Annotated in this window: 62 protein-coding genes and 3 tRNA genes (1 of these 65 cut by a window edge); 21 read left to right on the top strand and 44 right to left on the bottom strand. The window is 70.9% G+C overall.

Features of this window, described 5'->3' with window-relative positions; genetic code table 11:
* The 17 genes from OJ997_RS01215 to OJ997_RS01135 form a co-directional block, all read right to left on the bottom strand.
* A protein-coding gene (locus OJ997_RS01215; RefSeq protein ID WP_270023163.1) for an NADH-quinone oxidoreductase subunit N crosses the window boundary here: on the bottom strand, positions 1–485 show its beginning. 1138 nt of this gene lie to the left of the window's left edge; only the first 485 of its 1623 coding nucleotides appear in the window; it begins with the start codon at positions 483–485; the stop codon falls past the left edge of the window.
* On the bottom strand, positions 482–1951 hold the full coding sequence (locus tag OJ997_RS01210; protein ID WP_270023162.1) for a complex I subunit 4 family protein: 1470 nt from the start codon (positions 1949–1951) through the stop codon (positions 482–484). Before OJ997_RS01210 ends, OJ997_RS01215 begins: the two co-directional genes overlap by 4 nt.
* The gene (nuoL, locus tag OJ997_RS01205; protein WP_270023161.1) at positions 1948–3957 is read right to left on the bottom strand and encodes an NADH-quinone oxidoreductase subunit L; all 2010 of its coding nucleotides are present in this window, start codon (positions 3955–3957) and stop codon (positions 1948–1950) included. The genes OJ997_RS01210 and nuoL overlap by 4 nt, the downstream gene beginning before the upstream one ends.
* On the bottom strand, positions 3954–4253 hold the full coding sequence (gene nuoK / locus OJ997_RS01200; RefSeq protein WP_121249705.1) for an NADH-quinone oxidoreductase subunit NuoK: 300 nt from the start codon (positions 4251–4253) through the stop codon (positions 3954–3956). The genes nuoL and nuoK overlap by 4 nt, the downstream gene beginning before the upstream one ends.
* Positions 4253–4873, bottom strand: a complete 621-nt coding sequence (locus tag OJ997_RS01195; RefSeq protein ID WP_270023160.1) for an NADH-quinone oxidoreductase subunit J family protein — start codon at positions 4871–4873, stop codon at positions 4253–4255. Before OJ997_RS01195 ends, nuoK begins: the two co-directional genes overlap by 1 nt.
* A 2-nt stretch (positions 4874–4875) precedes the next feature.
* Positions 4876–5406, bottom strand: a complete 531-nt coding sequence (gene nuoI / locus OJ997_RS01190) for an NADH-quinone oxidoreductase subunit NuoI (protein WP_270023159.1) — start codon at positions 5404–5406, stop codon at positions 4876–4878.
* On the bottom strand, positions 5406–6431 hold the full coding sequence (gene nuoH, locus OJ997_RS01185; RefSeq protein WP_270023158.1) for an NADH-quinone oxidoreductase subunit NuoH: 1026 nt from the start codon (positions 6429–6431) through the stop codon (positions 5406–5408). The genes nuoI and nuoH overlap by 1 nt, the downstream gene beginning before the upstream one ends.
* Positions 6432–6514: 83 nt before the next feature.
* Complete coding sequence (nuoG, locus tag OJ997_RS01180) at positions 6515–9115, bottom strand: NADH-quinone oxidoreductase subunit NuoG (RefSeq protein WP_270023157.1); 2601 nt, start codon at positions 9113–9115, stop codon at positions 6515–6517.
* A 6-nt stretch (positions 9116–9121) separates the two neighbouring features.
* Positions 9122–10474, bottom strand: a complete 1353-nt coding sequence (nuoF, locus tag OJ997_RS01175; protein WP_270023156.1) for an NADH-quinone oxidoreductase subunit NuoF — start codon at positions 10472–10474, stop codon at positions 9122–9124.
* A 2-nt stretch (positions 10475–10476) separates the two neighbouring features.
* Positions 10477–11106, bottom strand: a complete 630-nt coding sequence (locus OJ997_RS01170) for an NADH-quinone oxidoreductase subunit NuoE family protein (protein WP_270023155.1) — start codon at positions 11104–11106, stop codon at positions 10477–10479.
* Complete coding sequence (nuoD, locus tag OJ997_RS01165) at positions 11106–12389, bottom strand: NADH dehydrogenase (quinone) subunit D (RefSeq protein ID WP_270023154.1); 1284 nt, start codon at positions 12387–12389, stop codon at positions 11106–11108. Before nuoD ends, OJ997_RS01170 begins: the two co-directional genes overlap by 1 nt.
* Positions 12377–12889, bottom strand: a complete 513-nt coding sequence (locus tag OJ997_RS01160) for an NADH-quinone oxidoreductase subunit C (RefSeq protein ID WP_270023153.1) — start codon at positions 12887–12889, stop codon at positions 12377–12379. Before OJ997_RS01160 ends, nuoD begins: the two co-directional genes overlap by 13 nt.
* Positions 12882–13568: an NADH-quinone oxidoreductase subunit B gene (locus tag OJ997_RS01155; RefSeq protein WP_308213557.1), complete on the bottom strand. Its 687-nt coding sequence runs from the start codon at positions 13566–13568 to the stop codon at positions 12882–12884. Before OJ997_RS01155 ends, OJ997_RS01160 begins: the two co-directional genes overlap by 8 nt.
* The gene (locus tag OJ997_RS01150) at positions 13559–13921 is read right to left on the bottom strand and encodes an NADH-quinone oxidoreductase subunit A (RefSeq protein ID WP_270023152.1); all 363 of its coding nucleotides are present in this window, start codon (positions 13919–13921) and stop codon (positions 13559–13561) included. Before OJ997_RS01150 ends, OJ997_RS01155 begins: the two co-directional genes overlap by 10 nt.
* Before the next feature lie 95 nt (positions 13922–14016).
* Positions 14017–14457, bottom strand: coding sequence for a hypothetical protein (locus OJ997_RS01145; protein WP_270023151.1), 441 nt, complete (start codon positions 14455–14457; stop codon positions 14017–14019).
* Positions 14454–14924, bottom strand: a complete 471-nt coding sequence (locus OJ997_RS01140) for a flavin reductase family protein (RefSeq protein ID WP_270023150.1) — start codon at positions 14922–14924, stop codon at positions 14454–14456. The genes OJ997_RS01145 and OJ997_RS01140 overlap by 4 nt, the downstream gene beginning before the upstream one ends.
* Positions 14921–15295: a cupredoxin domain-containing protein gene (locus OJ997_RS01135; protein WP_270023149.1), complete on the bottom strand. Its 375-nt coding sequence runs from the start codon at positions 15293–15295 to the stop codon at positions 14921–14923. The genes OJ997_RS01140 and OJ997_RS01135 overlap by 4 nt, the downstream gene beginning before the upstream one ends.
* A 24-nt stretch (positions 15296–15319) precedes the next feature.
* On the opposite strand from OJ997_RS01135, the gene OJ997_RS01130 reads away from it, so the two are divergent.
* From OJ997_RS01130 to OJ997_RS01115, 4 genes are all read left to right on the top strand, one after another.
* Positions 15320–15733: a c-type cytochrome gene (locus OJ997_RS01130; protein ID WP_270023148.1), complete on the top strand. Its 414-nt coding sequence runs from the start codon at positions 15320–15322 to the stop codon at positions 15731–15733.
* Positions 15734–15742: 9 nt separating this feature from the next.
* Entirely contained in the window at positions 15743–16975 is a 1233-nt protein-coding gene (gene serS / locus OJ997_RS01125; protein WP_270023147.1) for a serine--tRNA ligase, read from the top strand.
* Positions 16902–17693, top strand: a complete 792-nt coding sequence (locus OJ997_RS01120) for a tyrosine-protein phosphatase (RefSeq protein ID WP_308213561.1) — start codon at positions 16902–16904, stop codon at positions 17691–17693. The genes serS and OJ997_RS01120 overlap by 74 nt, the downstream gene beginning before the upstream one ends.
* Before the next feature lie 72 nt (positions 17694–17765).
* Positions 17766–18230, top strand: coding sequence for a hypothetical protein (locus OJ997_RS01115; RefSeq protein ID WP_270023146.1), 465 nt, complete (start codon positions 17766–17768; stop codon positions 18228–18230).
* On the opposite strand, the gene OJ997_RS01110 is transcribed toward OJ997_RS01115, so the two are convergent.
* Both OJ997_RS01110 and OJ997_RS01105 read right to left on the bottom strand, forming a co-directional pair.
* Positions 18227–18979 carry a cyclase family protein gene (locus OJ997_RS01110; protein ID WP_270023145.1) on the bottom strand — a complete coding sequence of 251 codons (753 nt, stop codon included), beginning with the start codon at positions 18977–18979 and terminating at the stop codon, positions 18227–18229. The genes OJ997_RS01115 and OJ997_RS01110 overlap by 4 nt on opposite strands.
* On the bottom strand, positions 18969–20606 hold the full coding sequence (locus OJ997_RS01105; protein WP_270023144.1) for a thiamine pyrophosphate-binding protein: 1638 nt from the start codon (positions 20604–20606) through the stop codon (positions 18969–18971). The genes OJ997_RS01110 and OJ997_RS01105 overlap by 11 nt, the downstream gene beginning before the upstream one ends.
* A gap of 33 nt (positions 20607–20639) precedes the next feature.
* On the opposite strand from OJ997_RS01105, the gene OJ997_RS01100 reads away from it, so the two are divergent.
* The 3 genes from OJ997_RS01100 to OJ997_RS01090 are packed head-to-tail and all read left to right on the top strand — an operon-like array spanning position 20640 to position 22843.
* A complete protein-coding gene (locus OJ997_RS01100) occupies positions 20640–21686 on the top strand; it encodes an AbrB family transcriptional regulator (RefSeq protein ID WP_270023143.1) in 1047 nt (348 codons plus the stop codon).
* Positions 21683–21856, top strand: coding sequence for a hypothetical protein (locus OJ997_RS01095; protein WP_270023142.1), 174 nt, complete (start codon positions 21683–21685; stop codon positions 21854–21856). Before OJ997_RS01100 ends, OJ997_RS01095 begins: the two co-directional genes overlap by 4 nt.
* An 18-nt stretch (positions 21857–21874) precedes the next feature.
* On the top strand, positions 21875–22843 hold the full coding sequence (locus OJ997_RS01090) for a YciE/YciF ferroxidase family protein (protein ID WP_270023141.1): 969 nt from the start codon (positions 21875–21877) through the stop codon (positions 22841–22843).
* Here the strand turns inward: OJ997_RS01090 and OJ997_RS01085 are convergent.
* Entirely contained in the window at positions 22831–23229 is a 399-nt protein-coding gene (locus OJ997_RS01085) for a CBS domain-containing protein (RefSeq protein WP_270023140.1), read from the bottom strand. The genes OJ997_RS01090 and OJ997_RS01085 overlap by 13 nt on opposite strands.
* Positions 23226–24173, bottom strand: a complete 948-nt coding sequence (locus OJ997_RS01080) for an NADPH:quinone oxidoreductase family protein (protein ID WP_270023139.1) — start codon at positions 24171–24173, stop codon at positions 23226–23228. Before OJ997_RS01080 ends, OJ997_RS01085 begins: the two co-directional genes overlap by 4 nt.
* A gap of 32 nt (positions 24174–24205) precedes the next feature.
* Between OJ997_RS01080 and tal the strand changes: the two genes are divergently transcribed.
* Positions 24206–25309 (top strand): transaldolase, encoded by a 1104-nt coding sequence (gene tal / locus OJ997_RS01075; protein WP_270023138.1) that lies wholly within the window; start codon positions 24206–24208, stop codon positions 25307–25309.
* On the opposite strand, the gene OJ997_RS01070 is transcribed toward tal, so the two are convergent.
* From OJ997_RS01070 to OJ997_RS01055, 4 genes are read right to left on the bottom strand one after another with little or no spacing between them, the layout of a single operon-like run.
* Complete coding sequence (locus OJ997_RS01070; protein WP_270023137.1) at positions 25245–26003, bottom strand: energy-coupling factor ABC transporter ATP-binding protein; 759 nt, start codon at positions 26001–26003, stop codon at positions 25245–25247. The two genes, tal and OJ997_RS01070, sit on opposite strands and share 65 nt — an antisense overlap.
* On the bottom strand, positions 26000–26680 hold the full coding sequence (locus tag OJ997_RS01065) for an energy-coupling factor transporter transmembrane component T family protein (RefSeq protein ID WP_270023136.1): 681 nt from the start codon (positions 26678–26680) through the stop codon (positions 26000–26002). The genes OJ997_RS01070 and OJ997_RS01065 overlap by 4 nt, the downstream gene beginning before the upstream one ends.
* The gene (locus OJ997_RS01060; protein WP_270023135.1) at positions 26677–27597 is read right to left on the bottom strand and encodes an energy-coupling factor ABC transporter permease; all 921 of its coding nucleotides are present in this window, start codon (positions 27595–27597) and stop codon (positions 26677–26679) included. The genes OJ997_RS01065 and OJ997_RS01060 overlap by 4 nt, the downstream gene beginning before the upstream one ends.
* Positions 27584–28015 carry a Fur family transcriptional regulator gene (locus OJ997_RS01055; RefSeq protein ID WP_270023134.1) on the bottom strand — a complete coding sequence of 144 codons (432 nt, stop codon included), beginning with the start codon at positions 28013–28015 and terminating at the stop codon, positions 27584–27586. The genes OJ997_RS01060 and OJ997_RS01055 overlap by 14 nt, the downstream gene beginning before the upstream one ends.
* 59 nt (positions 28016–28074) lie before the next feature.
* Between OJ997_RS01055 and OJ997_RS01050 the strand changes: the two genes are divergently transcribed.
* Together OJ997_RS01050 and OJ997_RS01045 are read left to right on the top strand one after the other, a co-directional pair.
* Complete coding sequence (locus tag OJ997_RS01050; RefSeq protein ID WP_270023133.1) at positions 28075–28494, top strand: cupin domain-containing protein; 420 nt, start codon at positions 28075–28077, stop codon at positions 28492–28494.
* Positions 28494–28883, top strand: a complete 390-nt coding sequence (locus OJ997_RS01045) for a J domain-containing protein (RefSeq protein WP_270023132.1) — start codon at positions 28494–28496, stop codon at positions 28881–28883. Before OJ997_RS01050 ends, OJ997_RS01045 begins: the two co-directional genes overlap by 1 nt.
* Here OJ997_RS01045 and OJ997_RS01040 read toward each other — a convergent pair.
* On the bottom strand, positions 28862–29671 hold the full coding sequence (locus OJ997_RS01040) for an NAD(P)/FAD-dependent oxidoreductase (protein WP_270023131.1): 810 nt from the start codon (positions 29669–29671) through the stop codon (positions 28862–28864). The two genes, OJ997_RS01045 and OJ997_RS01040, sit on opposite strands and share 22 nt — an antisense overlap.
* Positions 29672–29719: 48 nt before the next feature.
* Between OJ997_RS01040 and OJ997_RS01035 the strand changes: the two genes are divergently transcribed.
* Entirely contained in the window at positions 29720–30289 is a 570-nt protein-coding gene (locus OJ997_RS01035; protein WP_270023130.1) for a helix-turn-helix domain-containing protein, read from the top strand.
* Here the strand turns inward: OJ997_RS01035 and OJ997_RS01030 are convergent.
* The 4 genes from OJ997_RS01030 to OJ997_RS01015 all read right to left on the bottom strand — a co-directional run bounded on the left by OJ997_RS01030 (position 30272) and on the right by OJ997_RS01015 (position 33557).
* Positions 30272–30649, bottom strand: a complete 378-nt coding sequence (locus tag OJ997_RS01030) for a hypothetical protein (protein WP_270023129.1) — start codon at positions 30647–30649, stop codon at positions 30272–30274. The genes OJ997_RS01035 and OJ997_RS01030 overlap by 18 nt on opposite strands.
* Before the next feature lie 101 nt (positions 30650–30750).
* Positions 30751–32709: a hypothetical protein gene (locus OJ997_RS01025; protein WP_270023128.1), complete on the bottom strand. Its 1959-nt coding sequence runs from the start codon at positions 32707–32709 to the stop codon at positions 30751–30753.
* 129 nt (positions 32710–32838) lie between these two features.
* A complete protein-coding gene (locus tag OJ997_RS01020) occupies positions 32839–33447 on the bottom strand; it encodes an MgtC/SapB family protein (RefSeq protein ID WP_270023127.1) in 609 nt (202 codons plus the stop codon).
* A gap of 23 nt (positions 33448–33470) precedes the next feature.
* Positions 33471–33557 (bottom strand) — tRNA-Ser (locus OJ997_RS01015).
* 68 nt (positions 33558–33625) lie between these two features.
* On the opposite strand from OJ997_RS01015, the gene OJ997_RS01010 reads away from it, so the two are divergent.
* Positions 33626–34687 (top strand): rod shape-determining protein, encoded by a 1062-nt coding sequence (locus OJ997_RS01010; RefSeq protein WP_270023126.1) that lies wholly within the window; start codon positions 33626–33628, stop codon positions 34685–34687.
* A 28-nt stretch (positions 34688–34715) separates the two neighbouring features.
* A tRNA-Ser gene (locus OJ997_RS01005) sits at positions 34716–34805 on the top strand.
* 38 nt (positions 34806–34843) lie between these two features.
* Here the strand turns inward: OJ997_RS01005 and OJ997_RS01000 are convergent.
* Both OJ997_RS01000 and OJ997_RS37280 read right to left on the bottom strand, forming a co-directional pair.
* Complete coding sequence (locus OJ997_RS01000; RefSeq protein WP_270023125.1) at positions 34844–35557, bottom strand: hypothetical protein; 714 nt, start codon at positions 35555–35557, stop codon at positions 34844–34846.
* 28 nt (positions 35558–35585) lie between these two features.
* Positions 35586–36158 carry a TetR-like C-terminal domain-containing protein gene (locus OJ997_RS37280; protein WP_270023124.1) on the bottom strand — a complete coding sequence of 191 codons (573 nt, stop codon included), beginning with the start codon at positions 36156–36158 and terminating at the stop codon, positions 35586–35588.
* 67 nt (positions 36159–36225) lie between these two features.
* Between OJ997_RS37280 and OJ997_RS00990 the strand changes: the two genes are divergently transcribed.
* Together OJ997_RS00990 and OJ997_RS00985 are read left to right on the top strand one after the other, a co-directional pair.
* A complete protein-coding gene (locus tag OJ997_RS00990; RefSeq protein WP_270023123.1) occupies positions 36226–36813 on the top strand; it encodes a cupin domain-containing protein in 588 nt (195 codons plus the stop codon).
* Positions 36791–36864, top strand: a tRNA-Arg gene (locus tag OJ997_RS00985). Before OJ997_RS00990 ends, OJ997_RS00985 begins: the two co-directional genes overlap by 23 nt.
* 39 nt (positions 36865–36903) lie before the next feature.
* Here the strand turns inward: OJ997_RS00985 and OJ997_RS00980 are convergent.
* The 8 genes from OJ997_RS00980 to OJ997_RS00945 form a co-directional block, all read right to left on the bottom strand.
* Entirely contained in the window at positions 36904–37341 is a 438-nt protein-coding gene (locus OJ997_RS00980) for a nucleotidyl transferase AbiEii/AbiGii toxin family protein (RefSeq protein ID WP_270023122.1), read from the bottom strand.
* A gap of 354 nt (positions 37342–37695) precedes the next feature.
* Positions 37696–38745 carry a type IV toxin-antitoxin system AbiEi family antitoxin gene (locus tag OJ997_RS00975; protein ID WP_270023121.1) on the bottom strand — a complete coding sequence of 350 codons (1050 nt, stop codon included), beginning with the start codon at positions 38743–38745 and terminating at the stop codon, positions 37696–37698.
* Between the two features lie 28 nt (positions 38746–38773).
* On the bottom strand, positions 38774–39616 hold the full coding sequence (locus OJ997_RS00970) for a formylglycine-generating enzyme family protein (RefSeq protein WP_270023120.1): 843 nt from the start codon (positions 39614–39616) through the stop codon (positions 38774–38776).
* Positions 39613–40509: an HAD family hydrolase gene (locus OJ997_RS00965; protein WP_270023119.1), complete on the bottom strand. Its 897-nt coding sequence runs from the start codon at positions 40507–40509 to the stop codon at positions 39613–39615. The genes OJ997_RS00970 and OJ997_RS00965 overlap by 4 nt, the downstream gene beginning before the upstream one ends.
* The gene (locus OJ997_RS00960; RefSeq protein WP_270023118.1) at positions 40506–42047 is read right to left on the bottom strand and encodes an arylsulfatase; all 1542 of its coding nucleotides are present in this window, start codon (positions 42045–42047) and stop codon (positions 40506–40508) included. Before OJ997_RS00960 ends, OJ997_RS00965 begins: the two co-directional genes overlap by 4 nt.
* Before the next feature lie 55 nt (positions 42048–42102).
* Positions 42103–42441 carry a zinc ribbon domain-containing protein YjdM gene (locus tag OJ997_RS00955; RefSeq protein WP_270023117.1) on the bottom strand — a complete coding sequence of 113 codons (339 nt, stop codon included), beginning with the start codon at positions 42439–42441 and terminating at the stop codon, positions 42103–42105.
* Between the two features lie 10 nt (positions 42442–42451).
* Positions 42452–43225 (bottom strand): arsenite methyltransferase, encoded by a 774-nt coding sequence (gene arsM / locus OJ997_RS00950; protein WP_270023116.1) that lies wholly within the window; start codon positions 43223–43225, stop codon positions 42452–42454.
* The gene (locus OJ997_RS00945) at positions 43213–43566 is read right to left on the bottom strand and encodes an ArsR/SmtB family transcription factor (RefSeq protein WP_270023115.1); all 354 of its coding nucleotides are present in this window, start codon (positions 43564–43566) and stop codon (positions 43213–43215) included. Before OJ997_RS00945 ends, arsM begins: the two co-directional genes overlap by 13 nt.
* Positions 43567–43620: 54 nt before the next feature.
* Here OJ997_RS00945 and OJ997_RS00940 point away from each other — a divergent pair, with 54 nt between their 5' ends.
* Complete coding sequence (locus OJ997_RS00940) at positions 43621–44277, top strand: aquaporin (RefSeq protein ID WP_270023114.1); 657 nt, start codon at positions 43621–43623, stop codon at positions 44275–44277.
* A complete protein-coding gene (locus tag OJ997_RS00935; RefSeq protein ID WP_270023113.1) occupies positions 44274–44666 on the top strand; it encodes an arsenate-mycothiol transferase ArsC in 393 nt (130 codons plus the stop codon). Before OJ997_RS00940 ends, OJ997_RS00935 begins: the two co-directional genes overlap by 4 nt.
* Here OJ997_RS00935 and OJ997_RS00930 read toward each other — a convergent pair.
* Positions 44663–45247 (bottom strand): TetR/AcrR family transcriptional regulator, encoded by a 585-nt coding sequence (locus OJ997_RS00930; protein ID WP_270023112.1) that lies wholly within the window; start codon positions 45245–45247, stop codon positions 44663–44665. The two genes, OJ997_RS00935 and OJ997_RS00930, sit on opposite strands and share 4 nt — an antisense overlap.
* 58 nt (positions 45248–45305) lie before the next feature.
* On the opposite strand from OJ997_RS00930, the gene OJ997_RS00925 reads away from it, so the two are divergent.
* Both OJ997_RS00925 and OJ997_RS00920 read left to right on the top strand, forming a co-directional pair.
* Positions 45306–46715, top strand: coding sequence for a DHA2 family efflux MFS transporter permease subunit (locus tag OJ997_RS00925; protein WP_270023111.1), 1410 nt, complete (start codon positions 45306–45308; stop codon positions 46713–46715).
* A gap of 209 nt (positions 46716–46924) precedes the next feature.
* Positions 46925–47620 carry a hypothetical protein gene (locus tag OJ997_RS00920; RefSeq protein WP_270023110.1) on the top strand — a complete coding sequence of 232 codons (696 nt, stop codon included), beginning with the start codon at positions 46925–46927 and terminating at the stop codon, positions 47618–47620.
* On the opposite strand, the gene OJ997_RS00915 is transcribed toward OJ997_RS00920, so the two are convergent.
* Positions 47617–48465, bottom strand: coding sequence for a sigma-70 family RNA polymerase sigma factor (locus OJ997_RS00915; protein ID WP_270023109.1), 849 nt, complete (start codon positions 48463–48465; stop codon positions 47617–47619). The two genes, OJ997_RS00920 and OJ997_RS00915, sit on opposite strands and share 4 nt — an antisense overlap.
* A 95-nt stretch (positions 48466–48560) precedes the next feature.
* Between OJ997_RS00915 and OJ997_RS00910 the strand changes: the two genes are divergently transcribed.
* Entirely contained in the window at positions 48561–49010 is a 450-nt protein-coding gene (locus OJ997_RS00910) for a carboxymuconolactone decarboxylase family protein (protein WP_372517858.1), read from the top strand.
* A 12-nt stretch (positions 49011–49022) separates the two neighbouring features.
* Here the strand turns inward: OJ997_RS00910 and OJ997_RS00905 are convergent, their stop codons facing one another.
* Both OJ997_RS00905 and OJ997_RS37275 read right to left on the bottom strand, forming a co-directional pair.
* On the bottom strand, positions 49023–49709 hold the full coding sequence (locus OJ997_RS00905) for a hypothetical protein (protein WP_270023107.1): 687 nt from the start codon (positions 49707–49709) through the stop codon (positions 49023–49025).
* 65 nt (positions 49710–49774) lie between these two features.
* On the bottom strand, positions 49775–52522 hold the full coding sequence (locus OJ997_RS37275) for a helix-turn-helix transcriptional regulator (protein WP_270023106.1): 2748 nt from the start codon (positions 52520–52522) through the stop codon (positions 49775–49777).
* A 36-nt stretch (positions 52523–52558) separates the two neighbouring features.
* On the opposite strand from OJ997_RS37275, the gene OJ997_RS00895 reads away from it, so the two are divergent.
* Positions 52559–53728, top strand: a 1170-nt coding sequence (locus OJ997_RS00895; protein ID WP_270023105.1) for an AAA family ATPase, incomplete at its 3' end; no start/stop codon positions are given.

Below are 53728 nucleotides of genomic sequence, written 5' to 3'. Positions count from 1 at the left end.
TCGCGGCGCATGTGCGTCGCGCACAGCACGTACAGCGGGATCGACAGCAGCTCGAAGCCGATGAACAGCACGACCAGGTCGTTGGCCGCCACCAGGACGAGCATGCCCAGGATCGACGTGAGCATGAGCGCGTAGTACTCGCCCTCGCCCGCCTCGACCGTCGCGATCGAGCGCCAGGACAGGAACGTCGCGGCGATGCCGCCCGCGACGAAGATCATCGTCAGCGCGAGCGTCAGGTTGTCCACCTTCAGCGCCCCGGAGATGATCGCCTCGTTGGTGTCCCACTGCCAGATGCCCAGCCCGGCGGTGACGCCGAGCGTGATGAGCGTCAGCACCGGCACGACCTGCCGGCGGATGAAGGCACCGCGCGCGAGGCCGATCAGCAGCACGACGCACGCGCCGACCACGAGCGCGATGAACGGGGAGAGGGCCTCCCAGTTGATCGGCGGACCCTTGGTCGTCGCCTGTGCGAACACCGAGCTCATCGCAGCACCGCTTCCACCGTGGACCGAACCGTCGCCTCGCCCGCGTCCAGCGCGAGCTGCGGGTACAGCGCGAACGCGATGATCGCGATCACGAGAGGCACGAGCACCAAGCCGTCGCGCAAGCTCATCTCGAACGACGTCACCTTCTCGCCCACCCGGTTGTGCATCGAGCGGATGTACATGCGCAGCGCGTAGACCGACGCGAGGATCACGCCGACCGAGGCCACGAAGGCCAGGAACTGCACCGAGGAGAAGGCGCCGAGCAGGATCAGGAACTCACCCGCGAAGTTCGCCGAGCCCGGCATCGCCAGCGTCGCCAGGGCGACGATCAAGAACAACGCGGCCAGGATCGGCGCGCGGAACGCGATCCCGCCGTAGTCGCGGATGTCCTCCGAGCCGCCCGCCCGCTCGGCGAGCAGCGCGATCACGAAGAACAGCGGCGCGACGACCAGGCCGTGGTTGATCGACTGCAGCAGCGCGCCCTGGGCGCCCGCCGCGTCGGAGTCCATGGCGAAGATGCCGAGCGTGATGAAGCCGAGCTGCGCGACCGACGAGTAGCCCAGGATCAGGCGCGCGTTGGTCTGCGTGAAGGCCTGGATCGAGCCGTAGAGGATCGAGATCACGGCCAGCACGAGCAGGATCACGTTCCAGTCGTTGGTCGCGGCCGGGAACAGCGGCAAGACGAGCTTCAGGAACCCGTAGGCGGCGACCTTGGACACGACGCCGGAGAAGAAGGCGAGCGCCGGCAGCGGCATCGCCTTGTAGGCGTCCGGCATCCACCCCTGGAACGGGAAGGCCGGCATCTTGATCAGGAACGCGAGCGCGAACGCGATGAAGAGCCACTTCTGCGTGGTCTCGGGCAGCGGGTTCGCCTGCAGCTCGCTGATCACGAACGTGATCGGGGCGTCCGGGTTGGTGAGCGCGGCCGTCGCCACCGCGGCGGCGAGCATCAGCAGCGAGCCGACCAGCGTGTAGATGACCATCTTCAGCGCGGCCGCGGCGCGGTCCCCGGTGCCCCACTGGCCGACGAGGAAGTAGAACGGCACCAGCATCAGGTCGAAGAACAGGACGAAGAGCGCCAGGTCCTGCGAGACGAACGCGCCGAGCACGGCGGTCTCGCCGAGCGCGAAGTGGAAGCAGAAGAGCCCGACCCGCTCAGCCGGCGGGCGGACGATCAGCCAGATCGCCGAGGCGAACGCGATGACCGTGGTCAGCGCGATCAGCCACAGGTTCAGGCCGTCGACGCCGAGCTTGTAGCGGATGCCCAGCTCGGTGATCCACGCGTCGTCGGTGACGTGCTGCAGGCCCGCCCCCGCGTCGAAGTCGGTGATCATGTACGCCGTGTAGACGAGCGGGATGATCGTGCCGATCAGCAGGATCTTCGGGGCCAGGGAACCCGGCGAGAACGCCGCGAGCAGGCCCGCGATCAGCGGGAAGAAGACGAGGATGCTCAGGTGGATGGTCATGCGGAGATGAGGAAGTAGGCGCCGAGACCGCTGAAGCCGATGAGCAGCAGCGCCGCGTAGTAGCGGAGGTAACCGGACTGGAGGCTGCGCACCGCGGCCGAGAGCGCGCGAACCGCGCCCGTGGAGCCGCCGACCAGCGCACCGTTGACGAAGATCCGCTCGAACGTGCTGTTCGCGAAGCGGCCGAGCCAGGCCGCCGGGCGCACGATCAGGAAGTCGATCGCCTCATCGAAGTACCACTTGTTGACGAAGACCTTGTGGATGGGGGCGAAGCGGGCCTGGAAGGAGGCCGCGTTGCCGCCCTTGCCGTAGATCGTCCACGCGAAGAAGATGCCGGTCGCGCCGATCACGGCGCCGACCAGGAGGCCGATCCACTCGGCCGTGGCCGACGGATGGATCGTCTCGTAGAGCTCGGAGTCATGGAAGGTCGGCTCCAGGAAGTGGTGCAGCTCGGACGTGACACCCGGGATCTGCAGGAAGCCGCCGACGATCGCGAGCACGGCCAGGCCGCCCATCGCGATCTTCATGCCACCCGCGCGCTCGGCGATGTGGTGCTCCGGGCCGGGGAAGCCGACCTCGGTGTCCTCGACCTCGCCGTTGGCCGGGTTGGTCGGCTCCGGCGCGTGGTAGAGGTGGCCGTGCGAGAGCTCCTCGGCCTCCGGCGACATCTCGCCGAAGAAGGCGCGGAAGATCATCCGGAACGTGTAGAAGGCCGTCAGCAGCGCGCCGACGTAGCCGAGGATCGCCATGACGAGGTAGACCCCGCCGCGATCGACCATGTAGGCGAGGATCTCGTCCTTGGAGAAGAAGCCGGAGAAGGGCGGGATGCCCGACAGCGCGAGGCCGCCGATGACCATGCACGCGAACGTGAACGGCATCACCTTGCGGAAGCCGCCCATCTTGTCCAGGTCCTGGTTGCCGCCCATCGCGGAGATGACCGAGCCGGCCGCCATGAAGAGCAGGGCCTTGAAGAAGGCGTGCGTCATCAGGTGGAACATGCCCGCCGCGTAGACCGCGGAGGACACGGCCATGATCATGTAGCCGATCTGCGACATCGTCGAGTAGGCGATGACGCGCTTGAGGTCGGTCACGACCAGGCCGATCGTCGCCGCGATCAGCAGCGTCGCGCAGCCCACGACCGAGCCGACCATGGCGGCGTCCGGCGCGTGCTCGAAGAGCGGGTGCAGGCGGGCGATCAGGTAGACGCCCGCGGTGACCATCGTCGCGGCGTGGATCAGGGAGGAGACCGGCGTCGGGCCCTCCATGGCGTCCGGGAGCCACGTGTGGAACGGGACCTGGGCGGACTTCGCGAACGCGCCGACGAGCAGCAGGATGCAGCCCGCGACCAGCTCCGGCTGGTTCTCGGTGAATGCCTCGCCGACCAGCTCGAAGTTCTTCAGGAAGTCGAGCGTGCCGGTGCCCTTGAAGATGAAGTAGGCGCCGAGCACGAGGCCGACGTCGCCGGCGACGTTGATGACGAAGGCCTTGATGCCGGCCTTGGTCGCCGTGGTCCGGCGGTACCAGAACGAGATCAGCATGTACGAGGCCGCGCCGACGAACGCCCAGCCCACGATGAGCAGGAAGAAGTTCGCCGCCAGGACCAGCAGCAGCATGCTGAACACGAAGAAGTTCAGGTAGGCGAAGAAGCGCGTGTAGCCGCGGTCCCCGCCCATGTACGAGAACGAGTAGACGTGGATCAGCGTCGAGACGCCCGTGACCACGAGGCACATCAGGACCGACAGCGGGTCGATCAGGATCGCGAGCTGGGCGTCGACGCCCACCGTGTTCGCGTAGTCCCAGGCGACGGAGACGAGCTGACGCTCCTCCTCACCGCGGTCCTGCAGGCCGAAGAACATCAGCACCGCGGCGACGAAGGCCAGGCCGATCGCGGCCACGCCGATGATGCCGTGGACGCGCTGGGGCAGCGCCTTGAAAGTGAGGCCGATCAGCACCGCGCCCGTGAGGGGCAGCAGGAGGACCAGCCAGCCAAGAGTTTGCACGCTCATCCTTGAAGCTCCCGCAGCTCATCCACGTCGATCGGCAGGCGGCGCCGGTAGATGGCGACGACGAGGCCGAGGCCGACCGCGACCTCGCAGGCCGCGACGACCATCACCATCAGCGCGAAGATCTGCCCGCCCATGTCCCCATGCGCGCGCGCGAACGCGACCAGCGCCAGGTTCGCCGCGTTGAGCATCAGCTCGAGGCACAGCAGCACGACGAGCGGATTGCGGCGTGTCAGGACGCCGCCGGCGCCGATGCAGAAGATCAGCGCGGAGACGATCAGGTACCAGATCAGATCCATTAGATGTCCCGGGGTCCGCCGGCTTCGATCATCGTGCCGGTCTCGCCTTCGCCCTTGGTGACCTCGTCGCGCTTCATGAACTCGGTCACGGAGACCTCGCGCGGATCGGCGAGGCCGGTGCGGCGGCGGGCGAGGATGACGGCGCCGACGGCCGCGACCAGCAGCAGCAGCGAAGCGACCTCGAAGGCGACCAGGTAGTCAGTGAGGAAGAGCTCGCCGATGCGGCTCGGCTCGCCGAAGCCCGGCACGTACGGCGCGCCCTCGGAGTCCAGCGCCTCGAGGCCGGTGCCGATCAGCGCGATCGCGAGCTCGACGAACAGCACGAGCGCGAACAGCACCGAGATGACCCGCAGCGCGGGGCCCGACCGGCCTGCAAGACCGGCCTCCAAGCCGCCGACATAACCGACGACGAAGACGTAGAGCACCATCACGGCGCCCGCGTAGACGATGACCTGCGCAGCCGCGACGAACTCCGCGCGCAGCAGCAGGAACAGCATCGCCAGGAAGATCAGGTGGGTGACGAGCGCGAGGACGCTGTAGAAGGCGTCGCGCAGCATCACCGTGCCGGCGGCGCCACCGATGGCGCCGATCGCGGCCAGGAAGAAGAAGACCTCAGCCATCGCTACTCATCAGCCGTGCGCAACGGAGTGCGCTCGAGCGGTTCGGCGAGCAGCATCTCCTTGGTGAAGATCAGGTCGGACCGGTTGTAGTCCGCCATCTCGTAGTCGTGGCCGAGCGTGATCGCGTCGAACGGGCAGGCGATCTCGCAGTAGCCGCAGAAGATGCAGCGCGACAGGTTGATCTCGTACACGGCCGCGTAGCGCTCACCGGCGCTGACGCGGTTGTCCGGCGTGTTCTCGTTGGCCACCACGCGGATGCAGTCCGCGGGGCAGGCCGCGGCGCACAGCGAGCAGCCGACGCACTTCTCGAGGCCTGTGTCCTCGAACCGGTGCAGCTTGTGCCGGCCCCGGAAGCGCGGGTAGACCGGCGTCTTCTCCTCGGGGTAGTTGATCGTGATCGTTCCTTCGGGCACGCGCGCGAAGGTCGTCTTGAGACCCTTCAGCGTCGCGGCGAAGGCGCGGAACGTCCCGGACGCAGCACCCTCACGGGGCTGGTGGATGACGATGACGTCGTCACCGGGGTCATAAGGCATCAGTCGAGCACCACCACGAGGACTGCAGTGACAAGGGCATTGAGCGTCGCCAGCGGCAGCAGGATCTTCCAGCCGAACGACATCAGCTGGTCGTAGCGCAGACGCGGGAGCGTCGCGCGGACCCAGATGAAGAAGAAGATGAAGACCCACATCTTCAGGAGCACGACGATCGGCTCGATCCAATTGGGCTGATCCCAGAGCGGCACGTCCCAGCCGCCCCAGAAGATCGTCGTGAACAGCAGCGAGACGACGACCATGTTCAGGTACTCGGCGGCGAAGAAGGCGGCGAAGCGGCCGCCGCCGTACTCGGTGAAGTAGCCACCGACGAGCTCGGCCTCGGCCTCGGGGAGGTCGAACGGCGGGCGGTTGGTCTCGGCGAAGCCGGCGACCAGGAAGATGAGCCAGCCGACGAACTGCGGGCCGAAGAGCCAGAAGTGCTCCTCCTGCCACTGGACGATGTCCACGAGCGACAGGGAGCCGACCATCATGATCACGCCGATGATCGAGAGGCCCTGGGCGATCTCGTAGGAGATCAGCTGGGCGGCGGAGCGCATCGAGCCGAGGAACGAGTACTTCGAGTTCGACGACCAGCCGCCGAGCATCAGGCCGTAGAAGGCGATGCCGCCGAAGGCGAAGGCGAAGAGGATGCCGATCGAGGGATCGACGCCGTACAGGCCCGTCTTGGTGCCGAAGATGTCGACGGTGTCCGAGAACGGGATGATCGCGAGCGTGGCGGCCGCGGTGACCATCGAGATCACCGGGGCGACGATGAACAGCCACTTGCGCGAGTCCTGCGGCACGAACTGCTGCTTGAACAGCAGCTTGCCGATGTCGGCCACGGCCTGCAGCGCGCCGAAGGGCCCGACGCGCGTCGGGCCGTAGCGGTTCTGGAAGCGGCCGAGCAGCTTGCGGTCGGCCAGCAGCGCCAGCGGCACCATGTTGAAGACGACGAGGAAGATGGCTACAGCCTTGGCCAGCTGCATCCACCACGGCTCGTAGTAGCCGATTTCACCGAAGACGGGCATCTAGCGAGAAATCCCTTCGAGGACGCGGCGGGAGCGAGCCGCCAGGCGAGTTCCCGTCACCGAATGCGAGCGCGCAGCGCGAGTCATTCGGCCACTTCCCGGGGCGGGATCGGCAGGCCTGCGGAGGGCGGCATCTCGGCCAGGCCCTCGACGGCGGGCTGCGACTGGATCGGAAGCGACGACGGCTCGGTGGAGCCCGGGCCGACCCGGCGCACCTCGACGATGCCGTGCGTCAGGACGTTCGAGTTGTGCTCGGCGATGCCCTCGGCGAGGAAGACGCTGCCGGCGGGGATCGCGGCGCGGATGCGCACGGTCGCCGGGATGCGCGTGCCGTTGCCGACCTCGGCGCGATCGCCTTCGCGGATGCCGCGGGCGTCCGCGTCGGCGGGCGAGAGCTCGACGACCTGCTTGGCGCGGATGAACTGCAGCGCCGGCGCGATGTCGACCTCCTTGGCCGCCCACAGCGGGCGGAAGGTGCCGAGCCGCAGCTCCGCCTCGCTCTTGGCGGGCAGGCCGGACGGGACATCCAGCGCCCCGGGCTCGGAGGCCGGGACATCGAACGTGGCCTCGTCCTGCCAGCGCAGGCCGCGGCCACCGATCGCGTCGAGCGTCAGGCCGGTGTAGAACGGCACGGCCTCGAACAGGCGCTGCGAGACCTGCGAGCCGGCCAGGGCGGCGCCCTCGTCGAAGCCGACCGCGCGGGCGACGTCCGAGATGACCTGCCAGAGCGGGCGCACGCCGGAGCCGGGCGTGTTGCCGGCGCCGCGCGGGTGGCCGACGGCCTGGCGCAGACGCTGCACGCGGCCGTCCGGATGCGTGAGCGTGCCGTCCTTCTCGGGGTAGGCCTCGGCGGGGAAGACGACGTCGGCGAACTGCGCGACGGTGTCCGTCAGCTGCGACTCGACCGCGATCACGGTCTGCGCGCCGGCGAGCGCCTTCTCCCACGCGGGACGGTTCGGGTAGTTGCGCAGCGGGTCGACGTGGTGCAGCCAGACCGTCTGCAGGTCGCCGCTCGCGAGCCCGGCGGCGATCTCCTCGCCACCGTGGCCGGGGGTGGCGACGGACGCGAACCCTGGGCCGTGACCGGCGGCGAAGCCGGCCTCGCGCAGGCCGCGGCCGTTCGGCGAGGCGGGCAGCTCGAGGATGCCGGCGTTGGCGATGCTCGCCAGGTTCAGGCGGGAGGCGATGTTGAGGATCGCGCGCCCGGCGGAGCCACGCAGCGCGCGCTCGCCGTAGACGATCACGACTTCCTCGCCGGCCGCGCGCAGCGCGTCGGCGAACTCGGAGACCGCGGTGGCGTTCGAGCCGGCCGCGGACGCGGCGCCGCCCAGGTTGCCCGTGTCGCCGCTCAGCGCGGCGTCGAGCGCGACCAGGAAGGCCTCGGCGCCGCCCGGCGCGAAGCGCAGCGTGGCGGCGGCGCTGGGATCGAGCGCGGTCGGGCGCGCGGACGCGACGACGACCTTGGTGCCGTGACGGCGCACACCCTTGCGGATGCGCAGGTCCCAGACCGGCACCTCGTCGATCGGGTCGCAGTCCACGAGCAGGACGGTGTGGGCGAACTCGAGGTCCGGGACCGTGGCCTGCAGCTTCGGGTCGGCGAGCGCGCGCACGACGTCCAGGGGCTGCTCGCCGCCCGCACGGGTGGCGAGGTGGCTCGAGCCGAGCTTGCCGCGGAACAGGTCCTGCAGCAGGAACGCCTCTTCGTTGGTGGTCGTGCCACCCGCGATGGCCGCGGCCTTGGCGCCGGCCTTCTCGAGCGCGGCACCGGCGACCTCGATCGCCTTGTCCCAGCTCGCGGGGACCAGCTCGTCACCCTCGCGCACGAGCGGCGTGGTGATGCGCTCGTCCGAGTGCACCGCCTGGTAGGCGAAGCGACCCTTGTCGCACAGCCAGCCGTCGTCGACGTTCTCGTTGTCGCGGGCGAGGACACGCAGGACGCGCTCGTCGCGGACGGTGAGCTCGACGTTGCACTGGGCGGGGCAGCCCGCGCAGATCGTGCCGGCGCCCTCGATGTCCCACGGACGCGCGCGGAAGCGGTACGCGCGGGACGTCAGCGCGCCCACCGGGCACAGCTCGATGATGTTGCCCGAGAACGGCGCGACGTACGGGTGGCCGTCGAACGTGGAGACGTAGGAGTCGGCGCCGCGCTGCTGGAGGACGAGCTGGTAGTCCTCGCTGACCTCCTGCGAGTAGCGCACGCAGCGGTAGCAGAGGATGCAGCGCTCGCGGTCGATCGCGATCAGCGGCGAGAGCTCGAGCGGCTTCTTGAAGTGGCGCTTGGGCTCGATGAAGCGGCTCGTCCCGGGACCCCACCCGTAGGTGATGTCCTGCAGCGGGCACTCGCCGCCCTTGTCGCAGACCGGGCAGTCCAGCGGGTGGTTGATGAGCAGGAACTCGACCACCGCGCGCTGCGCCTCGTGCACGCGCTGCGTCTGCGTGTTGACGACCATGCCGTCGCGCACGGGCGTCGAGCAGCCGGTCTGGAGCTTCGGGATGCCCTCGATCTCCACCAGGCACATGCGGCAGGCGCCGACGGGCTGGCCGAGCTTGGGCTCGTAGCAGAAGACGGGGATCTCGACGTCGCCGAACTGGTTGGCGGCGTCGACGAGGATCATGCCCTCGGGCGCCGTGACCTCACGACCGTCGAGCGTGAAGGTGATCTCTTTGACGACTGGGCGCGGCATTTCTGGTTAGGCAGCCTGTGCGGGGGAGAGGAGCGGGCCCGGGCCGGCGTGCGCGCCGCGGTTGACCTGCGGGATGGAGACGCCGAAGCCGGCCTCTTCGCGCTTGGCCTCGATGTAGGCCTCGAACTCCGGCCGGAAGTGCTTGATCATCGAGGACACCGGCATCGCCATCGCGTCGCCGAGCACGCACAGGCAGTTGCCCATGATCTGGCTGCAGACGGACTCGATGATGTCCAGGTCCATCGGGGTCGCGTCGCCGTTCTTGATCCGGACGAGCATCTTCTCGGTCCAGTTGCAGCCCTCGCGACAGGGCGAGCACTTGCCGCACGACTCGTGGCGGTAGAAGTGCGCGGTCTTGTAACAGACGTCGACGATCGAGGTGGAGTCGTCGAAGACGATGATCGCGCCGGAGCCGAGCATCGAGCCGGCCTTCGCGATCGAGTCGAAGTCGTACGGCATCTCCAGCACCTCTTCGGTGAGCGGCATCACCGGGGAGGACGAGCCGCCCGGGAACCACGCCTTGAAGGTGCGTCCGTCGAGCGGGCCGCCGGCGAGGTCGAAGAGGATGTCGCGCGTCTTGGTGCCGAGGACGATCTCGTAGTTGCCCGGGTACTTGACCTGGCCGGAGATCGAGACGAGCTTCGTGCCCGTGGAGGTCTCGGTGCCGATCTTGGCGAACTCGGCGCCGCCCATGTTCAGGATCACCGGGACGTTCATCAACGACTCGACGTTGTTGATCAGCGTCGGGCCCTGGTAGAGACCCTGGACGGCCGGGAACGGCGGCTTCAGGCGCGGGTTGCCGCGCTTGCCCTCGAGCGAGTCGAGCAGCGCGGTCTCCTCCCCGCAGATGTAGGCGCCGGCGCCGCGGTGCACGACCAGGTCGATCGTGTGGTCGGACCCGAGGATGTTCTCACCCAGGTAGCCGGCCGCGCGGGCTTCGGCGACCGCCGCGTCGAGGATGTCGGCGACGTAGTCGTACTCGCCGCGGATGAAGATGAACGACCGCGTGGCGCCGATGCAGTAGGCGCCGATGATGATGCCCTCGATGAGCAGATGCGGGTTCTTCTGCATCAGCTCGCGGTCCTTGAAGGTCCCGGGCTCGGACTCGTCCGCGTTGCAGACGAGGTACTTGTCCATCGTCCCCTTGGGGATGAAGGACATCTTGCGGCCCATCGCGAAGCCGGCACCGCCGCGACCGCGGACGCCCGACGCGAGCATCTCGTCGAGAACCTCGCCGGGCTCCATCTTGAGCGCCTTGCGCAGCATCTCGTAGCCGCCGCGCCGCTCATAGACCTCACGCGTGTTGAGGCCGGGCTCGTCGATGTCCTTGAAGAGAATCGTGTCGATGTTCGCGAGCATCTCTATCGCTTCCAGTGCTTAGAGGCGGCCTTGCGCTTCGCCAGCTGCTTGTCGGGGAGGACCTCGCGGCCCTCTTTGAGGTCTTCGCGGATCTGCGCGCAGTCGTCCTCGGTCAGCGGGCCCACATAGACCCCGTTGACGGACGCCATCGGCGCGATCTCGCACGCGCCGAGGCACTCGAAGGCGCGCACGTTGAAGTCGGGGTCACCCTCCATCTCGTCCTTCATCCGCGCGTAGACGCCGTCGGCGCCCAGCAGCGAGCAGGAGATGTTGGTGCAGACATAGACGTCGTTCTTGCCCTTGGGCTTGAGCTCGAACATGTCGTAGAAGCTCGCGACGGCCACGAGGTAGGCGGGCGTCAGGCGCAGCACGCAGGCGGCCTGCTCCATCGCCTGCGGCGACAGCCAGCCGTGCTCGCGCTGCACGATCTTCATCGCCGGGATCGCCGCGGAGCGGACGTCCGGGTATTTGCCCATCAGGACCTCGATCGCCTCGCGCACCGGCTCGGGCACGTAGGTGGTCGCGGGGTCGGGGACGACCGCCGGGTCCTTCGTCAGATCGGCCGACTCGTCCCAGCCGGGGACGCGCGAGCCGTGGTCGTAGCGCTTGATCTTCGTGGGATCGATGGCCATCAGCGATCAATGCCTCCGAGGATCGGGTCGAGCATGGCGAGCGCGATGATCATGTCCGCCACGTACTCGCCCTCGGTCATGACCTTCAGCGACTGCAGGTTCACGAACGAGGGATCACGCATGTGCACGCGCGCGGGCTTGGACGAGCCGTCCGAGCGCACGAAGCAGGCGAGCTCGCCGCGCGGCGACTCGATCGGGTAGTACGCCTCGCCCGGCGGGACGCGGAAGCCCTCGGTCACGAGCTTGAAGTGGTGGATGAGCGCTTCCATCGACGTCGCGAGCTCGTGCCGCGGAGGCAGCGCGTACTTGCGGTCGTTGGTGATGTAGTCGCCCTCGGGCAGGCCGTCCAGCGCCTGGTCGATGATCTTCAGCGACTCGCGCATCTCCGCCATCCGGATGCGGTAGCGGTCGTAGTTGTCGCCGACCGTCCCGATCGGGATCTTGAAGTCGAAGTGGTCGTAGCTCGAGTAGGGATGCGCCTTGCGCAGGTCCCACGGGTTGCCGGCGGCGCGCAGCAGCGGGCCGGTCACGCCGAGCTGGAGCAGCGTCTCTTTGTCGACGATGTTCGTGCCGCGCAGGCGCGAGAGCAGCAGCTGGTTGTTGTCGATCAGGTCCGCGTACTGGTCCAGGCGGGCCGGGAACTCGGCCGTGAACTTCTTGACCTTCTTGACCCAGCCGGACGGGATGTCCTCGGCGACGCCGCCGACCTGGAAGTAGCGCGGGTGCATGCGCTGGCCGGACGACATCTCGAACAGGTCCAGGATGTTGTCGCGGTCACGCCAGCCGTAGAAGAACACCGACATGGCGCCGAGGTCCAGGCCGCCGGTGGCGAGCCACAGCAGGTGCGAGGCGATGCGGTTGAGCTCGAGATGCGCGACGCGCAGGTACTGCGCGCGCGGCGGGACGTCGATGTCCAGCAGCGTCTCGACGGCGCCGCAGTAGGCCATCGCGTTGAAGTAGTACGACAGGTAGTCCATCCGCTCCACGAGCGGGATGACCTTCCAGTACGCCTTGTCTTCGCAGTTCTTCTCGATGCCCGTGTGGACGTAGCCGATGACCGGCTTGATGTCCCGGATGACCTCACCCTCGAGCGTCGTGATCAGCCGGAGCACGCCGTGCGTGGCCGGGTGATGCGGACCGAAGTTGAGGGTCAGCAGCTCGTCGTGCTCGGGGTGCTCGAGGTACCCGGCGTCGTAGGAGGACTCCTCGAGCTCGCGGTAGCTGAGGCCCGGGTGGGCCGACGTCTGGCCGGGGCGCTGCGTCACGTCGCTCACTTCTTCCACCAGCCCGGGTTCGTCGGCTCGTTGTGCGTGAAGAGGATCGCCTCGCCGCCCATCGGGAAGTCACGCCGCTGGGGGAAGCCCTCGTAGTCCTCGGGCATGAGGATCCGGCGCAGGTCCGGATGCCCGTCGAAGATCACGCCGAACATGTCGAAGACCTCGCGCTCCTGATGGTTCGCGGTCGGCCACGCCTCGGTGACGGACGGGACGTTCGGGGCCTCGAGCGGCACGCGCACCTTGACCGTGAGGCGGTCCACCTCGGTCATGTCGAGCAGTTCGTAGTGCACGCCCAGGCGCGGCTCCTCGGGGTAGTAGTCCACCCCGTGCACGGACGCCAGGAAGTTGAAGCCCTTCGTGCGCAGCCACTCGAGCGTCTCGCGGATCGAGCCGGCGGTGACGGTCAGCGCCGCCTTCTCGCGGAAGTACACGGTGTCCAGCACCGACTCCGCGTCACGCTCGCGCAGCTCCTGGGCGATGAGCTCCAGGCCGGTCGCGTCAGGCACTGGTCCCCGCCCGGCCGAGCGTGTTCGCCGCCACGTTGACCTCGTTGGGGTCGACCTCGATCTGCTTCGGGTCGAACTCCTCGGTGCCGCCGCCGCCGTAGCGCGAGCGCCAGCCCAGGTCCGGCTTGGCCATGACCATGTTGCGCAGCTTGAGGATGCCGTACATCAGCGCCTCCGGCCGGGGCGGGCAGCCCGGGATGTGGAGGTCCACCGGCAGGAACTTGTCGGCCGGCACGATCGCGTAGTTGTTGAAGACGCCCATCGACGAGCTGCAGGCGCCCATCGCGATCGCCCACTTGGGCTCGAGCATCTGGTCGTACACGCGGCGGACGACCGGGGCCATCTTGATCGAGACGCGGCCCGAGATGATCATCAGGTCGGCCTGGCGCGGGGAGGCGCGGAAGGCCTCGAACCCGAACCGCGCGACGTCGTAGCGCGGGCTGACCATGGCCATCATCTCGATCGCGCAGCACGCGAGGCCGAACGTGGCGGGCATGAACGCGTTGCCGCGGGCCCAGTTGCCGGCCTTCTCGAGCGTCGTCGTGAGCAGGCGCTGCTCGACGAACTCCTCGAGCTCTTCACCTTCGAGCTCGTTGTGCAGCATGCGGCGCGCGGTGAGCTGGCGGGAGCGGAACTCGCCCTCGTCGCCGCTGCCCAGCTTCTGGCGAACTACTTCCATTCGAGTGCCCCTCTGCGCCAGACGTACACGAACGCCACGAACAACAAGACGATGAAGACCGAGATCTCCACCAGTGCGAACGTCCCGAAGGCCTTGAGCTGCATCGCCACCGGGAACAGGAAGATCGTCTCGATGTCGAACAGGATGAAGAGCATCGCGACGAGGTAGAAGGAGATGCCGAAGCGCATCGACTTCTTGACCTCGGAAGGCAGACCGCTCTCATACGGCTCGGCGGTGGCCTTGCGCTGGTGGCGCGGCTTGGGACCGAGGACGGAGTTGAGCGACGCGAAGACGACGCCAAGGCCTACGCCTAGGACCACGAAGACGATCGCCGGCAGGTACGCACGGATCACGTCTCGGATTTGTAGCACCTTGTGCGCGTCTGTCACTTAGTTACAAAGCGCACCTAAAGACCCACTGAAATGGTCGGAATAGAGCCAAAAATGGCCTACAGCCACAGCTGCGCGCGAGCGACGAGGGTCGCGACGACGCCCGCGGAGGTCGCCATCACGGCCAACTCTCGGCGCAGGATCGCTGTCACGAGAGCCTGTTGCTCAATGACGGGAAGTTTCGCGACGTCCTTTCCGCTGTCCAATCCGCGCTGTTCCAAGAAGGTCGGCGTGGTCACGATCCGGAGCTGCTCGGCAAGGAAACTGACCGCGATCGGCGTGAGGGCGTAGACGAGGTGCAGGCGGGGGAGATCGCGGCCCTCGAGCAGCAGCGCGGCGCCGACGACCGCGGACAGGACGACGAGGCCCTGGCCGAGCCGGAGCAGGAGCCAGAACGCCTTCGGGTTGCGCCAGAAGATCCAGGCGACCAGGCCGACGAGCGCGGCGAGGGCGTTGGCGCCGACCGTGATCGCGCCGATCCAGACGTGGGCGTCCTTCATCGGTACTCGCCGCGGTACCAGATGAGCGGGTCGTGCTCGCTCGCCCGCTCGGCCGCGATCACGGCGCCGATGCCGATCGTGTGATCGCCGCCGGGGATGAGCTGCTCGAGCTCGCAGCCGACCCAGGCGATCGTGCCCTCGATGACCGGGATGCCCTCGTGCACGGTGTGTTGCACGCCGGCGAACTTCTCGGCCTCGGGCGTCTTGGAGGCGAACAGCCGCGCCAGGTCCTGCTGGCCGGAGGCGAGCACGTTGATGCCGAAGCGGCGCTCCTCGCGCACGACCCGCAGGGTGCGTGAGCCGTTGTCGAAGCAGACGAGGGCCAGCAGCGGGTCCAGCGAGAGCGAGCAGACGGCGTTGGCGGTCATGCCGACGGGGCCGTCGGCGCTGCTGGCGGTGACGACGGTGACGCCGGTCGCGAAGTGGCTCATCACCTCGCGGAAGCGCTGGGGCTCGACGACCTTCATCGGACCGTCAGCTTGCCGTACAAGCCCAGCTCCTCGTGGTTGGCCAGCACGCAGTACATCGTGTACGTCCCGGGGGCGGGTTTGAACGTCCGCGTCTTGGACTGGCCCGGGCGGACGAAGTCGAAGGCGAGGATGTTCTTGGTCGCGCCCCGGATGCGCAGCGAGTGGCCGAGCCCGCCGCGGTTGACGACCGTCATCGTCAGCTCCCTGCCCTTCGGCACCCGCAGCTGCTGGGGGCGGATCAGGTAGTCGTCGAGGGTGACGGTGAACGCCGTGCCGCGCTCGCGGACGGGCTCGCCCGCGCCGCCGCAGCCGGCGAGGGGGAACGTGATCGCGACAAGGGCGACGGGGGTAAGGGTCCGCAGACGCATCTTTCTCCTATGCTGTCGCACCCGATGACGAGGTTCCGCCGCGCCCTGTTGATTGCCACGTTCTTCGCCGCGTCCGCCGGCGGTGTCTCCGCCTGTGGCGAGGAGGGCGTCTCGGTCCCCGACAACGAACGGGCGGCCGCGAACATCTTCACGGAGCGTTGCTCTGGCTGCCACACGCTCAGCGTGGCGGGTACGCAGGGCTCCACGACCAACATCCGGACCCGGGAGTACAAGGACGGGCCGAACTTCGACCAGCGCCACGTGTCGAAGAACTGCGCCCTGTACGCCATCCGCAACGGTGGCTTCTCCTCCGGCCCGATGCCGCAGAACATCATCGTCGGCGAAGAGGCCGAGAAGGTCGCCGAGTTCCTCGCGAAGTACTCCAAGTCCGAGCCGGTCGGTGGCGAGGCCCTCAAGGACTGCCCCGCGACCGAGTAAGGCTCGGAGATGCTCGACCTACGCGCGATCAGCCGCGACCCTGAGCCTGCCGTCGCCGCGCTCGCGCGCCGCAAGGACGGCTCCGACGAACGTCTGCGCGCCGCGTTGGCCGCGCGGGAGCGCCTGAACGCGCTCATCCCCGAGCGTGACGAGGCACGTGCCGCCCGCAACGCCGGCTCTGAGGCGATCGCCCAGGCCAAGCGCTCCGGCGAGGACGCCAGCGCGGCGATCGCGCAGATGCAGGCCGTCAGCGCCCGGGTCAAGGAGCTCGAGCCCGAGATCGCGCGCCTGGAGGAAGAGTTCAACCAGCTCCAGGTCACGCTGCCGAACCTGACCGACCCCACCGCCGCGGACGAGGACACGCCGATCCGCGAGTGGGGCGAGCGCGCCTCCGAGGGCCGCGATCACCTCGAGCTCGCCGGCGCCATGATCGACATGGAGGCCGGCTCGAAGACCTCCGGCCCGCGCTTCGCCTACCTGAAGGGTGACCTCGTCTTCCTCGAGCTCGCGCTGGTGCGCTGGACGCTCGAGAAGCTGCGCGGGCACGGCTTCGAGCCCGTCATCCCGCCCGTGCTGGTCAAGGAGGAGGCGCTGTTCGGCACCGGCTTCCTGCCCGACACCGAGCAGCAGATCTACCGCCTGGCCGACGATCCGCTCTACCTCACCGGTACGTCCGAGGTGCCGCTGGCGTCGTTGCACGCCGGCGAGATCATGGACGAGGTGCCGCGCCGCTACGCCGGCTTCTCGCCGTGCTTCCGCCGCGAGGCGGGCGCCGCGGGCAAGGACACGCGCGGCATCTTCCGGGTGCACCAGTTCGACAAGGTCGAGATGTTCGCGTTCGTCGAGCCGGACCAGTCCGCCGCCGAGCACGAGCGGCTGCTCGCGATCGAGGAGGAGATCCTCCAGGGCCTCCACATCCCGTACCGGGTCGTGAACATCGCCGTCGACGACCTCGGGTCGAGCGCGGCGAAGAAGTTCGACCTCGAGGCCTGGCTGCCGTCGCAGCAGAAGTTCCGCGAGCTGACGTCGACCTCGAACACAACGGCCTTCCAGTCGCGCCGGCTGAACATCCGCTACCGCCCGGACGGCGGCAAGCCCGAGTTCGTCCACACGTTGAACGGCACCGCGGTGGCCGTCGGCCGCACGCTGATCGCCCTGATGGAGAACCATCAGACCGGGGACGGCGGCGTCGAGATCCCGGCCGTGCTCCAGGAGTGGGGCGCGCCTGCCCGCCTGGGTTGACCTCGAGGGCGCGGTCAACGTCCGCGACCTCGGCGGTCTGCCGCTCGAGGGCGGCGGGGTCACCGCTTCCGGCGTCCTGATCCGCGCCGACAACCTGCAGGACCTGACGCCGTCCGACGTCGTCACGCTCGTCGACGAGCTGGGCGTGCGCGTCGTCGTCGACCTGCGCTCGCACATCGAGGTCGACACCGAGGGGCCCGGCCCGCTGACCGGCCGTGTGGACGTCCACCACCGGTCGCTGTATCCCGAGAAGGGCTCGTTCAGCGACGTGATGATCTCGCGGGCCGACGGCGAGAACCCGTTCGTCCGCTACTACCTCGGCTACCTGCGCGATCGGCCCGACTCGTTCGTCGGCGCGATGCGCGACATCGCCTCAGGGCCCGGCCCCGTCGTCGTCCACTGCGCGGCGGGCAAGGACCGGACCGGGATGGTCGTCGCCCTGACACTGGCCGCGGTCGGCGTGGAGCGCGAGGCGATCATCGCCGACTACGCGCTCACCGGCGAGCGGATCACGGCGATCATGGACCGCCTGCGCAGCTCGGACCTCTACCGCCCGGACCTCGAGGGCATCACCGACGAGTCGCGGATGCCGCGCGCCGAGTACCTCGAGCGGGTGCTCGAGGTCATCGACGCCGAGCACGGCGGCGCGGCCAGCTGGCTCGCGGCGCACGGCTTCGACCCCGCGCCGTTGTACAAGCGTCTAGTCAGCGCCGCGTAGCTGTAGCCTGCACGGCTCGCGCCGAGGAGGAGAGTATTCGCCCTTCCCTCCCCCTCGACCGAGGAGACCCCCGTGACGAAGCTGCTCGTCAAACTGCTGGTCACCGTGTGCGCGCTGGCCGGTGCCGCCGCGCTGTCGCCCGCCGCCGCCAACGCCCAGACCTGGCTCCCCGGGTTGCTCGAGCAAGGCCAGGGCATCGCTCCCGGCTCCACACTCAGCAGCTCGGCGCCGGATTGCATCGGCTCCACGGGCGTGTGCCCGGCCGTCCACAACGACCCCTACGGCGACACCGAGATCGGCGAGTACGTGCTCGCGTTCTCCGCGTTCTATGACCACCTGGACTCGGACTACGGGTACGTCCCGATCACGGGCTACGTCGGGTCGTCCTCCTCGTTGGTGGGGTCGAGCCGCACGGCGTACGTGTTCCTCTACAACCCGACCTTCAACCTGTACTTCGCCTACAGCGGGACCGTCGACGAGTACACGTACGAGGTGACCGACGTGCAGCGCGTCTGGGTGTCGATCTACAACCTCTAAGCCAGCGCGAAGACGCGGGACGGGGACCCCGTCCCGCCCACCAGCTTCAGGGGGGCGACGATCGCGATCGCGCCCTGCGGCGGCAGCTCGGCCAGGTTGGCGAGCTGCGTGAGGCCGTACTTGCCCGCGCCGAGCAGGAAGTGGTGGACCGGGAACGGCGGGTCGAACGAGTGCGCGAGCCCGGCGTCGGTGCCGACGGTCTCCACGCCGACGCCGACGATCGGGGCGGCGTCGGCCAGCCAGCGGGCGGCCTCCACGTCCGGGCCCGGGGTCTCGCCGCCGTTCAGGAACGCCGCCTGGTCGTGCGCGCGGGCGTCCCAGCCGGTGCGCAGGAACAGCCAGCCGCCGCGCGGCAGCTCCCCGTGCTCGTTCTCCCACTCGCGGATGTCGTCGAGCGTGAGCAGGTAGTTGGGGTCGTCGGCGGCCTGCGCGGACTTGTCGATCACGGCCACGGGCGCGACGAGCTTGGACGGCGCGGCGCTCGCGACGTCCTCGCCGTCCTTGCCGGTCACCCAGTGGATCGGCGCGTCGAAGTGCGTGCCGACGTGCTCACCCACGGTCAGCGTCTTCCACGCCCACGCGGGGCCGGCGTCGTCGTACTCGCTGATCGTCTCGCGAGAGAGCCCGGGGGTGTTCGCGAACGGCGGTGGGAGCTGCAGGACCGGCGTCGTCTCGCTCAGCGGCTGCGTGAGATCGATGACGCGGGTCGCGCCGCTCGCAAGCGCGGCGGCGAGTTGTTCAGTGGCCACGAAATGCCTCCTCAAGCCATTCGGCACAGATGTCAGGGTCGACTTTGGCGTCCAGCACGAGCGGGCGGCGGTCGGCCTCGCCCAGCCAGGTGCGGACGGCTTCGAGATCGTCGGTGGTGCGGGCCGTGACACCCTGGCAGCCGGCGGCCTCGGCGAGCGCCGCGAAGTCCGTCGGCGGGAACTGGGCGAGCTCGACGGGGATGCCCATCGGCCGGAAGTGGTGGACCTCGGCGCCGTAGGCCGCGTCGTCGTAGACCACCACGAGCACGTTCAGGTTCAGGCGGCCGAGTGTCTCGAGGTCCGGCAGCGACATCAGCAGCCCGCCGTCGCCGACCGCGCAGACCGTCAGGCGGTCGGGGTTGGCGACCGCCGCGCCGATCGCGTTGCCGAGGGCGAGCCCGACGCACTGGAAGGCCTGCGGGAAGACGAACCCGTGGGCGTCCGGGACGCGCAGGTACATCGCCGGGTAGCCCATGAACGCGCCCGAGTCGACGACGACGGTGCGCTCCTCGGGCAGCAGCTCGTCGAGGGTGATGCTCAGGGTGCGTGGGTCCAGCCAGTCCGTGCTCGGCTCGTACGGCTGGTCGCGCCAGCGCCCGCCCGCGATCTCGGCCGCCAGCGCGATGCTGCGGCGGGAGGCCTCGTAGGCGCTGCCGCGCGCGTCGCCGAGCGCGGCGAGCAGCGCCTCGGCGGTGGCGCGCGCGTCCCCGTGGACGGCGAGGCCGACCGGGCGGTGGGCGCCGAACGCCTCGAGGTCGCTGTCGATCTGGATCACCGTCGTGTCCGGGCCGATCAGCGCGCCGTGGCGCGTGGTCCACTGGTTGAGCGCGGCGCCGAAGGCGAGGATCAGGTCCGATTCCTTCAGGTGGCGCTGCGCGGCGGGCGTCGAGAACCCGCCGGAGATGCCGAGGTCGAACGGGTCGCCGGCGAACAGGCCGTTGCCGACGGCGGTGGTCGCGAGGACGGCGCCGAGCCGCTCGCCGAGCGCGCGCAACGTCGGTCCGGCACCCGACAGGACGGCGCCGCGGCCGGCGAGGATCGCGGGGCGCTTGGCGCGGGCGAGCGCGAGCAGCACGGCATTGAGGTCGCTCGGGACGGCGGCGGCGGGCTCGGGCGCGGCGGGCGGCGGCGTCAGCTCCACCTCTGCGGCCTGCACGTCCAGCGGCAGGTTCAGGACGACCGTACGGCGCTCGCGCAGCGCGGTGCGTACCGCCCGCGCCGTGTCGGCGACGGCGGTCTGCGGGCTGTGCACGCGCTCGGAGATCGCGCCTACAGAGGTGACGAGCGCGTCCTGGTCGATCTTGAAGTTCGAGCGCAGCTGCGCGGCGGGCGTGTCGGCCGCGAGCAGCAGGACGGGCGTGCGGCTCTTCGCGGCCTCGGTGAGCCCGGTGATGGCGTTCGTCAGCCCCGGCCCCTGGTGCACGCTCGCGACGCCGAGCCGGCCGCTGACGCGCGCGTAGCCGTCGGCCATGCACAGCGCGCCGGTCTCGTGGCGCGAGGAGAAGAACCGCCCACCGGCCGCGACGATCGCGTTCGTCACCGCGAGGTTGCCGCTGCCCATCAGCCCGAACACCACCTCGCCTCCCAGGGCATGAACGGTCCGGCCGACGGCTTCCGAGACGAGCATGGGCGAAACCTACTCGTGGATAGGGTCGTGGGGATGCGCAGGGCCGCCTCGATCCTCGTGCTCGGCCTGCTCACCGCCGCCGTCGCCGTCGCGCTCGACCTGGTCGGGCTCGCGTCGGCGACGCTGTTCGCGGCGCTGCTCGTCGGGCTCGCCGCGGCGCTGGCCCGGCCGCGGATGTCGGGCATCCTGCCGCGCGGCACGTTCGTGTCCGCGCAGGCGATCCTCGGCGTCACGCTCGGCGCCTACCTCGAGCCGGACGCGCTGCAGGCCGTCGGCGGCTCCTGGCTGCCGGTCCTGCTCGTGAGCGCGGGCACGCTCGTGTGCAGCATGGGCGTCGGGCTCGTGCTCGAGCGCCGGACCGAGCTCGACCGGCCGACCGCGCAGCTGGGCATGATCGCGGGCGGCGCCTCCGGCATCGTCGGCATGGCGGACGAGATCGGCGGCGACGACCGGCTCGTCGCGTTCATGCAGTACCTGCGCGTGCTCGTCACCGTGCTGCTCACGCCGCTGCTGGCCGCGGCCTGGGGTGGCGCGGGCGGAGGCGGCGCCGGGCCGAGCGAGGCGCTGCTGGCGACACCGACCGACTGGCTGCTGACCGCTGCGATCGCGCCCGCCGCCGCGCTCACGGCGCGCCGGATCGGGGTTCCCGCCGGCACGCTCATGGGGCCGATGGTCGTCGCGGGCGCGCTGACGCTCGCGGGCGTCGACTTCGTCGTCCCGCCCGTGGTCCGCGAGCTGGCGTTCGCGCTGATCGGCCTGCAGGTCGGCCTGCGCTTCACCACGGACACGGTCCGCCAGATGGGGCGGCTGCTGATCCCGGTGCTGATCGGGGTCTTCGCGCTACTGGTCGCGTGCTTCGGGCTCGCGGTCGTCCTGCACCTGCTGACCGACATCAGCCTGCGCGACGCGTACCTCGCCACGACGCCGGGCGGCATCTACGCCGTGCTCGCCGTGGCCTTCAGCGGCGGCGGGAACATCACGTTCATCGTCGCCGTGCAGAGCTTGCGCGTGATCGTCTCGGTCGTGCTCGCGCCGCTCGCGGTGCGTCGCCTGACCAAGGTGGGTAGGCGAGAGGAATGAGCGAGACCCCGATCACGCCCGACGACCCGGACATCCCCGAAGAGCCGCCGCCCGCCGAGGACGGCTCCCCGGAGGCGGACGACCAGCCGATGGGCCCGCCCGCGGACATGGACGAGGACGACGCGCCGCTGCCCGGCCTCCCCGAGAACGAGCCACCCGCCGCGGACTGATCTGGGTAGGGACCGAGCATGGCTCCCGACTCCCTCAGCGAACAGCTCGTCAAGTACCTCACCGACGTCCACGCGATGGAGGTCCAGGCGCTCGCGCAGATGCGCAAGGCGCCGGACCTCGCGGGCGATCCCGACGTCGCCGCCGCGTTCGAGGCGCACCGCGTGGAGACCGAGCGCCACGAGGCGTTGATCCGCGAGCGCCTCGGCGCGCACGACGCCGCGCCCTCACGGGTGGAGGACCTGCTCGGCAAGCTCAGCGGCAAGGGCTTCCTGCTCTTCGCCCAGGCCAACCCGGACACGCCGGGCAAGCTGGCCACGCACGCCTACTCGTACGAGCACATGGAGCTCGCGGCGTACGACCTGCTCGAGCGGGTCGCGCAGCGGGCCGGGGACGCGGAGACCGCCGCGGTGGCGCGCGAGATCCGCGGCGAGGAGGAGGCGATGGCCGTCCGGATCGGCGGGTTCTGGGACAAGACCGTCGCCGCCTCGCTCTCCGGTCGCGACCCGGGCGAGCACATCGACGACTACCTGGCCGACGCGCACGCGCTGGAGACGCAGTCGGCGGCGCTGCTGGACCGCGGCCCGAAGCTGGCGGACACGCCCTCCCTCGCGCAGATCTTCGAGAACCACCACGCCGAGACCCAGCGCCACCTCGAGCTGCTCGAGCGCCGGCTGAGCGAGCGCGGCGGCTCGCCCTCCCGCGTCAAGGACGCGGCGCTGAAGCTCGGTGGCGTGAACTGGAGCGGCTTCTGGGCCGCGAACCCCGACACGCCCGCCAAGGTCGCGATGTTCGCCTACGCCGTCGAGCACCTCGAGATCGGCGCGTACGAGCAGCTCACGCGCACCGCGCGGCTGGCGGGCGACGGCGAGACGGCGATGGTCGCCGACACGATCCTGCCGGACGAGCGCGCCGCCGCCGAGTTCATCTTCGGGACGTTCGACAGCGTGTTGGACGCCTCACTGGGCGAGGTCGCTCAGCGCGGGTAGATGCAGAACGCGGCGTGGGAGCCGTTGACGCACACGAGCCCTTCGAGCCGGTCGCCGTCGGTGACGACGGGGATCCGGCTCAGGCCGTGCTCGTTGAACAGCTCAAGCGCCTTGTCGACCGGGTCCTCCGGTGACAGGTGCGGAAAGTCCGTGCGCACGTGCGGCTCGATCGGGCCGTCGCCCTCGGCGGGCAGCTCGTCGCGCGTGACCGCGCCCAGGAAACGCTCGCCGTCGGTGACGAGCATCAGCTTCACGGACGGGCGGGAGAACGTCTCCCGGATCTCGGCGATCGGCGTGGCCGGGCCGACGGACCGCGGCTCGAGCATCATCACGTCCTTGACGGCCGGGCCGGCGGTGTCGAACGGGATGTGAATCGTGTCGCTCACGGCTCCAGGACCACCTTACCGGTCGCGCCACGGCCGTCGATCAGCTGCAGGGCCTTCGTCGCGTCCTCCAGCGGGAACCGCGCGCCGACGACCGGCCGCACGTGCCCGGACTCGATCAGCGCGTCCAGCTTCGCGGCCACCTCGGCGATCGTCTCCGGCCGCTTGGTGATGTAGGCGCCCCAGCCCGACCCGACGACGTCGAGGTTGTTCAGCAGCAGCCGGTTGACCTTGACCTCGGGGATCGAGCCGCCGGTGAAGCCGACGACCACAAGCCGGCCGTCGGTGTTCAAGGACCGCAGGCTGTCGGTGAAGCGGTCGCCGCCGACGGGGTCGAGCACGACGTCGGCGCCGCCGAGCGCCTTCGCCTCGTCCTTCCAGGCACCGTCGGAGCGCAGCACCTTGTCCGCGCCCGCCGCGCGCGCCACGTCGGCCTTCTCGTCGCTCGACACCACCGCCAGCACGCGCGCGCCGAGCCCCTTCGCCACCTGGATCGAGGCCGTGCCGACGCCACCGGCGGCGCCGTGCACCAACACGGTCTCGCCCGCGACCAGCCGCCCACGGTTGACCAGCGAGAAGTAGGCCGTGTGGTAGTTCAGGATCAGCCCGGCGCCCTGGGCGAAGTCCAGCGCCTCGTGCAGCCGGAACGTCATCTGCGGCCGCGCCAGCGCGGTCTCGGCGAAACCGCCGAGCCAGCTCAATGCCGCCACGCGCTCACCCGCCTTGAACCCGTGCGCGTCCGCGCGCACCACGCCCGCGACCTCGCTCCCGGGCACGAACGGCAGGTCCGGCTTGAGCTGGTAGAGGCCCCGCGACTGCAGCACCTCGGGGAAGGAGACACCGGCCGCGCGGACGTCGATCACGACGCCCTCTCCGGCCGGCTCGTCGATGTCCACGAGCTGCAGCGACTCTGGGCCACCGAGCTCGACGATCTGGATCGCCCGCATACCACGGCAGCGTACGTGCCATCGTGTATCTCATGAGCGCAACCGCAGTGAATGAGCGTCTTGCCGCCCTGACGGCGGCGGGGACGTCGATCTGGCTCGACCAGCTCTCCCGCGGGCTGATCGAGACCGGCGAGCTGGCGCGGATGGTCGAGCAGGACTCGCTGCAGGGCGTGACCTCCAACCCCGCGATCTTCGAGAAGTCCATCCTCGGCTCCGCCGACTACGACGACGAGATCAAGCGTCTCGTCTCCGAAGGCAAGAGCGCCGTCGACACCTACCGCGCGCTGGCGCTGCACGACGTGCAGTCCGCGGCGGATGTCCTGCGTCCGGTCTACGACCGCACGAACGGGATCGACGGCTACGTGTCCTGGGAGGTCGACCCCGACCTCGCGCACGACACCGACGGCACGATCGCCCAGGCCCGCGAGTACTGGAACCTGGTCGACCGCCCGAACCTGATGATCAAGATCCCGGCCACCGAAGCGGGCATGCCCGCGATCGAGCAGGCGATCTACGAGGGCCTGAACGTCAACGTGACGCTGCTGTTCAGCGTCGCGGCGTACGAGCAGGTCATGGAGGCGTACATCCGCGGTCTTGAGCGGCGCCGCGAGGAGGGCAAGTCGCTGGACCGCCACTCCGTCGCGTCGTTCTTCGTCTCGCGCGTGGACACCGAAGTCGACAAGCGCCTGACGGACCTCGGCAACACCGACCTGCAGGGCCGCGCCGGCCTGGCCAACGCGCGCGCCGCGTACGCCGCCTACCAGCGCGTCTTCGAGGGCGAGCGCTTCGCGGCGCTGCGCGAGGCCGGTGCGCCGGTCCAGCGCCCGCTGTGGGCCTCGACCGGCGTCAAGAACCCGGCCTACCCGTCGACGCTGTACGTCTGGGGCCTCGTGGCGCCGAACACGGTCAACACGATGCCGATGCCGACCCTCGTGGCTGCCCGCGACGAGGGCGAGGTCACGGGTGTCACCGGCGCCGAGGACCCGACCGCCGACCTCGAGGCGCTGGCCGCCGCCGGCATCGACCTCGACGACGTCACCGCCAAGCTCCTGCGCGACGGCATCGACGCCTTCATGGTCCCGATGCAGAAGCTGCTGGACGGGATCGAGGCGAAGCGGTCCGAAGTAGCCGCGTAAGGTCGAAGCCCTCGGGCAGCTCCAGGTCGTGCGCGGCCAGGAGCGGCTCGTCGGCGAGCAGCTCGAGCGTGGGCCCGTCGGCGACGACGCGGCCCGCGCTCAGCAGCACGCTCCGCTCGCACAGGCGGGCGGCGAGCGGCAGGTCGTGGCTGACGACCAGCAGCGTGCGGTCGATCGTCTCCAGCGTCTCGATCAGCTCGCGCCGTGTGCGCGGGTCCAGGTTCGCGCTCGGCTCGTCGAGCACGAGCACCTTCGGGTCCATCGCGAGCACGGTCGCGATCGCCACCCGGCGCTTCTGGCCGAGGCTGAGCTGGTGCGGCGCGCGGTCGGCGAAGTCGCGCATCCGCACGGCGCGCAGGGCCTTTTCCACGCGCGCCTCCACGTCCGGGACGCGCTGGTTGAGCGGCCCGAACGCGACGTCCTCCCGCACGGTCGGCATGAACAGCTGGTCGTCCGGGTCCTGGAAGACGAGCCCGACGAGCGCGCGCAGCGCCTTGGCGTCGCTCGTGCCGGCGACGGTCAGCTCGCCGGTGCCCTTCAGCAGCGCGTTCAGGTGCAGCATCAGCGTCGTCTTGCCGGCGCCGTTCGGGCCGAGCACGGCCACGCGCTCGCCCTCCTGGACGCGCAGGTCCACGCCGTCGAGGCCGACGACCCCGTTCGGGTAGGCGAACCGCAGCCCGCGGGCGTCGATCATGCGACCACGCGGACGGCGAGCAGCGGGGCGAGCGCAGTGAGGAAGAGCGCGTCGGCGCGACGGAAGGCCGGCGCGTGCAGCCGCGGCATGCGCTCGTCGAAACCGCGCGCGAGCATCGCCAGGTGCACACGCTCGGCGCGCTCGTAGGTGCGCAGGAACAGCGCGGTGGCGACGCGGCCGATCGCCTGCACCTGCAACGCGTGGCGTGGCGCGTAGCCGCGGGCGGTGAGCGCGGCGCGCATGCGCTGGACCTCGTCGACGATCGTGAACAGGTAGCGGTACATGAAGGCCGCGATCAGCACGAGCAGCCGCGGCACCTTCAGCCGCTCCAGCGCGTGCAGCACGTCCGGGAAGCTCGTCGTCGCGCCGAGCAGCACCGCCGAGACCGTGCCGATCGTGGCCTTGGCGGCGACGGGCGGGAACGCGGTGCGGGCGAACAGCGCCACGAGCAGGACGGGCAGCAGGATCAGCCGTGCGCGGCGGACGATCACGCGCGGGCCGATCCGCGCGGCGGCGGCGACGAGGAGCAACGCGACCGCACACGCGGCGTGCACCGGCCACGCCGCGCTCGACACCGCGATGACCGTCACGGCCAGCAGCCCGACCAGCTTCGCCCGCGGGTCCAGCCGGTGGATGGCGCTATCGCCGACGACGCCCGACTCGCGCAGGGAGCTCATGCCAGGCGCCGGCGGCCGCGCACGAGCGCGGAGCCGACGGCGAACACGGCCAGCGTGCCCGCGAAGCCCGCGAGCCCCGTCGCGAGGCGCGCGTCGTCGAGCCCCGGGAACGCGTAGTCGCTGATCGGTCCCGACGAGGCCTGTCCGGCGACCGCGAAGCCCTTGTCCTCGGCCACGCGCTCGAGCCCGTCCGGGTGCGAGGAGGCGAACGGCGAGGCGGCGGTCGCGAGGCCGATCGCGACGGCCAGCCCCACGACCACGAACGGCCGGGCGAGCGCCGGTCGGCCGACCGGCGCGGGCTGGTTGATCAGGTCCGGGCGGGTGGCGAGCACGGCGCTCACCGCCGCGAGCGTGATCGCGGCCTCGCCGACGCCGATCAGGGCGTGCGTGCCGAGCATCGCCGGCAGCACGGTGCCGAGCGGCACGGTCCCGGAAGCGGCGAGCTCCACCGCGGTCAGCGCGGCACCGGTCATCACCGCGAGCCAGGCCCCGACGGCCGAGATCGTCACCAGCCGCTTGGGCGCGACGGCGTTGGCGGCCCGCATCAACGCGCCGACCACCAGCGCGCCCGCGACGCCCATGTTGAAGACGTTCGCGCCGAGCGCCGTGATCCCGCCGTCGGCGAACAGCAGCGCCTGCACGCCCAGCACGACCGCGAGCGTCAGGCACGCGAGCCACGGGCCGAGCAGGATCGCGGCGAGCGCGGCGCCGAGGAAGTGCCCGCTGGTGCCGCCGGCGACCGGGAAGTTGAGCATCTGGGCGGCGAAGACGAACGCGGCGGTGACGCCGAGCAGCGGCACGCGGCGCTCGTCGAGGTCGGTGTTCGCCCGCCGCAGGCCGATCGCGACCGCGGCCGCCGCCGGGACCGCGCACGCGAGCGCGACCTCGGGCGACAGGAACCCGTCAGGGATGTGCATGGCAGTACTCGCACAGGCCGACGATGGGGAAGTGCGTGAAGCGGGCGTGGTAGCCGATCGCCTTCTGGATCGCGGCGCGCGCCTCGTCCAGCCGGTGCGGCTCGATCGCCTCGTAGGCGCCGCAGCCGTCGCAGCTGACGAACTCGTACTCGTCGAGGCTGTACAGGCCGGGGCCGTGGCCGAGGTGCACGTGGCGGACGAGCCCGAGCTCCTCCAGCGTGTCCAGGTTGCGGTAGACCGAGGCGACGTCGGTGCCGTTGGCGATCTGCTCCGCGGTGCGCGGGCGACGGTCGGCGTACAGCGCCTCGAGCACGAGGCGGCGGGAGGCGGAGACGCGCAGGCCCTTCTTGCGCAGCACCTCGAGTGCCGTCTCGAGATCGGGGGCGTGCAGCGGCGGCACGTGATGGGCGAGCGTCACGGCCGCGCAGTCTAATTGCAAGTCGATCGCAATTGCGATCCGGGGTAAAGAGTGCGGCGATGGCCGACTACACGATCCTCAACGCCGACGACGCGAAGGACTACTACGCAGGGACCGACGTCCCGGGCGAGTTCCGCCGCCTGACCGACGCGCTCGGAGCCGAGCAGGTCGCCGTGACGCTGATCCGCGTCCCGCCGCACTCGGACTTCGAGCAGGGCACCGGGCACTACCACGACGAGATCGAGGAGATCTACCTCGTCACCCGCGGGACGCTGACGTTCCGGGCGGGAGACGACGTGCACGCGGTGACCGCGCCCGCCGCGGTCCGCGTCGCGCCCACGACGCCGCGCTCGCACCGCAACGAGGGCGACGAGCCGGTCGAGATCTGGGCGATCTCCAAGCAGCTCGGGCGACAGGACTCGACCAAGATCGACGACTTCTGGGAGGCGTCTGACGGCGCGGCGCAGAAAAGGGGGTAGTGGACCCGTACGAGGCGCTCGGCATCGACCCGTCGTTCGACGGTGACCTGCGCGCGCTGCGCAACCGGCTCGTCAAGCAGTACTCCGAGGCGGGCGCGACGCCTGACGAGGAGCGCATGAAGGCGATCAACGTGGCCTACGAGTCGTTGCGCGATGGGCACGTGGCGCGGGTCGTGCCCGCCTCGCGGGTGGTGTTCCGGGGCGGGCCGGGTTCGTCCTTCGTGCTCGACGGGCGGCGGTTCGTGCTCGCCCGGCCGCCCCGTGAGCCCGCGGCGATCGCGGCGCCGGTGCTCGCCGCGGGGCTGGTGGTGCTGGTGTTCGGCTGGGTCGGGCTCGCGGTCGGCGGGGCCGTCTGGGTGCTCTGGCGTCAGCTCACCAGGAGGTGGTGAACGACCATCCCCGCGGCGTTCGAGCCCGCGGCGATCGCGTTCGCCACCGACGGCATGACCGCCGCGATGTCGCCCGCCGCGAACACGCCGGGCGCGGTGGTGGCGAAGCCCTCGACCTGGAGTCCGTCCTCGGCGATGTGCCCGGGAGCGGCGGCCTGCGCTCCCAGCTTCGCCGCGAGGTCCGACCGCTGGTGCAGGCGCGTGGCCATCATCAGGCCGCCGCACGGGACGACCGTGCCGTCGTGCAGGACGAGCTCGCCGTCGCGCAGTTCCCTCGGCGTCTCCGTGACGAGCGTGACGTCGTCGCTCCAGCCCTTGAGCATGCGGACGCGGTCCGGGCCGAACTCGCCCGGGTCGAGCACGACCAGCGGTTGCTCGCGCACCTCCCAGCCGTGGCAGAACGGGCAGTGGAACGCGGTGTCGCCCCAGCGCTCCTTCGCGCCCGGGAAGTCCGGGTAGCGGTAGTCCATGCCCGTCGCGAGGATGACGGTCTGAGCCGTTTCCGTGGAGCCGTCGTGGAGGGTCAGCGTGTAGCCGGGCGCGCCGTCGATCACCTCCCCGGTGCGGAACTCGACGCTCGGATACTGCTCGAGCTCCTTCCGGCCGTCCGCGTAGAAGTCCTCCGGCGCACGGCCGTCCTGCCCGAGCAGGCCGCCGATGCCGTGGGCGACCCGGTTGCTCGGCTCGCCCTTGTCGATGATCAGCGTGCGCCGGCGCGCACGGCCGAGGACGAGCGCCGCGCTCAGCCCCGCGGCCCCGCCGCCGACGATGATGCATTCCCAAGTCATTGCTTTCGAGAATGAAGCGGGTTGCGTGATGCGTCAAGATGTTTTGCCATGACGGCAAACGAGGCGGTGGACGCGCGGGTCCGGCGGCGGCTGCGTGAGCTGCGCGCCGAGCGCGGGCTGACGCTGGCGCAGGTCGCGGAGCGCGCCCACATCGACATCTCGACGTTGAGTCGGCTGGAGGCGGGCAAGCGGCGGCTCGCGCTGGACCACCTGCCGGCGCTGGCGGCCGCGCTGGGCGTGTCCGCCGACGAGCTGGTCGGCGCCGCTCCCGCGCCCGATCCGCGTGTGCGGGCCAAGCCGGTGAAGATGGGCCGGATGACGGCCTGGCCGCTCACGAACCGCGGCGCGGCGGGCGGGCTGCAGGCCTGGAAGCTGCTCGTGCCGGCGGGGAGCGAGGACCCGCCGGACGAGCTGCCCGTGCACGAGGGGCACGACTGGATCTACGTGCTGAGCGGCCGGCTCCGGCTGATCCTCGGCGAGAAGGACCTCGTGATCGAGCCGGGGGAGGCCGTGGAGTTCTCCACCTGGACGCCGCACTGGTTCGGCGCGGTGGACGGGCCGGTCGAGCTGATCGGCATCTTCGGCCCGCAGGGCCAGCGGCTACACCTGCACGACTAAGACGGGGCGTTCGCGTGTCGGCAGGCTCGCGGTGAGCAGGCGCGGCCAGCCCGTGTGCGCGACGGGTCGGCCGTCGATCACCAGCGTGCCCGCGACGCGCAGCGGGCCGAGGCCGCGCACGCGCTCGATCGCGTTGCCCGTGAGCAGCGCGCGAAGCTGGCCGGGCGTCTCGTCGGATCGCCACGGCCACTCGTACGCGCGGCGCGAGGGCGTGGTCAGCAGCGTCCGGTTCCAGCCGTCGCCGACGTGCAGCCACAGCGTGGCGCCGCCCATGAGCTGCACGGTCGCGGACACGGCGCCGTCCTCGTCGGTCTCCGCCGACGCGTCGGACACGACCGCATGGCCGGCGAGCTCGGCCACGAGGGGGCGGGGGTTCGGGGGGGGGGGCGCGCGCACCGCCGCGCCGCTCCCGCACCACCGGCGCCCCCCCGCGGGGGGCGCCCGCCGGGCTGCGCGTGTGCCTAGTCGTCGCCCCCCGCGGGCGTGCAGGTCTTGTAGGTGCGGGTGTCGAGCAGCACCGTCTTCTTCCCGACGACGGCGTTGATCTTGACCTTGACCGTGCCCGGGCCCTTCATGCCCACGAGGCTGATCTTCGCGGCGCGGGCCGTCTTCTTGAGGCGGTTGACGCGCTTGCCCTCGACGAGCACCTCGATCGCGGTGGCCTTGATGCGGGCCGGGACCTTGAACGTGATGTCGATCGTGCGGCGGCTGATGCACCAGGTCGGCTTGGCCGGCGGCGTGTCGTCGACGACCGGGGCGTCATCGGTGGGGGTCGGCGGGGTCGCCGGCGTGTCCTCGCCACCCGTGCCGGTGGTCGGCGGCGCGGGCGGCGCCTTGACGGTCCAGCTGGTGGTCGCAACGGTGCCGACGACGCCGGTGCCGCTGATCTGGCGGATCTTGAGGCTGTGCGCGCCGACGGCGAGGCCGGTCACGTTGACGGGGCTCGAGCAGGCGGTCCAGGTGCCGTTGTCGAGCGAGCACTCGGCGGTCGTGCCGTTGGCGGGCGTGAAGGTCACCGTGGCGTTCGTCGACTCGGAGTCGGCGGGCGTGGAGACGTTGCCCGGCGCGGCCGGGACGGCGCTGTCGATCACCCAGGTGTAGCTGTCGGCCAGCGTGCCCGCGTTGCCGGCGGCGTCCGTCTGCTTGACGGCGAACGTGTGGCTGCCGTCGGTGAGGCCGGCGAGGTTGATCGGGCTGCTGCACGTGGTGAAAGGGGAACCGTCGAACGAGCAGCGGAACGTCGCGCCGGCCTCACCCGTGAAGGTGAAGTTGGCGGTGTTGGCGCTCGTGCTGACGGCCGGCTTGCTGCCGATCGTCGGCGCGCCCGGAGCGGTGCCGTCGACGGTCCAGGTGCGGGTCGTGGCCGGGCCGGCGACGCCGGCGGAGTTGAGGGCGCGCACGCTGAACGTGTGCGAGCCGTCGGCGAGGCCGGTGAGGCTGCGCGAGTTGTTGCACGCGCTCCACGCGCCGCTGTCGAGCTGGCACTCGTATGCGACCGAGAGGTTGGCGTTGCCGGGCGCGTAGGTGAAGGCCGGGGTCGCGGTGCGGGCCTGCACCGTGGTGCCCTCGGCGGGCGCGCCGCTCGTGATGACCGGGGCCGCCGGGGCGGGGGGAGCGGTGAAGTACCACTGGACCGTGTACGTCTTCGTCGCGCCCGCGGCAAGCGTGTCGTCCCATTCGACGGCCATGCCCGAGTCCTGCAGGGTCGGGTCGATGGTGTCGGAGAGGTAGCCGTACGACGAGTCGCTGGACGTCTCGTAGAACTGCGAGTTCATGCCGCTGTAGAAGTGCGACCACGGCTTGGAGGCCTGCTCGACCAAGTACGCGACCGAGCCGTCGGACGCGACGCTGCCGATCATCCGGTTCGGCTGTGAGCCGGAGCTCGTGCCCGTGCCGTTGTCGTTGCCGTTCACGTACAGGTCGGCACCTTCGAACACCTGCATGTTCACCGAGGAGCCGGCGGAGTTGTGGATCGCCCACGCGGCGGTCAGGCGTGTCGTGCCGCTCACGTGCGTGACGGTCTGCGTGATGTCGAGGTCCGCCGTCGCGCGGAACCGGCTCGTGATCACGAACGGGTCGCCCGCCGTGCCCGTGCCGGTCTTCACCGGCGCCGACAGCTGCGTGAACGGCTGGTTGTCCATCGTGTACGGCTGCGGCGAGTACAGGCCGCTCGGCGTGTTCAGCGAGAAGTACGCGGCCGTCTGGTCGTTCATGGAGGTCGTGTCGACACCCCAGAACAGCGGCTCGCTGGCGTTCGTGAAGCCGGCTTGGATGGCGCCGTCGGTGCCGGAAGCACCGGACACGCCGATCGTCAGCGCGCTGCCCGAAGCGGTCACACCGCCCGTGGCGAGGTTGGTGGGGATCGTGGCGTGCGCGGTCGCGGGAGCGACGGCGAGCGCGGCGATCATCGGTAGGGCCAAGCGGCGCACGGCGCGCGGCACGGCGATTCGATTGAGCAAGAGGTTTCCTTTTCCCAGCACCCACCTCCTTTGGTGAGCGTTCCTACTCCGGGCTGTCGACCGCGGCGGTGCCACCTTCGAGGGCGGACGTCATGCCCGAGACCGCTGGTCCTCCGATTGGAGGAGGAAGTCTGTTCGATCGACGGATGCCAACTTCTTCGCCGGCTGGGCTCGCGATTCAGACAGCGGCCGGACCGACCGGGCGTGGCGCAGCAGCCACGTGCGGATGTGGCGAAAGATGATCAGCGCGACCAGGACGAGCGCGGTGCCCGCGAGTGCGAGCGAGTAGAAGCCGATGCCGGCGGCCATGCCGATCGCGGCCGAGATCCACACTGCGGCTGCGGTCGTGAGCCCTCGCACGGCCATGCCCTGGTGGATGATCGCGCCGGCCCCGAGAAAGCCGACGCCGGTCACCACCTGCGCGGCGATCCGCGTCGGGTCGATCGGCGCGCCGGGCTGCGCGAAGTCGGAGAAGCCGTAGGCCGAGATCAGCGTGAAGACCGCCGCGCCCATGCCCACGAGCACGTGCGTACGCACCCCGGCGGGCTGGTCGCGCGTCTCACGCTCAAGGCCGATCGCGCCGCACAGGACCACCACCAACGCGAGCCGCAGGGTGATGTCGAGGAGCGAGATCGTGTTCATACGTCTCACTCTGGGACGCGCGCGCAAAGGCCACGTGACGATCGCGCCCGCCGGCATACAGATCTCGTCAAGGCGCTGAGCGGAGGGGGTGGGATTCGAACCCACGGTCCGCTTTCACGGACTCTGGTTTTCAAGACCAGCGCGATCGACCACTCTGCCACCCCTCCGAACCCCTCTAGCGTACGCCCAACTTTCGGAGGGCATCGCCGCTCCGTCTGCTTGAGTGAGCGCCCAGATGCCCTTGAACGGACTGTTCGGCACCGGTCGTCGGCGTCACGTGGGCCGGCTGCGGTCCGGTGGTGACGTCGCGATCGACCTCGGCACGGCCAACACGGTCGTGTACGTGCGTGGGCGCGGAATCGTCCTGTCAGAGCCATCCGTGGTCGCGATCGACCAGCGCACCGGCGAGGTGCACGCGGTCGGCGCGGACGCCCAGCGGATGATCGGACGCACGCCCGCGACCATCTCGGCCGACCGTCCGCTGCGTCACGGGGTGATCGCCGACTTCGAGGTCACGGAGGCGATGCTCCGCCAGTTCGTGGGAAAGGTCTTGCATTCGCGCTTCGCCCGCCCGCGCATGGTCATCTGCGCGCCGTCGGGCATCACGGAGGTCGAGCGGCGCGCGGTCGAAGAGGCGTCGCTGTCGTCCGGTGCGCGTGAGGTCCACCTGATCGAGGAGTCCCTCGCCGCGGCGATCGGCGCGGGCGTGGACATCGCCGAGCCCAAGGGCCGGATGGTCGTCGACATCGGCGGTGGAACGAGCGAGGTCGCGATCATCTCGCTCGGCGGCCTCGTGGTCGCGAAGTCGCTGCGGGTCGGCGGCTACGACCTCGACGACGCGATCACCAACCACATCCGCCTCGAGCACCGGATGGCGATCGGCTCGCAGTCCGCCGAGGCGATCAAGCTGGCTGCCGGCAGCGCCATTCCGCTTCGCGAGGAGATCAAGACGTCGATCCGTGGGCGCGATCTTGCGTCCGGCCTCCCGCGCGAGATCGTGCTCACGTCGGAGGAGGTCCGCCAAGCGATCGCCTCGCCGCTCGCTGACATCATGGCCGCGATCCACGCGACCCTGGAGGAGACGCCGCCCGAGCTGGCGGCGGACATCACCACGGAAGGCGTGCTGCTGGCCGGCGGAGGCTCGCTCCTGCGCGGCTTCGACGACCGCGTGGCGCGCGAGACGGGCATGCCCGTCCGGGTGGCGGACGACCCGCTGGCGTGCGTCGCGACGGGTGCCGGAATGTCGCTTGACGAACTGGATGCGATGCCCCGCGGACGTCGCAATCGCGCGAGCTGACGCTCGGCCCTCTACACTCCGCGGACCGGGACAGGTGGCCGAGTGGCTGAAGGCACTCGCCTGCTAAGCGAGTATGGGGTTTATAGCTCCATCGCGGGTTCGAATCCCGCCCTGTCCGTCGGCCAACGCCCCGCTCAGTGCGGGGCGTTTCTGTTTCTAGGCGGGGCAGCTGGCCGCGACCAGCGCCTGCGCCTGGGAGCGCGCGGTCCGGGCCTTGGCACGAAGCTGAACGGCTTTCCGGTAGCGCTGCTTGGCGAGCTTCGCCTGGCGCTCCAGGCGCGTTCGTCTAACCCCGTCCGCGCGCTTGGCGAGCCGCTCGTACCGCTTGGCGGCGGTGCGGAAGCGCGTCACATAGGTCTGCGCGAGCGTCGCGGCCTGGTTCGCCTGCTCGAGCGCGACCCGCGCGGGCGGGCACGGGTCCGGGGCCGGAGGGGGCACGGGTGCGGCGTCGGCCGCGCGGACGTTGAACAGCACCGGCCCGGTGAGCGCGTACGGCGTCTTGCTCCGCTCGGAGTCCTGCAGGTAGGCGCAGATCGTGTACGACCCGGGAGCAGCCACTTGGTGGCCGCCGGTCTCGGTGCCGGTCGGACCCGTGATCTCCGTCCAGATCGCGTCCTCGCCCGTTCCGCCCTCGGTCCCGTACTTGAAGTCGGCGTAGAAGTTCGCAGCGCAGCCGGCGCCCGTCGGCTTGACGGTGACGCCGACGAACGGTGACCCGTTCGACGCGGACGCCCAGGTCGCGGTGATCGGGAACTCGACGCCGACCACCGGGTCCGGTGCCACAGCGACGGAGATCGCGTCGGCGTGCGCGGACGCGGCGGGTAGCAAGAGTGACGCGAACGCGAGCAGCGGGGCGGCCAATCGGAACATGCAGACCTTGTTCCCCGGCGCCCCCGCTTCAACCCTGTTCGGTGAGGCCGGGGTAGAGGCTGTCCACGACCTGTCGCGGCCAGTCGGGGCCCGGTCTTCCCCGCTCGTAGAAGCGCATGAAGAAGCTGCCGAGGACGGCGTCGGCGGCGAGGTCGGCGTCCAAGCCTCGTTTGAGCTCTCCGGTCTCGACCCCCTTGCGAAGGATGCGCCGGAAGCGCTCGACCGCGGGGATGATCATCTGGCGGCGCGCGAGCTCGAGGATCTCCGGATGCGTCTGCGCCTCCACCAGCACGGTCGCCGTGACCGTCGGGTCGATCCGCTGCCGGACCGCCTCCAGCGTGGCGATCAGATCCGTCCTGGCGCTGCCCGTGTCCGGGTCGGAGGCGTCCGCGTTCAGCCGACCGATCGCCGCCAGCGCCAGCTGCGCCGGCGTCGCGTAGCGCCGGTACACGGTCGTCTTGGCCACGCCCGCCGCGGCGGCCACGCCCGGCACCGTCATCCGCTGCAGCCCGCCCTCGAGGAACATCGCCGTCGCCGCCGCCACGATCGCGGCGTCGACCTCCGGGTCGAGCGGGCGTCCCCGCTTTGGTGTGGCTGGCACCACTTGCACGCTATTCGGTCATTCCGATACCTTGCGTTTCGAAACGCAGCGTAGCGAAAGGATTCGAATGTACCCGCGAACGATCGACAACTGGCACGGCGAGCGCCTGACCTTCCTGGGCCGCGACGGCGACCGGCTCCTGTGCGAGTCCGTCGTCGACATCGGCGCCGGCCCGCCGATGCATATCCACCACCTTCAGACCGAGACCATGCGCGTCGAGTCGGGCCTGATGGGGGTGTCCGTGGCGGGCGAGGACGACCGCGTCCTGCGCGCCGGCGAGATGATCTCGTTCGCGCCGGGTGTCGAGCACCGCTTCTGGAACGCGGGCGACGAACCCTTGCGCCTTGCCGGCGAGGTCTTCCCGGCGCTGAACTTCGAGTACTTCCTGGGCGCGGTGTACGAGTCCGCGCGCGGTCACGGCGGCCGCCCCGGTCCGTGGGACGCCGCGTTCCTGCTCACCCGCTACCGCTCCGAGTTCGCTTTGACGGCGATTCCGGCGCCTGTGCGCCGCTTCGTGTTGCCGATTCAGGCCTTCCTCGGCCGCCTCTTCGGCCGCTACGAGCGCTACTCCGACGCCCCCGACCCCGTGCGCCCGGCTGCGGACGCTAAACTCCTCCGCCGCAGCGCGACCAGCGCCCGTAGCTCAGCTGGATAGAGCGTCGGTCTACGGAACCGAAGGTCAGAGGTTCGAATCCTCTCGGGCGCGCTGAACTGAAAGCCTCGCGAAAGCGGGGCTTTCGTCGTTCTACGAGAGGCCAGCCCTCGAGCAAGAGGTCAGAAGGTCGTCGACGTGGCCGTGCGCGTCCGCGATGGCTTCGTCGAGATATCGCTCGTCCAGCGTCTCGAACTCAGCGGCGCGCATCGGGCCGAGATGCTCGGTGTCGCGGAAGTCGGTACGCAGGGCTTCGATCGCGCGGTTGTCGACGTCAGTGTGCTGCTGTGCGTGCTGCGCCAAACGCTGGGCGATGTCCGTTTTACCTTCGGGCCAGCGGCGGAGGACGTAGACGAGGTCGAACGCGTCCTTGGGCTCAGCTCGATCGTGGAAGGCGAGCGCCTTGAGCACCGTGTAGGCGCCGGGACCACACACCGGCACCGTCCGCCTCGCGCGTTCGCCCTTGAGCGTCAGTCCACTGAGCTCCACGGGGATTCGCTCGTCGGCGGTCAGCTCGATCCCCGGGATCATAAAAGCGCCGAAGTCGCCTTCGAGCGGCTGGACCTTTGCGACGGCTGGTCCGTCCTCGAGCGGGGCCGAAGCCCTCGCGACGCAGTCGCTCGCTGATCTCGGCGTACGCCTTGTTGTCGAGGAGGGCGATCTTCAGGCCGAGGTCGAGGTCCGTCGTCCCGGGGTGGCCGGCGCCGGTGTCGGTCTCGGCTCCGAGGCGCTGGTCGATCAGCAAGTTCGGGACGAGGCCGCCGACGATGCAGATGTCGTCCAGCCGTGGCTCGCCGAGGGTGACCGCGACGGTCAGGCAGGTGGCTCGGACCAGCTCGAGGTCGGCCGGCGTGTAGCCGGCGCGCGTGCGCGGCTTGGGCTCGTTCACTCCGGCCACAGGAGTCGCTGTTCGCGCAGGTGCTCCGCAGCTTCTGATGCTCGCTCGGGCAGCGCGCGGAGGTCCAGGTAGGCCTGAACCGGTGACACGATCGGCACACCGTCGATCTCACGCCGGAACGCCATGACGGCCGCGTCGTTCGGGCCGACGAGCTGGACGTTGGCGCCGCGCTCGTTGCGCCGGATCTCCAGACGATCCGCTGCGTCGCGTGGATCGCCGTCGACGTAGATCGTGCTTATCCGAAACGTCGCGAACCGGTCTAGAAGCCAGGCGGCCGGAAGGCCGGTCGCGGCGTGGGCAATGCCGAGCTCGCGCAATCGCTGGCTGAGGTCTCGGGTGAGCTCGATGCCGGAGCCGGACGCGTGGCCGACGATGACGTCGTGGGCGTCGAAGCGATACGCGTCGGTCCAGGCGTCGAGCAAAGTGTCGGGATCGGCGGGGCGAAGCGTGTGCCCATCTCGCTCCAGCAGCTGCTCCTGATCGAGCCGCCGAACGGTCCGCGACACGCTTCCGTCATCCAGCCCCGTGACCTCGGCGAGGCCCTTCTGGCGCCACCAGCGCCGTGGGTCCTGGAGGAGCGCGCGGGTAATCCGGGCGCTCTTCGGCGCGAAGGGAGATGACGGTCGCCCCGGCGTCTTGAAGACACTCGGCCGGCCCTCGCGCGAGAGGTACAGGTTCTCGGCACGGATGCTCGCGTTCCCGGCAAGGTCCAGCCAGTTGATGTTCCGCTCGGCCGCGGTCCGCGCGCCCGCGGGGGTCATGTAGGGGACCACGAGCACCGGGATCGCATCGGGTGCGGCTGCCAGCCGCTCGCTCGCGCTGGTCACCGCGCCGGGGCCACCGCTGTTCTTCACCTGGAAGGCCCAGACGCGATCGCGGTCGTCTCGGGCGACGACATCCACGCCGCCGTCGGGCGCGTGCTCGAAGCGACTTACCGGCTCGTCGAGGAGATCCGCCAACAGCTCCGGAATGCGACGCGCGGCCTCGCGTTCGAATGCGAGACCTGAGCTCTTGGCGAAATGATCTACCTGCGACATTGCTGCAGGTATGCATTATACGCAGGAACTACACGGCGCAGCGGAAGCCGACGTGGCTCATGCCCGTGTCGATCATCTGCGGTCGGCGGGCGGCCGGGCGGTAGCGCAGGCAGTAGGTGTCGGCACAGAGGAACGAGCCGCCCTTGACGACTTTGCGCGGGACGGCGAACTGGGGCTGGCCGGGGTCGAGGCTCGCGTCCTGCGAGCCGCCGTACCAGTCGCTGGTCCACTCCCAGACGTTGCCGGCCATGTCGAAGAGGCCGAAAGCGTTGGGCGAGAAGGAGCCGACCGGCGCGGTGGTGCCGTAGCCGGGCTCTGGGCGCCAGGGGAAGTCGCCGTGCCAGTAGTTCGCGCGGCGCTCGCCGGCAAGCTCGGGCTCGTCGCCCCAGGTGTAGGCGGCGCCGTCGAGGCCTCCGCGGGCGGCGCACTCCCACTCGGCCTCGGTCGGCAACCGCAGTCCCGCCCACGACGCGTACGCATCCGCGTCCTCGTAGGCCACGTGCACGACGGGGTGGTCGGACAGGCCGTCGAGCGACGACGTCGGGCCGAGAGGATGCCGCCAGGACGCGCCCGGCGTCCAGGCCCACCACTGGCTGAGGTGGCGGAGGTCCACCGGGCCGGGCGCGCCGACGAACACCATCGAGCCCGGCTGCAGGTTCTCGACCGGAGCACCCGGGAAGTCGGAGGGGTCGAGCGGGCGCTCGGCCACGGTCAGGTAGCCGGTCGCCGCCACGAACGCGGCGTACTCGCGGTTCGTGACGGCATGCGCGGCAATCGAGAACGCACCCACGGTCACCGCACGCGCGGGCGCCTCGTCGGGGTAGTGGACGTCCGAGCCCATCCGGAACGTCGTCGCGGAGATCGGCTTCACGCGAAGACGCGGGTCCAGTCGTCGCGCATGCTGATCGTGGTCCAGCCGAAGCGCTCGGCCGTCGTCGCGATCGGCTCGGCGTCGGGGTTGGTCAGCGCCTCGCCGCCGTACTTGTACTCGCGCGCCTCGTCGTCGTGATCCACGACCAGGCACAGCGACGGGAGCGGCCCGGTGTGCGCGTACTCGAGCATCTCGCGGTCGCCCGCGCTGTTGCCGATCGCCACGAGCGGCCGGCGGCCGATGCGGGCGTGGATGTTGACCACCTTCGGCGGACCCTCGTTCGGGGAACCGGCGAGCTTCGCGGTCCGCGACAGCACCACCTGGCCGTCGCGGCGCGTGAACTCGACCTCCACGGCGGAGCCGACGACGTCGTCCGGCTGCACGCCGTAGAGCTGCCGCGCGACCGGGCGCACGAAGTCGACCCCGCCGCCGGTCACGATGAACACGCGGAACCCGTGCTCGCGCAGCAGGTCGAGCAGCTCGAGCATCGGCGCGTAGACGAGCCCGGTGAACCCCGAGCCGAAGCGCGGGTGGCGGAAGTCCGCGAGCCAGTGCGCGACGGCGACGTCGAACTCCTCGGTGGTCAGGTCCGCGTGCGTGTTCATCAGCACCCGCACGACCTCGCCCATCCCGTGCGAAGCCGCCCCCGCGAGGTCGTTGGCGAGCAACGCCTGCACCACGGGGCTGCTCGCCAGCTCGGGGTCCGCCGCCGCCTGCTCGTGCAGGCGCGCGAGCAGGAAGAACGCCTGGATGTACGCGGGCTTCTCACACCACAGCGTGCCGTCGTTGTCGACGACCGCCACACGGTCGGCTGCGTCGACGTCCGCGATCCCGTCCAGGTAGGCGAGGATCGCGGAGCGTGCGGCGCCGTCGTTCCAGGAGGCGAGGCTCATCGCCCGGACGTGATGACCGACTCGAGCTTCTCCACGACCTGGTCGATCGTGAAGCTGGCGGCCTTCTGGCGTGGCGGGAACTCCGTGAACGTCTGCAGGAACTGCGCGACCAGCTGGGTGGCCGCGAGGAGCAGGTAGTCGTTGTCGAAGAGCCAGTCGTAGTAGGTGTTCGAGGTGATGTCGGCGCGCTCGAACGGGTCCGTGCGCAGGTTGTAGAGCTTGGGCACGCGCAGATTCACGAACGGCTCCGCCCACACCTGCAGCGTGCCGGGACAGCGCTGCTCCATGAAGACGACCTTCCAGTTGTCGAACCGGAGCGCGAGCACGTCGCCGTCGTCGGAGAAGTAGACGACCCCCTTGCGCGGGGAGTGCTCGGCCGCGCCGGTCAGGTACGGCAGCAGGTCGTAGCCGTCGATGTGGACCTTGAAGGTCGTGTCGCCGATCGTGTGGCCGGCCTTGAGCTTGTCCGCGACCCCGGGATCGCCGGCGGCGGACAGGAACGTCGGCAGCCAGTCGTGGTGCTGGACGATCTCGTTCGAGACGACGCCGGCGGCGATCTTGCCGGGCCAGCGGATTAGCTCGGGAATGCGGAACGCGCCCTCCCAGTTGGTGTTCTTCTCGCTCCGGAACGGCGTCATGCCCGCGTCGGGCCACGTGTTCATGTGCGGCCCGTTGTCGGTGCTGTAGACGACGATCGTGTTGTCGGCCAGGCCGAGCTCGTCGAGCTGGTCCAGCAACGCGCCGACGACCTGGTCGTGGTCGATCATCGTGTCGTGGTACGGCGACTGCCAGCGCCCCGCCTGGCCGAGGCTCTCCGGCTTCGTGTGCGTCCGGAAGTGCATGTGGGTCGTGTTGAACCAGACGAAGAACGGCGCGCCGTCCGCGGCTTGGCGGCCGATGAAGTCCTGGGCGACCTCGAGCACCTCGTCGTCGATCGTCTCCATCCGCTTCTTGGTGAGCGGCCCGGTGTCCTCGATGCGCTGACGGCCGACGCGGCCGAAGCGCGCGTCCTCGGTCGCGTCGTCGTCCTCGGTCGCCCACGAGTGGATGACGCCACGCGGGCGGAAGCGCCGGTTGAACTCGGGGAACTCCTCCTTCGACGGCCAGTTCGCCGCCTCGGGCTCCTCCTCCGCGTTGAGGTGGTAGAGGTTGCCGAAGAACTCGTCGAACCCGTGCGCGGTCGGCAGGAACTTGTTCAGGTCGCCGAGGTGGTTCTTGCCGAACTGCCCGGTCGCGTAGCCCAGCGGCTTGAGCAGCTCCGCGATCGTCACGTCCTCCGCCTGCAGGCCGACGTCGACGCCGGGCATCCCGACCTTGCTCAGCCCCGTCCGGTACACGCTCTGCCCGGTGATGAAGGACGAGCGCCCGGCGGTGCAGCTCTGCTCGCCATAGGAGTCGGTGAATCGCATCCCCTCGTCCGCGATCCGGTCGATGTTGGGCGTGCGGTAACCCATCAGCCCGTCGCTGTAGCAACTGAGGTTCGTGATCCCGATGTCGTCGCCCCAGATCACGAGGATGTTCGGCTTGTCTTCGGCCATCGCCGCAGCCTCACGCCGCAGCGGGTGACATCACCTCACCCCTGAGGGGTGAGCGCTACGACAGCTTCTTGACGACGCTCGACTTGAGCTGCATCGGGCCGATGCCGTCGACCTTGCAATCGATGTCGTGGTCGCCGACGCCGTTGACGAGCCGGATGTTGCGGACCTTCGTGCCGGCCTTGATGCCGCTCGCGCTGCCCTTGACCTTGAGCGCCTTGACGACCGTCACCGTGTCGCCGTCGGCGAGCACGTTGCCGACGGCGTCGCGGATGACCGGCTCGGCCTCGGTCTCGGCGTCCGGCGACCACTCGTGGGCGCACATGGAGCACACGAGGAGACCGTTGAGCTCGTAGGTGTGCTCGCTGGCACAGGAAGGGCAGACCGGCTCGGACATCCGGCCGATCCTAGAGCGGCGGCTTGCGCGCCTTGATGATCGCGGAACCGGCGGACTCGTGCACGCGGTGCGTCTCGGTGATCTCGATGTCGACCAAGCCCGCGTCGGCGAGGTAGCGCTCGAACTCGTCCCGCGTCAGCGCGCCCGCGATGCAGCCGACGTACTGCTGCATGTCCTCGCGGGTGGCGGCGTCCATGTCGGGGTCGGCGATCACGTCCGAGATGGCGAAGGCGCCGCCGGGCTTCAGCACACGGGCGGCCTCGCGCAGCACCGTGGGCTTGTCGGTGGAGAGGTTGACGACGCAGTTGGAGAGGACGACGTCGACGCTCTCGGCCGGGAGCGGGATCGCTTCGATCTGGCCCTTGAGCCAGTGCACGTTGGTGACGCCGGACTTCGCTTGGTTGGCCCGGGCGAGCGCGAGCATCTCGTCGGTCATGTCGAGCCCGTAGGCGGTGCCGGACGGCGCGACACGACGGGCGGAGAGGAGCACGTCGATGCCGCCGCCGGAGCCGAGGTCGAGGACGGTCATGCCGTCGCGCAGGTCGGCCATCGCGGTCGGGTTGCCGCAGCCGAGCGAGGCGATGAGCGCCGCTTCCGGGAGCTCCTCCTGGTCGCCGTCGGCGTACAGCCCGCGGCCGAACAGCTCGGCCTGCTCGTCGGTGATCACGGCTGCGTCGGGCCCGCAACAGCCGCCGCCCTCCGTGGAGGTGGTGGCGACCGCCGCGGCGGCGTACCGGGCACGAACGGTCTCGCGCAGCTCGTCGGGGTTGGTCAGCTCAGCCATGCGGTCAGCTCCTGCAGTGCGTCGGGGAGGACGTAGTAGTAGGCCCACAGCCCGCGGCGCTCGCTGTCCACGATGCCCGCGTCGCGGAGCTTCTTGAGGTGGTGCGAGAGGGTGGGCTGGGAGATGTCGAACAGCGGCACGAGCTCGCAGACGCAGACCTTGCCGGCGTGCTTGCGCAGGACGTCCACGAGCTGGAGGCGGACCGGGTCACCGAGCGCCTTCGCCACTTCGGCCATACGCGCGGCACGTTCGCGGTCGATGTCGGGATAGACGACCGGCTCGCAGCACGGCTCACCCGCCGGGCGCTTGGTCTTCGGTGCGAGCTCCAGATCGACAGCCATCTATTTACAACTACCTATTGAAGTGACGTTTGTCAATGGAATAGGCTCCAACCCGTGACCGCGCCGCTTCCGAGACGCCTGCTCGCCGAGTTCCTCGGCAGCGCGCTACTGGCCGCGCTCGTGATCGGGTCGGGGATCGCCGCCCAGCGGCTGTCCGACGACGTCGGGCTGCAGCTGCTCGAGAACGCGGCCGCGACCGCCGCGGGCCTGTACGCGCTGATCCTGATCTTCGGCCCGGTCTCGGGCGCGCACTTCAATCCGGTCGTCTCGCTCGTCGACGCGGCGCTCGGCGGCAGGCCCTGGCGTGACGTCGCCGCGTACATCCCCGTGCAGATCGTGGGCTGCGCGTCCGGCGCGGTGCTCGCGAACGGCATGTTCGGCCTCGCCGCGATCAGCGTCTCCGAGCACCACCGCGCGAGCGGGCCGCACCTGCTCGCCGAGGTCGTCGCGACCGCGGGGCTGCTGCTGGTGATCTTCAGCCTCGCCCGCACAAGCCGGCTCGCGACCGTCCCCGCCGCGGTCGGCGCCTACATCGGCGCGGCCTACTGGTTCACCAGCTCGACCAGCTTCGCCAACCCCGCGATCACGATCGGCCGCACGCTCTCGGACACGTTCGCCGGCATCGCCCCGGCCTCGGTCCCGACGTTCATCCTCGCCCAACTCGCCGGCGCCGGCTTGGCGCTCGGCCTGATCCGAGCCCTCTATCCATGAGCCACGTCCTGTTCGTCTGCCTCCACAACGCCGGCCGCTCGCAGATGAGCCAGGCGCTGTTCGAGCACGCCGCCGCCGGCCGTCACACGGCGGAGTCCGCCGGCAGCGTCGCCGACCCCGAGGGGCATGTCCATCCCGAGGTCGTGGCCGCCATGGCCGAGCTCGGCGTCGACATCGCCGATCGCCGCCCGCAGCGGCTCACGCACGAGTTGGCGGCGCGGGCTGACCTCGTCGTGACCATGGGCTGCGGCGACACGTGCCCGTACATCCCGGGCAAGCGCTACGTCGACTGGGACCTCCCCGACCCGAAGGGCCGCCCGCTCGACGAGGTCCGGGCAACGCGCGACGAGATCAGCGCGCGGGTCCGCGCGCTGCTGGACGAGCTCTAAAGGGGCGGCTCGCCGAGCGCCGCGGCGGCGCCCGCGAGGATCCACTCCAGGCCGACTTCGAAGCCGTCATCCGGGATCTGCATGGCGGCCAGGGCCTCGGAGCGGCGGGCGGCTTCCATCGCGACGTGGCCCCAGGTGAAGGAGTCGACCGCGAGCAGCAGGCGGCGCTTGTCGGCGTCGGACGCGCGGAGGCCGGCGAGCGCGCGCAGCGACTCCTCGTGATGGCGGTGGAAGCTCTCGCGCTGCGCGCGGGTGGCGCCGAGGCCGATCGTGAGCCAGGGGTGGCGCTCGGCGGCGGCGCGGGCGGAGCGGGCGATCTGGCGCATCGCCTCGCGCCAGTCGGGGGAGAGCGCGTCGCCGATCAGGCCCTCGTCGATGATCCGGTCGAGCATCAGGCCGACGAGCTCCTGCTTGTCGGTGATGTGGTTGTAGAGGCTCATCGGCCGCGCCGGGAGGTCGGCGGCCAGGCGCCGGATGGAGACCGCGTCGAGCCCTTCCGCGTCGGCGATCTCGACCGCCTTGGCCACGATCGCGTCGCGGGTCAAGGCCGGACGCTCGCTGCGGCTGGAGGCGGTCGGCATGCGGGCTCATCGTACCTCGCCGATACGCCGTATCGTTCTTGCGATACGGTGTATCGCCATGAGCGCTGTTCCGATGACGCACGAAGACGAGACGGGCCTGACCCCCGAGCTGCTGCGGCTCTCGGCGGTCCTGCTGCTGGGCGCGATCGCCGCGATCCTCGACACCACGATCGTCGCCGTGGCGATCGACCGGCTGGGCGACGAGCTCGGCACCACGCTCTCGACCATCCAGTGGGTGTCCACGGGCTACCTGCTGGCGCTGACGGTGGCGATCCCGCTGACCGGCTGGGCGGTCGACCGGTTCGGCGGGCGGCGGATGTGGATGTTCTCGCTCACCGGCTTCCTCGGCGGCTCGGTGCTGTGCGGCCTCGCGTGGTCGGCGGAGAGCCTGATCGCGTTCCGGGTCGTGCAGGGCCTCGGCGGCGGGATGCTGGTGCCGCTGATGCAGTCGATCCTCGCCCAGGCGGCGGGACCGAAGCGGATCGGGCGCGCGATGGCGATCGTCGCGATCCCCGCGCAGCTCGGCCCGATCCTCGGCCCGGTGGTCGGCGGCCTGATCGTCGACGGCGCGAGCTGGCGCTGGATCTTCTTCGTGAACGTGCCGGTCTGCCTGGTCGCGCTCGCCCTGGCCTGGCGCTGGATGCCGGACACGCGCCACGAGAACACGCGGTCGCGCCTGGACTTCACGGGCCTGGCGCTGCTCTCACCCGCGCTCGCGGGGATCGTCTACGGGCTCTCACAGGCGGGTGACGCCGGCGGCTTCGGGGCGTCGAGCGTGCTCGTCCCGCTGGGCATCGGCCTCGCGCTCCTGACCGGCTTCGTCGTCCACGCGCTGCGCACCAGCAACGTCCCGATCATCGACGTCCGCCTGCTGAAGGTCCGTTCCTTCGCCGCCTCGACCGGCCTGATGTTCGCGCTCGGCGGCTCGCTGTTCGGCGCGATGTTCCTGCTGCCGCTGTTCGAGCAGGTCGCGCGCGACCGCAGCGCGCTGCAGGCCGGCCTGCTGCTCGCACCGCAGGGCGCGGGCACGATGATCGCGCTCGTGATCGCCGGCCGCCTGAGCGACCGGATCGCGCCCCGCATCCTCGTGCTGACCGGCCTCGCCCTGGGCACGCTCTCGACGCTTCCCTACGCGCTGGTCGAGACGGGGACGAGCGAGCTGTTGCTCGGGGCCGCGTTGTTCGTCCGCGGCGCCGGCCTCGGCTTGGCGATCGTGCCGACCATGACCGCGTTCTACGCCGACATCTCCCGCGCCGAGATCCCGCGCGCGACCGCCTCGATGCGGATCATCCAGCAGATCGGCGGCTCGCTCGGCACCGCCGTCCTCGCCGTGATCCTCCAGCACGCGCTCGCCGGCGAGGCCGACGCCACCGCGGCGTTCGCCACGACCTTCTGGTGGACGGTCGGCCTGGCCGGCGTGGCGCTGATCCCGGCGCTGCTCCTGCCTAGTCGCCGGGCGGCGGCGTAGCGTCGAGCGCTGACGGCCATTCCGCTGACTTGGAGCGTTGCGGCCAAAAAGGGGAAGCTCGCACGGGATCGAAGCGACACGGTATGTCAGACCAGTCCAGTCAGGAACCATTGCCCGCAGAGGTTCCGCCGGAGTCTCCCCCACCGCCGAGCCACCGCACCGTCAATCGCTCGACGCTCTCGGCGCCGGAGAAGCACGGAGCGTGGCTCTTGACGATCGCCGCGATCGCGGCGTGGACGATCGCCGTTGCCGAGACGACCGAAGCGGTGGCGACGGCGTTTGCGGTCGCGGGGTTCGCGTTGATCGCGGCAGCGGCCTTCTACAGCCGGGTGATCCGCGTCGGTAAGGAGGGTGTCGACCTCGCTCAGGTCGTGGACATCATCGAGGGCACGGCTACCGAGGAAGGAGACACGCCCGACGAGACCAAGGCGCGCGCGATCGAACAGGTTCAGCGTCTGGCGCTTCCCGCGGGCGAAGCGACCGCGCCGTCACGGCCTGCGATCCGCCAAGCCCTGATGGAGCGCGATCGTGTCGAAGCCAACCTGAAGTCGTACTTCGCCTCCTGGCTCCAAGCGCAGGGGTACTCGATCCAGCGGATCGAGGAGCGTCGCGGCGATGTCCGCGCGGACATGGTTGCGGTGCGGCAAGACGACGACCACGTCGATCGGCTCGTCGTCGAGATCCGACCCGCGATCGCGATCCTTCGTCCAAGCCACGTCGGCGCGATCCTCGCACGGGATCCGATCGGCCTCGACGCGACCTCGCGAAGAGGCATCGTGCTCCAGGGCACGGCGATCGTCATGCCCGAAGCGCGGGATCAGCTGGCAGAAGCGGGCGTGACCGTCTTTCGGGTGGATCCGGAGTTCGGGTACGTGGAAGAGACAGCGCCGGCGAAGCGCACCTAGCCGCTCCAAGCCTGACCGACGAGCCGCGCGACCCGTGACGGCTCGGCCAGCACGTCGATCGCGGCGATCCGGCCGGCGCGTAGCGTGAAGCGCATGATCCGCTCCGGCGCGCCGTCCGCGTAGACGAGCACCGCGGGGAGGCCGTCGGCGAGGATCGGCTCCGGGAGTGCGCGGGTCGGGCCGATCGCACGGGCGCCGGCGGCCACCGACTCCGGACCCGAGCGGACGTGCAGGACGCCCGTGCCGAAGTCGGCGCGCAGGACGATCTCCGGATCGAGGAGCGCGAGCAGGTCTTCGAGCGACCCGCCGCGCGCCGCCGCGAGGAACGCGTTGACGACCGCGCGGTCCGCACCCGCCGTCTCGGGGTCGCCGCCCCGGACGCGGCGCCGCGCGCGGCTCGCCAGCTGACGCGCGGCGTCGGGGGACCGGTCGAGCACGCGGGCGATGTCGTCGAACGGCAGGCCGAACAGGTCGTGCAGGACGAACGCGATCCGCTCGGCCGGCGAGAGCGTGTCAAGCACGATCGTCAGCGCGCTGCCGACCGCGTCGGCGAGCAGCGCCTCGCGTTCCGGGTCCGGCGCCGCCTCGTCGACACGGGTGACGATCATGTCGGGCAGGTGGCCGTCCTCCTCGCGGCGGCGCTTGCGGCTGTCGAGCATCGTCAGGCACACGCGGGAGACGACCGTGGTGAGCCACGCGGCGGAGTTCTCGACGCCGTCCATGCCGGAGCGACTGACGCGGAGCCAGGCTTCCTGCAGCGCGTCGTCGGCTTCCGAGCGGGAGCCGAGGATGCGGAAGGCGACGGCGTGCAACTGCTGGCGGTGCTGCTCGAAGAGCTCGTTCATCGGGTTCTGTCACATCCTCGCGATTCGGTTGGTCGAGGTGTTGACCGACGCCAACCGACCGACGTGACAAGGAGCTCACGATGTCGACCACGACCCTGACCGCCCGCCAGGCCAACCCCGCCGTCTCGACCGACGGCGCGCTCGACGCCCTGCAGGCGCTCAACACGGCGATCAGCCGCGCCCGCCTGCCGATCTCGCGTGAGCTGATCCACCTCCGCGCCAGCCAGATCAACGGCTGCAGCGTGTGCGTGGACATGCACGCCAAGGGCGCGCGCAAGGGCGGCGAGAGCGAGGAGCGCGTGTTCGCCGTCGGCGCCTGGCGCGACTCGCCCTACTTCACCGACGCGGAGCGCGCGGCGTTCGCGCTGACCGAGGCGCTGACGCGGCTGGCGGACACCGCGGACCCGGTTCCGGACGAGCTCTGGGACGAGGTCAGCGAGCACTTCGACGAGCCGCAGCGGGCCGCGCTCGTGCTCGACATCGCCCAGATCAACGTCTGGAACCGGGTCAACGCGGCCACGCGCCAGGTCGCCGGCGCGTGGTGACCCCCGCCCGGATCAGCCGACCGAGCCGACCCGCGTCGAGATCAGCCGCGGCTCGGTGACCGTGGCGAACTGGCCGCCGCCGGTGGAGTCGCAGTTGAGCTCGACCGTCGCGCCGTCGGTGTGCGTCGCGCCGACGATGCTGACCCCCGCCTTCTCGTTGTCCTCGAGCGTGACCACGACCTCGCCGAGCGTGGCAGTGAAGTCGTTGCCGATCGGCTCGATGATCGCGCACGTGAACTCACCCGCGGAGCCGCTCGTGTTCTCGAGGCCGGCGGACACCAGGAACGTGTAGTCGCCGGCCGCGAGCGTCTGGGTCAGGACCGTGTGCGAGACGGCCGAAATGCCGACGTTGTGCGTGTCCTTCTCGGCGAGCAGCGCGGTGCTCGGGCCGATCGGACCGGCCGGACCCGCGGGACCGGTGGCGCCGGCCGGGCCGGCGGGACCCGCGGGGCCGGCCACGCCCGCCGGGCCGGCGGGCAGCTGGCCGGCCTTGAAGTCGGCGGCCAGGAGCGAGCCGTTCTTGACCTTGGCCGCGGTCACCGCGTTGGCACCGAGGTCGGCGGTCTTGACGGCGCCGGTCTTCAGCTGCGGGCTGCCGACGCTGTTCTTGGCGAGCGTCGCGGCGGCGTAGGACGTGCCGCCGAGCGAGGCGACGAGCGCGACGACGGCGACGACCATGGCGGGAGAGGGACGAAGCATGGTGGGGAGCCTCCGGGGAAGAGAGAGTGGACTTGCTCCCTAAGACGCGCCGGACGCGCGCCGCCTTACGCGAGTTCTTCCGCGGTCTCCCGCAGCGCCTCCGCGAGCTTCCCGCGCGTCGAGATCCCGAGCTTGCCATACACGCGGGCGAGGTGGTTGTCGACCGTCTTGGTGGTCACGAACAGCTGCTGCGCGATCTCGCGGCTGCTCAGCCCGTCGCCGGCCAGCTCGGCCACGCGCCGCTCGCTAGGCGTCAGCGCCTCCGGGCCGCTGAACATCAGTCGGCGTGGCCGGCCGCCGGCCACGACCAGCTCGTCGTGGGCGCGCTGAGCGAGCGCGTCGGCGCCGCACCGGCGGGCGAGCTCGAGTCCTTCCCGCAACGGCTCACGCGCCGAGGAGCGCTGGTTCGCCCGCCGCAGCGCCGCGCCGAGGTCGACCAGGCAGCGCGCGTGGTCCAGCCGCGCCGGGGACTCCTCCAGCACGGCCGCCGCGGCGCCGAGCAGCCGGACGTCGGTCCCGCACGCGAGCGCCTGCCCGTGCAGCGCGATGCCGAGCGCGGACGCGGTCCCCCAGCGCCGGGCGAGCTCGACCTGCTCGTCCACGAGCCGCCGCGCCTCCACCTCGCCGCCCTGGCGCAGGAGGCACTCGGCCGCGCCCAATCGCCACGGGTCGCCGGGGTTGCGCAGGTTGATCCGTGCGGAGCGCTCGCCGAACTCGGTGAAGTCCGCGAGCGCTTCGTCGACACGGCCCTGCGCCGCCCGCAGCACGCCGCGCGCGTAGAACGCGGGGTTCAGGCACACGAACTGCGGGAGCGCCGGGCCGCAGCCGCTCTCCCCGATCGCCGCCTCGGCCCCTTCGAGATCACCGCGCGCGACGAGTGCGAGTGCGAGCGTCCCGAACAGCGGCGGACGCACGAAGTCCGACAACCCGGGCAGCCCCGCGGCCGTGCGCGCCTCCTGCTCGGCGAGCGTCACGTCCCCGCGCTGCCAGGCGATCAGGGCGCGCAGCGCGCACGAGGTCGAGATGCCGAAGACCGACCCGCGGGCCCGCGCGTCGGTGAGCGTGTCCTCGAGCACCGACAGCACCAGCTCGTGCGCGTCGGCGTAGGTGAGCACCCACAGCGCCTCGTAGATCGGGATCGAGTCCGCGGCGTCCGCGGCCTGCACGCGCGCGGCGGCGAGCGCCCGGCGGCCGTGCTCGACCGTCTCCGCGGCGGTCCCCGCCGCCCACTTCCAGCACGCGACGTTCGCGAGCTGGAGCAGCTCCCCGGGCGTGTCGCCGGAGAGGCTCTCGAAGCGGGCGAGGCGCGCGTTCGCGCGGCCGACCGTCACCGGGTTCAGCAGCCCGATCGAGGACAGCGCCGCCTCCAGCCGCCACACGTCCTCGGGGTCGACGACACCCGTCAGGCGGTCGATCTCCCCCTCCAGCAGCTCGTAGGCCTCGACTAGGCGGCCGGAGACGAACACGGCTTGGTGCAGCGCGAGCGCACGCGCTGGGCGCAGCGCCGGGTCCTCCGTGCGGGCGAGCGCTTCGCGCAGGTGCTCGGTCGCGGCTTCGAGGTCGTCGCCGCAGGACCACTCGGCCTCGCCCAGCTCGCTGAGGACGGCGGCCATGGCGTCTGCCGCGGGCGGTTCGCGCAGCGCGCGGCGCAGGTACGTGCGCGCGAGCTCGGGGGCGCCCTGGCGCATCGCGCGCGCCGACGCCGCGCGGAGCAGGCGCACGACCTCCGCGTCCCCGCCGGGCTCCGCGGCCAGCAGGTGCGGGGCGAGCACGTCCGCGCGCAGGCCGGCGTCGCGCAGCAGGCCCGCGGCCCGCGCGTGCAGGCCGGCGCGCTCGGCCTCCGTGAGCCCTTCGAGCACGCACTCGCGCACCATCGTCTGCGCGAACGCGAGCGGGCGGCCGGGGCGCAGGAAGCCGGCTTCGACGAGCGCCGCGACGCTCGGCCGCGCGTCGTCGAGGTTTGCGAGCGTCGCCACGTGGTGCAGCTCGGCGTGGCCGTCGAGGAGCGCGACCGCGCGGGCGACGGCGGTGGCGTGCGCAGGCAGTCGGCTGAGCCGCAGCAGCACGGACGCCGTCAGCGCGCGGGAGCCCAGCCGCTCGATGTCGGCGGGGTCGGCCGGCAGCGCCCGCGCGAGCTCGGAGAGCAGGAACGGCGTGCCGCCCGTCGCGCGCTCCGCCGCGGCGACGAGCTCGGAGTCCGGCTCCTCGCCCAGGAACGCCGCGACCCCGGCGCGGGAGAGAGGTGCGGGTCGCAGGACCTGTCGGGCCGCGACGGTGAGCTCGTCGAGGAGCGGGGCCGGCCCCGTGCGCGCGGTGACGACGATCGCGATCGACTGCCCCTCGAGCCGCGCCGCGATGTACAGCAGCGCGCGCAGGCTCGCCTGGTCCGCCCAGTGGACGTCGTCGACGGCGACGAGCACCGGCTCGAAGGCCGCGGTCAGCCAGTGCAGGCCGTGCAGGATCGAGAACGGCGCGTCGACCACGGCGGGCGCGGTGCCGTCGAGCCCGATCGCCGGGGCGGCCAGCCCCGCCGCGCCCGACAGCAGCTCCGCGCGCCGGTCCGCGGACGCGCCGAGCAGCTCCCGCTCGAACAGCTGGCGGATCACGCCGAACGCGAACGTCTGCTCGAGCTCGCTCGCGCGCGCCGTGAGGACCGTCATCCCGCGCTCGCGCGCCTCGGTGCGGGTGGCGTCGAGCAGGCACGTGCGGCCGCTGCCCGGCGGGCCCTCGATCAGCACGAGCGACCCGTCGCCCGCCGAGGCTCGGTCGAGTGTGTCGCGCACCGCCGCGAGCTCGGAGTCGCGCTCGATCACGCGTCGATCATAAGCGCGCGTAGGATCACCTGTCTGGTGCTACTGGAGCGGAGTGGGGAGGAACGGGCGCTGGCGGAGGCGCTCGCGCGGGTCCAGGGCGGCGCGGGCGCGCTGGTCGTGCTCGAGGCGGCGGGCGGGCTCGGCAAGACGAGCCTGCTGCGTGCCACGCACGAGCGTGCGCGCGAGGACGGCCTGCGGCGGCTGCACGCCCGCGCGAGCGAGCTCGAGGCGGGGTTCGGCTTCGGCGTCGTGCGCCAGCTGTTCGAGCCCGTGCTGCATCAGGCCTCGCCGGAGGAGCGCGAGCGCTGGCTTGCCGGTGCGGCCGGGCTGGCGGGCGCGATGTTCACGGCGGCGCAGGCCCCGGCGGCGGTCGGTGACGACGCCGTCTTCCAACGCCTGCACGGCCTGTACTGGCTGACCGCGAACCTCTGCGACGACCGCCCGCTCGTGATCAGCGTCGACGACGCGCAGTGGTCCGACGAGCCCTCGCTCCAGTTCCTCGGGTTCCTCGCGCGCCGGATCGAGGCGACGCCCGTGCTGCTGCTCGTCGCGACGCGGCCGATCGGCGAGCACTCCCAGCCCGCGCTGACGCAGCTCGTCGCCGACCCCACCGCGGAGGTGCTGCGCCCGCGCCCGCTCAGCGGGGCGTCGGTCGGCCGGCTGCTCACGGACGCGCTGGCCGCGGACGCCGAGGCCGCGTTCGTGCGCGCGTGCGAGCGGGCGACGCAGGGCAACCCGCTGCTGCTGAGCGAGCTGCTGCGGGAGCTGACGGCGCTGCGGATCGCGCCGACGGCCGCCGAGGCCACGCGGATCGAGGCGCTCGGCCCGCAGGGCGTCGCAACCGTCGTGCTTGTCCGGATCGCGCGCATGCCGACCGCGGCCACGGCACTCGCCCGCGCGCTGGCCGTGCTCGGCGACGGCGCCTCGCTGCGGGCGGCCGCGGAGCTCGCCGACCTCGACGACGCCGTGCCTGCGCTGCGCACCCTGCTGGCGGCGGAGGTCGTGGTGGAGAGCGACGGCCTGAGCTTCGTCCACCCGATCGTGCGCGCGGCCGTCTACGACAGCGTCCCGGACCGCTCCGCGCTGCACTGGCGCGCGGCGCGCATGCTGGCGGCCGCGGGCGGCGCGGACGAGGCGATCGGCGCGCAGCTGCTCGCGGCGGCGCCGGCCGGTGACCCGTGGGCGGTCGAGGCGCTCCGCGCGGCG

Origin of the sequence: Solirubrobacter phytolaccae (genome assembly GCF_027587195.1) — a bacterium.
Taxonomy (GTDB): Bacteria; Actinomycetota; Thermoleophilia; order Solirubrobacterales; family Solirubrobacteraceae; genus Solirubrobacter; species Solirubrobacter phytolaccae.
The sequence above is the reverse complement of the archived record's forward strand: the minus strand, read 5'-3'. Positions and strand labels throughout refer to the sequence as shown.

Excerpts from the sequence above, each read along its gene's own strand:
- OJ997_RS01035 (WP_270023130.1), top strand. The coding sequence starts at position 29,720 with ATGACGGCAAACGAGGCGGTGGACGCGCGGGTCCGGCGGCGGCTGCGT.
- OJ997_RS01195 (WP_270023160.1), bottom strand. The coding sequence starts at position 4,873 with ATGGCTGAGGTCTTCTTCTTCCTGGCCGCGATCGGCGCCATCGGTGGC.
- OJ997_RS01210 (WP_270023162.1), bottom strand. The coding sequence starts at position 1,951 with ATGACCATCCACCTGAGCATCCTCGTCTTCTTCCCGCTGATCGCGGGC.
- OJ997_RS01130 (WP_270023148.1), top strand. The coding sequence starts at position 15,320 with ATGACGAGGTTCCGCCGCGCCCTGTTGATTGCCACGTTCTTCGCCGCG.
- nuoH (WP_270023158.1), bottom strand. The coding sequence starts at position 6,431 with ATGCCCGTCTTCGGTGAAATCGGCTACTACGAGCCGTGGTGGATGCAG.
- nuoG (WP_270023157.1), bottom strand. The coding sequence starts at position 9,115 with ATGCCGCGCCCAGTCGTCAAAGAGATCACCTTCACGCTCGACGGTCGT.
- OJ997_RS01010 (WP_270023126.1), top strand. The coding sequence starts at position 33,626 with ATGCCCTTGAACGGACTGTTCGGCACCGGTCGTCGGCGTCACGTGGGC.
- OJ997_RS01060 (WP_270023135.1), bottom strand. The coding sequence starts at position 27,597 with ATGCACATCCCTGACGGGTTCCTGTCGCCCGAGGTCGCGCTCGCGTGC.
- nuoI (WP_270023159.1), bottom strand. The coding sequence starts at position 5,406 with ATGCCTTATGACCCCGGTGACGACGTCATCGTCATCCACCAGCCCCGT.
- OJ997_RS01145 (WP_270023151.1), bottom strand. The coding sequence starts at position 14,457 with ATGAAGGACGCCCACGTCTGGATCGGCGCGATCACGGTCGGCGCCAAC.
- OJ997_RS00980 (WP_270023122.1), bottom strand. The coding sequence starts at position 37,341 with ATGATCCCGGGGATCGAGCTGACCGCCGACGAGCGAATCCCCGTGGAG.
- OJ997_RS01050 (WP_270023133.1), top strand. The coding sequence starts at position 28,075 with ATGGCCGACTACACGATCCTCAACGCCGACGACGCGAAGGACTACTAC.
- OJ997_RS01000 (WP_270023125.1), bottom strand. The coding sequence starts at position 35,557 with ATGTTCCGATTGGCCGCCCCGCTGCTCGCGTTCGCGTCACTCTTGCTA.
- OJ997_RS01095 (WP_270023142.1), top strand. The coding sequence starts at position 21,683 with ATGAGCGAGACCCCGATCACGCCCGACGACCCGGACATCCCCGAAGAG.
- OJ997_RS01040 (WP_270023131.1), bottom strand. The coding sequence starts at position 29,671 with ATGACTTGGGAATGCATCATCGTCGGCGGCGGGGCCGCGGGGCTGAGC.
- OJ997_RS01100 (WP_270023143.1), top strand. The coding sequence starts at position 20,640 with ATGCGCAGGGCCGCCTCGATCCTCGTGCTCGGCCTGCTCACCGCCGCC.
- OJ997_RS01065 (WP_270023136.1), bottom strand. The coding sequence starts at position 26,680 with ATGAGCTCCCTGCGCGAGTCGGGCGTCGTCGGCGATAGCGCCATCCAC.
- OJ997_RS00975 (WP_270023121.1), bottom strand. The coding sequence starts at position 38,745 with ATGTCGCAGGTAGATCATTTCGCCAAGAGCTCAGGTCTCGCATTCGAA.
- tal (WP_270023138.1), top strand. The coding sequence starts at position 24,206 with ATGAGCGCAACCGCAGTGAATGAGCGTCTTGCCGCCCTGACGGCGGCG.
- OJ997_RS01135 (WP_270023149.1), bottom strand. The coding sequence starts at position 15,295 with ATGCGTCTGCGGACCCTTACCCCCGTCGCCCTTGTCGCGATCACGTTC.
- OJ997_RS01090 (WP_270023141.1), top strand. The coding sequence starts at position 21,875 with ATGGCTCCCGACTCCCTCAGCGAACAGCTCGTCAAGTACCTCACCGAC.
- OJ997_RS00915 (WP_270023109.1), bottom strand. The coding sequence starts at position 48,465 with ATGAACGAGCTCTTCGAGCAGCACCGCCAGCAGTTGCACGCCGTCGCC.
- arsM (WP_270023116.1), bottom strand. The coding sequence starts at position 43,225 with ATGGCTGAGCTGACCAACCCCGACGAGCTGCGCGAGACCGTTCGTGCC.
- OJ997_RS00905 (WP_270023107.1), bottom strand. The coding sequence starts at position 49,709 with ATGCTTCGTCCCTCTCCCGCCATGGTCGTCGCCGTCGTCGCGCTCGTC.
- OJ997_RS00965 (WP_270023119.1), bottom strand. The coding sequence starts at position 40,509 with ATGAGCCTCGCCTCCTGGAACGACGGCGCCGCACGCTCCGCGATCCTC.
- OJ997_RS01170 (WP_270023155.1), bottom strand. The coding sequence starts at position 11,106 with ATGGCCATCGATCCCACGAAGATCAAGCGCTACGACCACGGCTCGCGC.
- OJ997_RS00945 (WP_270023115.1), bottom strand. The coding sequence starts at position 43,566 with ATGGCTGTCGATCTGGAGCTCGCACCGAAGACCAAGCGCCCGGCGGGT.
- OJ997_RS00925 (WP_270023111.1), top strand. The coding sequence starts at position 45,306 with ATGAGCGCTGTTCCGATGACGCACGAAGACGAGACGGGCCTGACCCCC.
- OJ997_RS00990 (WP_270023123.1), top strand. The coding sequence starts at position 36,226 with ATGTACCCGCGAACGATCGACAACTGGCACGGCGAGCGCCTGACCTTC.
- OJ997_RS01140 (WP_270023150.1), bottom strand. The coding sequence starts at position 14,924 with ATGAAGGTCGTCGAGCCCCAGCGCTTCCGCGAGGTGATGAGCCACTTC.
- OJ997_RS00935 (WP_270023113.1), top strand. The coding sequence starts at position 44,274 with ATGAGCCACGTCCTGTTCGTCTGCCTCCACAACGCCGGCCGCTCGCAG.
- OJ997_RS00960 (WP_270023118.1), bottom strand. The coding sequence starts at position 42,047 with ATGGCCGAAGACAAGCCGAACATCCTCGTGATCTGGGGCGACGACATC.
- serS (WP_270023147.1), top strand. The coding sequence starts at position 15,743 with ATGCTCGACCTACGCGCGATCAGCCGCGACCCTGAGCCTGCCGTCGCC.
- OJ997_RS01155 (WP_308213557.1), bottom strand. The coding sequence starts at position 13,568 with ATGGAAGTAGTTCGCCAGAAGCTGGGCAGCGGCGACGAGGGCGAGTTC.
- OJ997_RS01105 (WP_270023144.1), bottom strand. The coding sequence starts at position 20,606 with ATGCTCGTCTCGGAAGCCGTCGGCCGGACCGTTCATGCCCTGGGAGGC.
- OJ997_RS00955 (WP_270023117.1), bottom strand. The coding sequence starts at position 42,441 with ATGTCCGAGCCGGTCTGCCCTTCCTGTGCCAGCGAGCACACCTACGAG.
- nuoK (WP_121249705.1), bottom strand. The coding sequence starts at position 4,253 with ATGGATCTGATCTGGTACCTGATCGTCTCCGCGCTGATCTTCTGCATC.
- nuoF (WP_270023156.1), bottom strand. The coding sequence starts at position 10,474 with ATGCTCGCGAACATCGACACGATTCTCTTCAAGGACATCGACGAGCCC.
- OJ997_RS00930 (WP_270023112.1), bottom strand. The coding sequence starts at position 45,247 with ATGCCGACCGCCTCCAGCCGCAGCGAGCGTCCGGCCTTGACCCGCGAC.
- OJ997_RS01020 (WP_270023127.1), bottom strand. The coding sequence starts at position 33,447 with ATGCCGGCGGGCGCGATCGTCACGTGGCCTTTGCGCGCGCGTCCCAGA.
- OJ997_RS01080 (WP_270023139.1), bottom strand. The coding sequence starts at position 24,173 with ATGCGGGCGATCCAGATCGTCGAGCTCGGTGGCCCAGAGTCGCTGCAG.
- nuoL (WP_270023161.1), bottom strand. The coding sequence starts at position 3,957 with ATGAGCGTGCAAACTCTTGGCTGGCTGGTCCTCCTGCTGCCCCTCACG.
- OJ997_RS01070 (WP_270023137.1), bottom strand. The coding sequence starts at position 26,003 with ATGATCGACGCCCGCGGGCTGCGGTTCGCCTACCCGAACGGGGTCGTC.